At 69.3% G+C, this 57271-nt stretch carries 49 protein-coding genes, 1 tRNA gene and 1 pseudogene (2 of these 51 only partly in view); 22 read left to right on the forward strand and 29 right to left on the reverse strand.

The genetic code is table 11. From position 1 onward, the window contains the following. Positions 1 to 289 carry the end of a TetR family transcriptional regulator C-terminal domain-containing protein gene (locus MHO01S_RS07585; RefSeq protein WP_060960070.1) on the forward strand. Its footprint begins 356 nt before the window's first position, so 289 of the gene's 645 nt are visible here — the last part of the coding sequence; its start codon lies off the left edge, out of view; the stop codon is at positions 287 to 289. Here the strand turns inward: MHO01S_RS07585 and MHO01S_RS07590 are convergent. Together MHO01S_RS07590 and MHO01S_RS07595 are read right to left on the reverse strand one after the other, a co-directional pair. Then, positions 271 to 1098 carry a MerR family transcriptional regulator gene (locus MHO01S_RS07590; RefSeq protein ID WP_060960069.1) on the reverse strand — a complete coding sequence of 276 codons (828 nt, stop codon included), beginning with the start codon at positions 1096 to 1098 and terminating at the stop codon, positions 271 to 273. The genes MHO01S_RS07585 and MHO01S_RS07590 overlap by 19 nt on opposite strands. 105 nt (positions 1099 to 1203) lie before the next feature. Beyond that, positions 1204 to 1407: a cold-shock protein gene (locus MHO01S_RS07595; protein ID WP_060960125.1), complete on the reverse strand. Its 204-nt coding sequence runs from the start codon at positions 1405 to 1407 to the stop codon at positions 1204 to 1206. Positions 1408 to 1914: 507 nt separating this feature from the next. On the opposite strand from MHO01S_RS07595, the gene MHO01S_RS07600 reads away from it, so the two are divergent. Beyond that, positions 1915 to 2715, forward strand: a complete 801-nt coding sequence (locus MHO01S_RS07600; protein WP_061782093.1) for a hypothetical protein — start codon at positions 1915 to 1917, stop codon at positions 2713 to 2715. A 136-nt stretch (positions 2716 to 2851) separates the two neighbouring features. Here MHO01S_RS07600 and MHO01S_RS07605 read toward each other — a convergent pair whose 3' ends face one another. Then, a complete protein-coding gene (locus MHO01S_RS07605) occupies positions 2852 to 4120 on the reverse strand; it encodes an APC family permease (RefSeq protein ID WP_061782094.1) in 1269 nt (422 codons plus the stop codon). Between the two features lie 167 nt (positions 4121 to 4287). Here MHO01S_RS07605 and MHO01S_RS07610 point away from each other — a divergent pair, with 167 nt between their 5' ends. Together MHO01S_RS07610 and MHO01S_RS07615 are read left to right on the forward strand one after the other, a co-directional pair. Next, positions 4288 to 4575, forward strand: coding sequence for a hypothetical protein (locus tag MHO01S_RS07610; RefSeq protein ID WP_061782095.1), 288 nt, complete (start codon positions 4288 to 4290; stop codon positions 4573 to 4575). An 83-nt stretch (positions 4576 to 4658) separates the two neighbouring features. Further along, the gene (locus MHO01S_RS07615; RefSeq protein ID WP_060960065.1) at positions 4659 to 5402 is read left to right on the forward strand and encodes a YidC/Oxa1 family membrane protein insertase; all 744 of its coding nucleotides are present in this window, start codon (positions 4659 to 4661) and stop codon (positions 5400 to 5402) included. On the opposite strand, the gene MHO01S_RS07620 is transcribed toward MHO01S_RS07615, so the two are convergent. From MHO01S_RS07620 to MHO01S_RS07645, 6 genes are all read right to left on the reverse strand, one after another. After that, the gene (locus MHO01S_RS07620; RefSeq protein ID WP_060960064.1) at positions 5386 to 6909 is read right to left on the reverse strand and encodes an MFS transporter; all 1524 of its coding nucleotides are present in this window, start codon (positions 6907 to 6909) and stop codon (positions 5386 to 5388) included. The two genes, MHO01S_RS07615 and MHO01S_RS07620, sit on opposite strands and share 17 nt — an antisense overlap. Before the next feature lie 69 nt (positions 6910 to 6978). Further along, complete coding sequence (locus tag MHO01S_RS07625) at positions 6979 to 8715, reverse strand: amidohydrolase (protein WP_061782096.1); 1737 nt, start codon at positions 8713 to 8715, stop codon at positions 6979 to 6981. A 49-nt stretch (positions 8716 to 8764) separates the two neighbouring features. Continuing rightward, positions 8765 to 10366: a carboxylesterase/lipase family protein gene (locus MHO01S_RS07630; protein WP_061782097.1), complete on the reverse strand. Its 1602-nt coding sequence runs from the start codon at positions 10364 to 10366 to the stop codon at positions 8765 to 8767. A 50-nt stretch (positions 10367 to 10416) separates the two neighbouring features. Further along, positions 10417 to 11106, reverse strand: a complete 690-nt coding sequence (locus MHO01S_RS07635; protein ID WP_231735120.1) for a GAP family protein — start codon at positions 11104 to 11106, stop codon at positions 10417 to 10419. Between the two features lie 39 nt (positions 11107 to 11145). After that, positions 11146 to 12888 carry an ATP-binding protein gene (locus MHO01S_RS07640; RefSeq protein WP_061782098.1) on the reverse strand — a complete coding sequence of 581 codons (1743 nt, stop codon included), beginning with the start codon at positions 12886 to 12888 and terminating at the stop codon, positions 11146 to 11148. Between the two features lie 10 nt (positions 12889 to 12898). Continuing rightward, positions 12899 to 13549: a response regulator gene (locus MHO01S_RS07645; RefSeq protein ID WP_060960061.1), complete on the reverse strand. Its 651-nt coding sequence runs from the start codon at positions 13547 to 13549 to the stop codon at positions 12899 to 12901. A gap of 82 nt (positions 13550 to 13631) precedes the next feature. Here MHO01S_RS07645 and MHO01S_RS07650 point away from each other — a divergent pair, with 82 nt between their 5' ends. Continuing rightward, complete coding sequence (locus MHO01S_RS07650; protein WP_157553759.1) at positions 13632 to 14039, forward strand: hypothetical protein; 408 nt, start codon at positions 13632 to 13634, stop codon at positions 14037 to 14039. A gap of 37 nt (positions 14040 to 14076) precedes the next feature. On the opposite strand, the gene MHO01S_RS07655 is transcribed toward MHO01S_RS07650, so the two are convergent. Both MHO01S_RS07655 and MHO01S_RS07660 read right to left on the reverse strand, forming a co-directional pair. Continuing rightward, entirely contained in the window at positions 14077 to 14925 is an 849-nt protein-coding gene (locus tag MHO01S_RS07655; RefSeq protein ID WP_061782099.1) for a LuxR C-terminal-related transcriptional regulator, read from the reverse strand. Positions 14926 to 15036: 111 nt separating this feature from the next. Next, on the reverse strand, positions 15037 to 15594 hold the full coding sequence (locus MHO01S_RS07660) for a methylated-DNA--[protein]-cysteine S-methyltransferase (RefSeq protein ID WP_060960058.1): 558 nt from the start codon (positions 15592 to 15594) through the stop codon (positions 15037 to 15039). A 222-nt stretch (positions 15595 to 15816) separates the two neighbouring features. Here MHO01S_RS07660 and MHO01S_RS07665 point away from each other — a divergent pair, with 222 nt between their 5' ends. Together MHO01S_RS07665 and MHO01S_RS07670 are read left to right on the forward strand one after the other, a co-directional pair. Then, positions 15817 to 19509, forward strand: a complete 3693-nt coding sequence (locus MHO01S_RS07665; protein ID WP_061782100.1) for a DNA2/NAM7 family helicase — start codon at positions 15817 to 15819, stop codon at positions 19507 to 19509. 5 nt (positions 19510 to 19514) lie between these two features. Next, a complete protein-coding gene (locus MHO01S_RS07670; protein WP_060960056.1) occupies positions 19515 to 19706 on the forward strand; it encodes a hypothetical protein in 192 nt (63 codons plus the stop codon). A gap of 82 nt (positions 19707 to 19788) precedes the next feature. On the opposite strand, the gene mscL is transcribed toward MHO01S_RS07670, so the two are convergent. Genes mscL through MHO01S_RS07685 form a run of 3 tightly spaced genes read right to left on the reverse strand, consistent with a single transcriptional unit; the run spans position 19789 to position 21117 of the window. After that, complete coding sequence (gene mscL, locus MHO01S_RS07675; protein WP_060960055.1) at positions 19789 to 20202, reverse strand: large conductance mechanosensitive channel protein MscL; 414 nt, start codon at positions 20200 to 20202, stop codon at positions 19789 to 19791. Positions 20203 to 20231: 29 nt separating this feature from the next. Continuing rightward, positions 20232 to 20501 carry an FmdB family zinc ribbon protein gene (locus MHO01S_RS07680; RefSeq protein ID WP_060960054.1) on the reverse strand — a complete coding sequence of 90 codons (270 nt, stop codon included), beginning with the start codon at positions 20499 to 20501 and terminating at the stop codon, positions 20232 to 20234. A gap of 19 nt (positions 20502 to 20520) precedes the next feature. Continuing rightward, positions 20521 to 21117, reverse strand: coding sequence for a 5-formyltetrahydrofolate cyclo-ligase (locus tag MHO01S_RS07685; protein ID WP_060960053.1), 597 nt, complete (start codon positions 21115 to 21117; stop codon positions 20521 to 20523). A gap of 81 nt (positions 21118 to 21198) precedes the next feature. Here MHO01S_RS07685 and galU point away from each other — a divergent pair, with 81 nt between their 5' ends. The 3 genes from galU (at position 21199) to MHO01S_RS07700 (ending at position 23769) form a co-directional block, all read left to right on the forward strand. Further along, on the forward strand, positions 21199 to 22077 hold the full coding sequence (gene galU / locus MHO01S_RS07690) for a UTP--glucose-1-phosphate uridylyltransferase GalU (RefSeq protein ID WP_060960052.1): 879 nt from the start codon (positions 21199 to 21201) through the stop codon (positions 22075 to 22077). Positions 22078 to 22113: 36 nt separating this feature from the next. After that, the gene (locus tag MHO01S_RS07695) at positions 22114 to 22743 is read left to right on the forward strand and encodes a GNAT family N-acetyltransferase (protein WP_060960051.1); all 630 of its coding nucleotides are present in this window, start codon (positions 22114 to 22116) and stop codon (positions 22741 to 22743) included. 105 nt (positions 22744 to 22848) lie between these two features. Continuing rightward, on the forward strand, positions 22849 to 23769 hold the full coding sequence (locus tag MHO01S_RS07700) for a hypothetical protein (RefSeq protein ID WP_061782113.1): 921 nt from the start codon (positions 22849 to 22851) through the stop codon (positions 23767 to 23769). Between the two features lie 29 nt (positions 23770 to 23798). Here the strand turns inward: MHO01S_RS07700 and MHO01S_RS07705 are convergent, their stop codons facing one another. Then, positions 23799 to 24986 carry an amidohydrolase family protein gene (locus MHO01S_RS07705; RefSeq protein WP_060960050.1) on the reverse strand — a complete coding sequence of 396 codons (1188 nt, stop codon included), beginning with the start codon at positions 24984 to 24986 and terminating at the stop codon, positions 23799 to 23801. Positions 24987 to 25046: 60 nt separating this feature from the next. Here MHO01S_RS07705 and MHO01S_RS07710 point away from each other — a divergent pair. After that, positions 25047 to 25122, forward strand: a tRNA-Ala gene (locus MHO01S_RS07710). A gap of 601 nt (positions 25123 to 25723) precedes the next feature. On the opposite strand, the pseudogene MHO01S_RS17025 reads toward MHO01S_RS07710, so the two are convergent. Together MHO01S_RS17025 and MHO01S_RS16650 are read right to left on the reverse strand one after the other, a co-directional pair. Beyond that, positions 25724 to 25768: pseudogene (locus MHO01S_RS17025) on the reverse strand (hypothetical protein); the annotation flags it as partial. A 66-nt stretch (positions 25769 to 25834) separates the two neighbouring features. Then, complete coding sequence (locus MHO01S_RS16650; protein WP_167626518.1) at positions 25835 to 26326, reverse strand: recombinase family protein; 492 nt, start codon at positions 26324 to 26326, stop codon at positions 25835 to 25837. A 452-nt stretch (positions 26327 to 26778) separates the two neighbouring features. Between MHO01S_RS16650 and MHO01S_RS07720 the strand changes: the two genes are divergently transcribed. Together MHO01S_RS07720 and MHO01S_RS07725 are read left to right on the forward strand one after the other, a co-directional pair. Further along, positions 26779 to 29868: a class I SAM-dependent methyltransferase gene (locus MHO01S_RS07720; protein ID WP_157553760.1), complete on the forward strand. Its 3090-nt coding sequence runs from the start codon at positions 26779 to 26781 to the stop codon at positions 29866 to 29868. A 1462-nt stretch (positions 29869 to 31330) separates the two neighbouring features. Then, the gene (locus MHO01S_RS07725; protein WP_167626519.1) at positions 31331 to 32269 is read left to right on the forward strand and encodes a DUF4238 domain-containing protein; all 939 of its coding nucleotides are present in this window, start codon (positions 31331 to 31333) and stop codon (positions 32267 to 32269) included. Between the two features lie 191 nt (positions 32270 to 32460). Here the strand turns inward: MHO01S_RS07725 and MHO01S_RS07730 are convergent, their stop codons facing one another. The 6 genes from MHO01S_RS07730 to MHO01S_RS07750 form a co-directional block, all read right to left on the reverse strand. Next, complete coding sequence (locus MHO01S_RS07730; RefSeq protein WP_060960047.1) at positions 32461 to 34146, reverse strand: DUF4209 domain-containing protein; 1686 nt, start codon at positions 34144 to 34146, stop codon at positions 32461 to 32463. A gap of 267 nt (positions 34147 to 34413) precedes the next feature. Then, positions 34414 to 36411 carry an ATP-binding protein gene (locus tag MHO01S_RS07735; protein ID WP_167626520.1) on the reverse strand — a complete coding sequence of 666 codons (1998 nt, stop codon included), beginning with the start codon at positions 36409 to 36411 and terminating at the stop codon, positions 34414 to 34416. Between the two features lie 155 nt (positions 36412 to 36566). Next, entirely contained in the window at positions 36567 to 37478 is a 912-nt protein-coding gene (locus tag MHO01S_RS07740) for a hypothetical protein (protein ID WP_060960045.1), read from the reverse strand. 672 nt (positions 37479 to 38150) lie between these two features. Then, positions 38151 to 38753 (reverse strand): helix-turn-helix domain-containing protein, encoded by a 603-nt coding sequence (locus MHO01S_RS16305; protein WP_082734190.1) that lies wholly within the window; start codon positions 38751 to 38753, stop codon positions 38151 to 38153. A 436-nt stretch (positions 38754 to 39189) separates the two neighbouring features. After that, positions 39190 to 39897 carry an SDR family oxidoreductase gene (locus tag MHO01S_RS07745; protein ID WP_060960044.1) on the reverse strand — a complete coding sequence of 236 codons (708 nt, stop codon included), beginning with the start codon at positions 39895 to 39897 and terminating at the stop codon, positions 39190 to 39192. A 25-nt stretch (positions 39898 to 39922) separates the two neighbouring features. After that, complete coding sequence (locus MHO01S_RS07750) at positions 39923 to 40999, reverse strand: alkene reductase (protein WP_060960043.1); 1077 nt, start codon at positions 40997 to 40999, stop codon at positions 39923 to 39925. A 149-nt stretch (positions 41000 to 41148) separates the two neighbouring features. Here MHO01S_RS07750 and MHO01S_RS07755 point away from each other — a divergent pair, with 149 nt between their 5' ends. Continuing rightward, positions 41149 to 41781: a TetR/AcrR family transcriptional regulator gene (locus tag MHO01S_RS07755; RefSeq protein ID WP_060960042.1), complete on the forward strand. Its 633-nt coding sequence runs from the start codon at positions 41149 to 41151 to the stop codon at positions 41779 to 41781. Between the two features lie 179 nt (positions 41782 to 41960). Here the strand turns inward: MHO01S_RS07755 and MHO01S_RS07760 are convergent, their stop codons facing one another. The 5 genes from MHO01S_RS07760 to MHO01S_RS07780 all read right to left on the reverse strand — a co-directional run bounded on the left by MHO01S_RS07760 (position 41961) and on the right by MHO01S_RS07780 (position 47072). After that, a complete protein-coding gene (locus MHO01S_RS07760) occupies positions 41961 to 42821 on the reverse strand; it encodes an alpha/beta fold hydrolase (protein ID WP_060960041.1) in 861 nt (286 codons plus the stop codon). Positions 42822 to 42882: 61 nt separating this feature from the next. Next, entirely contained in the window at positions 42883 to 43878 is a 996-nt protein-coding gene (locus MHO01S_RS07765; protein WP_060960040.1) for an NADP-dependent oxidoreductase, read from the reverse strand. Positions 43879 to 43919: 41 nt separating this feature from the next. Then, positions 43920 to 44783, reverse strand: a complete 864-nt coding sequence (locus MHO01S_RS07770) for an alpha/beta fold hydrolase (RefSeq protein ID WP_060960039.1) — start codon at positions 44781 to 44783, stop codon at positions 43920 to 43922. 300 nt (positions 44784 to 45083) lie between these two features. Continuing rightward, entirely contained in the window at positions 45084 to 46286 is a 1203-nt protein-coding gene (locus tag MHO01S_RS07775; protein ID WP_167626521.1) for an MFS transporter, read from the reverse strand. Between the two features lie 432 nt (positions 46287 to 46718). After that, positions 46719 to 47072 carry a histone-like nucleoid-structuring protein Lsr2 gene (locus tag MHO01S_RS07780; protein WP_060960037.1) on the reverse strand — a complete coding sequence of 118 codons (354 nt, stop codon included), beginning with the start codon at positions 47070 to 47072 and terminating at the stop codon, positions 46719 to 46721. 299 nt (positions 47073 to 47371) lie between these two features. Here MHO01S_RS07780 and MHO01S_RS07785 point away from each other — a divergent pair, with 299 nt between their 5' ends. From MHO01S_RS07785 to MHO01S_RS07820, 8 genes are all read left to right on the forward strand, one after another. Next, entirely contained in the window at positions 47372 to 48214 is an 843-nt protein-coding gene (locus MHO01S_RS07785) for a helix-turn-helix transcriptional regulator (protein ID WP_060960036.1), read from the forward strand. Positions 48215 to 48400: 186 nt separating this feature from the next. Next, a complete protein-coding gene (locus MHO01S_RS07790) occupies positions 48401 to 49459 on the forward strand; it encodes an ABC transporter substrate-binding protein (RefSeq protein ID WP_060960035.1) in 1059 nt (352 codons plus the stop codon). After that, complete coding sequence (locus MHO01S_RS07795; protein WP_231735118.1) at positions 49456 to 50571, forward strand: FecCD family ABC transporter permease; 1116 nt, start codon at positions 49456 to 49458, stop codon at positions 50569 to 50571. Before MHO01S_RS07790 ends, MHO01S_RS07795 begins: the two co-directional genes overlap by 4 nt. Before the next feature lie 8 nt (positions 50572 to 50579). Then, positions 50580 to 51686: a FecCD family ABC transporter permease gene (locus MHO01S_RS07800; protein WP_082734202.1), complete on the forward strand. Its 1107-nt coding sequence runs from the start codon at positions 50580 to 50582 to the stop codon at positions 51684 to 51686. A 24-nt stretch (positions 51687 to 51710) separates the two neighbouring features. After that, entirely contained in the window at positions 51711 to 52499 is a 789-nt protein-coding gene (locus MHO01S_RS07805) for an ABC transporter ATP-binding protein (RefSeq protein WP_061782102.1), read from the forward strand. Beyond that, positions 52496 to 54145, forward strand: a complete 1650-nt coding sequence (locus MHO01S_RS07810; RefSeq protein ID WP_061782103.1) for an ABC transporter transmembrane domain-containing protein — start codon at positions 52496 to 52498, stop codon at positions 54143 to 54145. Before MHO01S_RS07805 ends, MHO01S_RS07810 begins: the two co-directional genes overlap by 4 nt. Then, positions 54138 to 55958, forward strand: coding sequence for an ABC transporter ATP-binding protein (locus tag MHO01S_RS07815; protein ID WP_082808051.1), 1821 nt, complete (start codon positions 54138 to 54140; stop codon positions 55956 to 55958). Before MHO01S_RS07810 ends, MHO01S_RS07815 begins: the two co-directional genes overlap by 8 nt. Beyond that, entirely contained in the window at positions 55955 to 56839 is an 885-nt protein-coding gene (locus tag MHO01S_RS07820) for a siderophore-interacting protein (protein ID WP_060960031.1), read from the forward strand. The genes MHO01S_RS07815 and MHO01S_RS07820 overlap by 4 nt, the downstream gene beginning before the upstream one ends. Positions 56840 to 57140: 301 nt before the next feature. Here the strand turns inward: MHO01S_RS07820 and MHO01S_RS07825 are convergent, their stop codons facing one another. Beyond that, positions 57141 to 57271: the end of a DEAD/DEAH box helicase family protein gene (locus tag MHO01S_RS07825; RefSeq protein ID WP_060960030.1), read on the reverse strand. 415 nt of this gene lie beyond the right edge of the window; the window shows 131 of its 546 coding nt (coding positions 416-546); its start codon lies beyond the right edge, outside the window — the gene reads right to left on this strand; the stop codon is at positions 57141 to 57143.

The raw sequence follows: 57271 nt of genomic DNA on the forward strand, positions 1-57271 counted from the left end.
GGCCGCGCACGCGCAGCGCTATCGCGACAGCCGCGCCAGACTCGCGCTCCTCGTGGCGGCGGTCCTCGACGAGACGTCGCCCCACCCGGACGATGCGGCCGCGATCGCCGAGCAGCTGCACGCCACGATGCTGGGCATCGCCACTCAGGCGGTGCTCGACCCCGAGGCGTATCCGCCCGAGCGCGTGGCGCGGCTGGTCGAGGCGGCCATCGCCCGATGGGTCACCGATCCGACGGAGGCTGGTGGCCCCTCGGGCGACGGCGCGCCCGCTCAGGCGAGCGGTTCGTAGACCTCGGTGATCAGCTCGGCCGGGCCCACCTCGGCGGGCGTGTTCAGGTAGATGTTGAACGCGCGTGCAGCCAGCGCGTCGTCGCTGCGCGGACGCAGCCCGTCGGCGGCGATGCGTTGGTTGATCAGGTCGTGCGCGGCGGTGATCTGATCGTAGGGGCCGACCACGCGCGCGACGAGGCAGTCGCGCGCGGGAAGCTCGACGACCTCGAGCGGGGCCTCGACACGCGTGCCGGGGGCGACGGGGACGAAGACCGAGAGGTCGACGTCGCGCTCGGTGTACTGATCGTCGTGCTCGATCACGCCGCACGGACCGAGCGGCGCGATCGACTGCGCGCCGAGAGCGGGCATCATCCGCTCCCAGAGCTGGCCCTCGTCGGCGTAGGTGGGCACGGTTCCGCGCAGGCACGCGAGCGTCATCGCGGGAACGGTGGTGCGACTGACAGTGATGGACATGGGTGTTCCTCCGTGGTCGAGAAATCTGTTGATGAGAGAGACACGTCCCTGGGCCGCGCGCTGTTCCTCGAGCAGGGACTCGCGCTGCAGGCGCAGCGCCGTCGTCCATTCCGGGGTGTCGCGGGCGGCGAGGAGGATGCCGATGGCGGAGACGCCGAACCCGACGTCACGCAGATTGCGGATGTCAGCGGCATCCTGGAGCTGCCGTGCCGCATAACGTCGGTACCCGCTCACGCGGTCGACGTCGGCGGGCACGAGGACTCCGTGGAGGTCGTAGTGACGCAGCATGCGCACGGAGAGTCTGCTCAGCGAGCTGAACTGTCCGATCGTCATGAGATCCGTGGTCTCGGCCATGAGGTCATGCTCCCGCGTGACACGGTGTGAGAGTCAAGTCCGTCGCGTGAACGGGAAGAGCCCGCCCCGACGATCGTCGGGACGGGCTCTCTCGCGCGGTCTGGGTCAGAGCGCGCGGATGTTCGCGGCCTGCATGCCCTTGGGGCCACGCTCGGCGTCGAATTCCACCTTCTGGTCTTCGCGCAGCTCCTTGAAGCCGTCGGTGACGATTGCGGAGAAGTGCGCGAACAGGTCGGCGGAGCCGTCGTCCGGCGCGATGAAGCCGTAGCCCTTCTCGGAGTTGAACCATTTCACGGTGCCAGTGGCCATCGTGTCTTTCCTTCTGTTTTTCGGGCCGCCGGGGCGGCCGGGTGTGCCGAGTCGACGAATGCGACGCGGACGTGTGGGGGTCTTGTGAGCGGTCGAGAGCGCCGCGGTCACGGCGGCTCGAGCCAGCAGCGGGCTGGTGTGGATGCCGAGGTCTTCGCCGCGCGCGCCGTGCGCGTGGGCTCCGGCGAGTGTGTCGGCGACGAAGCCGGCGTACTCACCGGCGATCGTGGCGACGTGGACGTCGGCGTCGGCCTGGCGCCAGAGGACCTCTGGCGAGGTGGGAGGGAAGGTCATGAATCGTTTCTGTAGCGCGCGATCACAGTGGTGCGCGGGCGGCGAAGGATGCCGCTGGTCGTAGATGGCGGTCCGAGGAGATGGCTCTCGGCATCGAGAGGGACGGAACGGACGCGTGCCCGAGATACGGGACGGTCAACTGTAGCACCCGACGCCTGTGAAATGGCCGGGCCGGCTCGCAGCGGTGGGCGGGTGCTGACATACAGTCGAGGGATGCGACGTTCCCTCCCCGCCGTGTTGATCCTCGCCGCCGCCACCGGAGCCCTCGCGTTCACGTCGTGCGCCGCGGGGGTCACGACGCCCGCCGCCTCGCCCACGACGACCGCCGGCGCGGCCACGTCCTCGCCGGGGACGTCCGCATCCGTGTCCGGCGCCGTCGGTGCTCCGGCGGTGTGTGACGCCGTCGAGCTGAAGCCCGGGGCGTCGGTCGCGGGCTCCGATCTGGCCGCGTGCGTCGTGGGCTTCTCGCGTGCCGCGGGAAGCGGCCGCGAGACGTTCACGGCCTCCGACGGCAGCTCGGGGCAGGCGGATTTCGTCTTCGGCGACGCGCCTGCGATGTCGGGAACCGTGACGGGGGCGGACGGCTCGACCTCGTTCGTGCTCACGCCCGATGCGGCGTGGATCACGATCGACGGCGTGTGGGTCGAGGGCGACGCGAGCAGCACCGACCCGAAGCGGATGCTGGCGGGCACCGTGGGGCAGGCCTATCGGGCCTTCGCCGATCCGTCGGCCACCACCGCCGTCATCTCGGCATCTGCGTCGTGGACGGTGCAGACCGATCAGGACGTCATCACGCTTCCCGACGACACCGAGGTCCCCGCGTGGCGGCTGCAGTCCGACGCCGCCTTCACCGCCGTGGGGGCCGACGTCCAGGAGATGGTCGTGTGGCTGACGTCGGCGCACGTGCCGGTCGGCGTCCAGGCGACCGCGAGCGTCGGCGGCATCCAGACCACCACCGTGCAGCACTACTACGGGTGGGGGACGCCGGTCGCGATCACGACGCCGCAGCCGTGAGCGCCGGATCTCGCGCCCAGCTCGCGCGCGTCGCGTCGGTCGCACTCTCCGCGGGTGCACAACGTCGGAACAATGCCCGCGCCGTCGCCCCAAACCGCGGGATCTCGTGCGCCCGCCCGCGGTTCTCCGACGTTGGTCACGCGCGCGGCGTGACGCCCTCCCGCGCGCGGCGGCGCAGCGCCCGGTAGCCGACGCCGACCGCCACGACCGCCGCGCCGCCGACGATCGAGGGCCAGGGGAGCGTCGCCACGAGGACGGCGCAGCCCACCGCGCCGACGATCTGCAGCGCGCGCGGGAAGCGCCGCGCCGCGGCACCCTGCCGATACGCCGCGACGTTCGCGATCAGGTAGTACAGCAGCACCCCGAACGAGGAGAACCCGATCGCCGCACGGAGGTCGGTCGTGAGGATCAGCACGCTCACGACCGCGGCGAGGGCGAGTTCGGCGCGGTGCGGCACGGCGTAACGCGGGTGGACCGCCGACAGCCACCGCGGCAGGTCGCCCGCGCGGGCCATCGCGAGGCTGGTGCGCCCGATGCCCGCCACGAGAGCCAGCAGCGCGCCCAGGGATGCCGCGGCGGCGCCGACCCGCACGACGGGTCCGGTCCAGGTCCAGCCGCCCGCGGCGGCCAGCTCGGCCAGCGGCGCCGGGGAGGCGGCCAGCCGCTCGGGCCCGAGCGTGGCGAGCGCCGCCACGGCGAGCGCGACGTAGACGATGAGGGCGAGGACCAGCGCGATGACGATCGCGCGCGGGATGGTCCGCTGCGGATCGCGCACCTCTTCGCCCATCGTCGCGATGCGCGCGTAACCGGCGAAGGCGAAGAAGAGCAGCCCCGCCGACTGGAGGATCCCGTACCAGCCATGCTCACCGGGCCCGATGGTCAGGTTGGCCGTCGTCGCCGCGCCGGATGCCGCGGCGGCCACCACCACGAGGACGAGCACCGACAGCACCACGACGACGATCGCTCGGGTGAGACCGGCCGTCCGCGTCACCCCGAAGGTGTTGACGATCGCGAGCACGATGACGGCCGCGACCGCGACCGGCCGCTGCCACGCCTCCGGCACCGCATACGACGCGAAGGTCAGCGCCATCGCGGCACAGCTGGCGGTCTTGCCGATGACGAACGACCAGCCGGCGAAGAAGCCCGACCAGGGGCCGATCATCTCCCGGCCGTACACGTAGGTGCCACCGGATGTCGGGAACTGCGCGGCGAGCTGAGCGGACGACGTCGCGTTCGCGTACGCGACGACCGCCGCGATCGCGAGACCGATCAGGAGCCCGCCGCCGGCCGCCGCGGCCGCGGGTGCGAAGGCGGCGAAGACGCCCGCGCCGATCATCGATCCGAGACCGATGGCGATCGCATCGATCAGGCCCAGCCGTCGTGCGAGCGCCCCCGACGCGCTCATCGGGGAGTGCTCGTCGACGACGGTCGTCGGGGCGTGGAGCGGGAGGTCACGCCGGGAGTGTACTCGGCGCCCGGCAACGCCTCGTGAACGGGTGCGCGCGACCCGCGCCGCGCGTGGACGGGGTGCTCTCCGCTACCCTGGGCAGCACCGACGGGAGGAGGCGGGCCATGATCGACACGCTCCGTTCCGTCGTGCGGGAGCTCATCTCCGGCATCGGCATGCTCGCGCCGGACGTCGCGCAGATCGGCGCGCTGAGCGCCGTGGCGGTCGCGGTCGCGACGCTCGCCGTCGTCGCGCTCGTTGCGACCGCCGCCTCCACCCTCGAGGGCGCATCGCCCACGCGCGTGCGGTCGGCGCGGTCGCGGCTGCTCGCTGCGCCGCTGGCGCAGAGCGATCCGGACGCTCCGGGGCATGTCCTGCGGCGCGGTCCGAGTCGGGCGGCACCGGCCGCCTAGCCACGCCGCGCGCGCCATCGCGCCTCGGCATCCCTTCGCGGTCGACCAGCCCACTCTGATCGCCTCGTTGGAACGGATGCCCCGTGGACTTCTTCGCCCTGCCGCCGGTGGCGGCCCTGCTCGACCTCGTCTCGACCGGCCTCATGGCCGTGATCGCTTTTCTCACCCCTGTCGCCGGATCGCTCGCGGCCGGCTTCTCCGTCGTGCTCATCACTCTCGGCGTGCGCACGCTCCTCATCCCGGTCGGGATCGCCCAGGCCCGGGCGGACCAGGCCCGCTCGCGGCTCGCTCCCCGTCTGCAGGTGCTGCGGCAGCGGCACCGGACGGACCCCGACCGTCTCCGACGCGAGACGATGGCGCTCTACCGCGAGGAAGGGGTGTCGCCCTCCGCGGGATGCCTGCCGCTCGTGCTGCAGGCTCCCGTCGTCGGCCTCGTGTACGCCGCCTTCCTGCACGCCTCGATCGCGGGACACGGCAACCCGCTTCTCGATCAGACGCTCCTGGGCGTCCCGCTCGGACGCAGCTTCGTGGGCGCGGTCCTCGCGCAGCAGCTGGATGCCGCGACGGCGATCGTGATCGGTGTGGTCGTCATCGTGATCGCCGTCGTGGGCGAGCTCACGCGGCGCCTGCTGCTGCCGTCGGCGGACGCGCGGTCGGGCGCCGCTGCGGTGCATCCGGTCGTCGGTGCGCTGCAGTTCGCCACCGCCGTGGTCGCGCTGTTCGTGCCGCTCGCCGCGGCGGTCTATCTGATGACCACCGCTGCCTGGACCCTGGGGCAGCGCCTGATCCTGCGGCGCCGGTACCCGCCGTTCAGCGCGCCGAGGTGAGGCCGCGGTGCGCGCGGGCGATCAGGGCGGCGCCGACGACGCTGACCACCAGGGCCACGACGGCCATGCCCAGCATGAGCGCGCCGAAGCCGTCGCGGTAGGCGCCGAGGGCGGCGTCGAACACCGCGGCATCCGGACGGGTTCCGTCCTTCGCGTAGGCGCCGACGCTCGTCAGAGCGGTCTGGACGGCGGCATCCGACATGCCCGATGACGACAGCCGCGAGGTGATGCCGGCCACCGTGAGCTGCGTGACGACGACCGTCGACAGCGCCGTTCCCAGCGAGTAGAAGAGCTGACCGAAGGTGGTGCGCGAGCTCGTGACCGGGCCGTAGAACTCGGCGGGCGCCTCGCTGAGTACGAGGGTGCCGTAGGGGAGCGCGGCGGCCGTGATCCCGAGGGCGATGAGGATGCCGGCGGGGACGAACGCCAGCGGTGAAGCGGCGTCGCGGGCGAGGAACGCCGCACCGAACCCGGCCGCCGACAGCACGCCGCCGACGAGCAGGGAGGTCTGCGGGCTCATCCCGCGGGTCATGAGCCGCCCGAGCACGATCGCGCCCAGGATCGAGGTGACCGACACCGGCAGCTGCCACACCGCCACCGTGCCGGGGGTGAGCCCCAGGACGTACTGCCAGAGGTTCGAGAGCTGGAGGAAGGCGACCGCCCCACCCGCGTTGAACACGAACCCGGCGCACAGCGCGGCGAGGAACAAGGGCCGGCGAAACAGTGCGACGGGGAAGAACGGATGCGCGACGCGCGTCTGCGACCACACGAACGCGCCGAGAAGCAGCGCACCCAGTGCGATCGCCGCCCAGGTGAGGGGGCTGCGCAGCGAGGACGCGAGCTGGGAGACGCCGAACAGCAGCACGACCATGCCGGTGATGAGGGCGATCTGTCCCCACACGTCGCGCTTCTCGGTGACGCTCGGAGCCACGGCCGGCAGCAGGGCGAGCACGGCGGGGATGCTGAGCGCGGACAGGAGCGGCACGAGCAGGAACGCCAGCCGCCAGTCGGCCCCGGCCAGCATCCCGCCCGAGAACGTGAAGACGACGCCCGCGGCACCCGAACACGCCGCGAACGTCGCGACCGCGGCGGGCAGGCGACCCGGCGCCGCGAGCACCTGGATGTAGGCGAAGGCGGCCGCGTAGACCGCTCCCAGACCGACGCCGGACACGGCCTGCCCGAGGATGTAGACCGCCGGCACCGGGGCGGCGGCGACGATCAGCTGCCCCACGAGCCCCGTGACGAGGGCGGCGACGAGCATGCGCCGACGTCCGATGCGGTCGGCGAGCAGGCCCGTCGTGATGACGGATGCCGCGATCGCGAGAGTCTGCATCGAGGCGGCGAGCGCCTGGTCTCCGCCGACCATGTCGAGGCCGCGGCTGGCGCCGACGAGTGCGGTCGCGGCGATGTTCGGCGCCGAGCCCTGCACGGCGGCGAGGACGCCGAGCAGGGGGACGGCGAGGACGGAGGGGGAGCGCACGACGGACGTCGGCAGGGTGCTGGTCATGAGAGGCCTTCGGGAGAGGGGGGAGGCGAGGAAAGGGGACAGGCGGGAAGGGGGGTGGGCGGCGAGCGGTCAGGCGGAGAACGCCGGGACGCCGTCGATGTAGGTCGCGTGGACGGCGATGTCGTCCCAGCCGGCGGGATCGCTCGTCCACGGATCGGCGTCCACGACCGCGAAGTCCGCGCGCATGCCCGCGCGGAGGCTCCCGCGATCGTCGGCGTGGATCTGCCAGGCGGCATCCGCGGTGATCGCGGCGAGCGCTTGGGCGGGCGTGGCGCACTCCTCGGGCGCGAGCACCGTTCCGTCGGCTTCGAGGCGGCGCAGGACGGCAGTCTGGGCGGCGTGCAGCGGGTGCACCTCGGTGACGTTGTAGTCCGAGTGCAGGCTCGGACGCAGCCCCGCACGCACGGCGGAGGCGAGGCGGTCGAGCCGTGCCGCGCGGTCGGGTCCGAGGATCGTGTCGCGGAAGGCGGCACCCCAGTAGTAGACGTGGTCCATCAGGAAACTCGGCGAGATGCCCGCGGCCGCCATGCGCACGAGCTGATCGTCGGTCGTCACGGACGCGTGCTCGAACCGGTGGCGCAGGTCGCCCCGGCGCCCGGGGAGCAGCTCCTCGGCGGCGCGCAGCGCGAACTCCACGGCCGCATCGCCGTTCGTGTGGATCATCAGCTGCCAGCCGTCGTCGAGGCCGGCGCGCATCACCTCGCGCAGGCTCTCCGGCGTCCAGTTCGCATGGCCGCCCGAGGTCTCGCCCAGGTACGGCTGCAGGAAGTAGCCCGACCGGCCCTGGTTGGAGCCGTCGGCGACGATCTTCCAGGCGTCGGCGCGCACCATCTCGTCTCCGCTGAAGGGGGTGACCCCCGCCTCCTTCCACGCGGCGGCGGCCTCGATCGGACCCGCGCAGCCGGCGAGTGCGGAGAACTGGGCCGTCGACACCCGCACGGGCAGGCGGGTGGCGCCGTTGAGCGCGTGCAGCATCGCGATCTCGCTCACCCCGGCGAGCGTGCCGGTCATCGCCTCGCGCATCGACGTGACGCCCCGGCTCGCGAAGGCGGTGAGCACCTGCCGGATGCCGCGGGCGATGTCCTCGCTCGTCGGCCGGGGCAGCCGCGCCAGCAGCATCGTGACCGCGGGGGACTCGCCGACCACACCGGTGAGGCGACCGTCGACCTTCTCGAGCGTGCCGCCGACGGGTTGCGGCGTGGCGTCGGTGATGCCGGCGGCATCCAGTGCCGCGCTGTTGGCGTAGGCGAAGTGCATCGACGCGTTCAGCACGATCACCGGGCGGTCCGTCGCGACCCGGTCGAGGATGTCGCGCGTCAGGACGGGCTCGCCGGGGTACAGGCTCGGGTCGAAGAGCTTCGCGAGGACGTACTGCCCGGGGGGCGTCGCGGCGGCGGCCGCGGTGAGCGCGGCCACGACGTCGTCGAAGCGCGGGCAGGCGCTGTGCGACACGTCGGTCCAGTCGAGGGTGAGCAGCGACACCCAGATGTGCGCGTGGGGCTCGATCAGGCCCGGGATCACGACACCGTCCGGTGCGAGCGTCGTCGTGGCGGGGCCGGTGAGCGCGTCGAGGTCGGCGCGGGAGCCGATGCCGACGATGCGCCCGCCGGCGACCGCCATCGCCTCCGCCGTCGGCGCGGCCGGGTCGCCGGTGGCGATGCGGCCCACGACCAGCAGGTCGGCGGCCGCGGCGGCCGGGTGCGCGGAGGCGTGGCGTGCGGGCGTGATCGTCGCACCCGCCGTGGCGATGGCGGGGGCAAGGTGGGTGCGGCTCAGGGGTGCGGCGGCGCTGCACGTGTCGGACATGATGCTCCTCGAGGGGGGTGGGGCGGGGCGAAGCCGGGGCGACGGGGGATCAGTGGAAGTCGAGGACCTGGTCGCCCCAGGCCGCACGCAGCGGCGCGTCGAGGTCGTCGACGACGCTGTCGTGCCGCTCGATCACCAGCGTGGCGCGGGCGATGTCCGCGGCGTCGGTCGATGCGGTGGCGTAGGCGGGCCAGTGGGGCGCACCGGGCACGCCCTCGGCGTCGGGGGTGCGCCCGTGGGCGAAGGCGGTCCAGCGGTCCTGCATCCGCACGGAGATCTCCTCTCCGGAGCGCTTGCCGCCGAGACGGAACGTGAGGTCCTTGGGGCCGCTGGAGAAACTGCCCCAGAGGTAGGCCAGCTCGCTGCCGTGGGTGGCGCCCAGCCCGATCAGCCGGAGGAAGGGCGTCGCGTGGTCGAAGCGGTACAGCCAGACGTCGGCGACCCGGCTGTGGCCCTCGGCGATCCACAGGGTGGGCATCCGGAAGCCGATGTCGCGGGCGACGCCCAGCCCCACCATGTTGTGGCGCACGTTCTCGTAGGCGGTCTGCACCTGCGCGACCGACGGCAGCTCGACGGTGGGGTTGTCGGCGGCCATGTCGGTGAACATCTTCATGATGCGCTCCTCGGTGATCGGGATGAGCGGCGACTTCATGAACTTGAACAGCGAGGCCTCGTCCTTGTTGGTGCCGATGATGAGCGGCACGGGCAGGCCGCGACCCTCGTGGAGCACGGTGGCGGGCGCCTCCGGCAGCAGCTCGCCGTCGACGATGGGCGCGAAGGCCAGCGTGCCGGGCGCCTCATCGGGCACCTGCGCGTACACGGCCATCCCCGCCGCGACGAGTCGGTCGGCGGATGCCGCGCGCAGCGCGGCTGCGGCGGCCGCGGCATCCGTGGTGTCGATGCCGAGCTCTCGGGTGAAGCGCTCGGCGACGTCGCGGGCGCGGTCCACGCCGTACATGCTGGAGGCGGGGGAGGACTGCGCGATGGCGCGGTGGAAGAGCCCGGCCGCCGACGGTGTCGCGAGCAGCGTCGTGACCAGGCCGCCCCCGGCGGACTCGCCGAACACGGTGACCCGACCCGGGTCGCCCCCGAACGCGGCGATGTTCCCCTGCACCCAGCGCAGGGCGAGCAGCACGTCCTTCAGGGCGAGGTTGCGGTCGAAGCCGCCGTCGGGCAACAGGCCCGACAGATCCAGGAAGCCGAACGCGGCCAGCCGGTAGTTGACGGTCACGACGACGACGTCACCGCGGTCGACGATCGACGTCGCGTCGTACATCTGCTGGCTCGACGCGCCGAAGGTGTAGGCCCCGCCGTGGATCCACACCATCACGGGGCGCGCCGCGGCGGTGTCGGTGTCGGGTGCCCAGACGTTGAGGGAGAGGCAGTCCTCGTCCAGCACCGCATCGTCGCCGAGGGCGATCGCCGGGGTGCGCACCTGCGGGCAGGCGGGGCCGAACGCGGTCGCGTCGACCTCGCCGTCGGCGGTCGCCGCGGCGACCGGGTCGCGCCAGCGGCGATCGCCTGTGGGTGCCTCGGCGTAGCGGATGCCGCGCCAGGAGCGGACGCCCTCGCGGACCAGCCCGCGGAAGGTGCCCGCGGGGGCGGTCGCGACGCAGGCGACGGTGGGGGTGTTCTCGATGGTGTTCGACATGACGGCCTTCTTTCGGGGATGCGCGGGAAGCGGAGAGGGGAGGACGCCGGTCAGGCGACCAGGCGGTGGATGACCTGTGCGGCCTCGTTCGCCGCGAGGATCGCGAACAGCACTGTCATCATGGCGGCGTTGTGGGCGATCAACTGGGATTTCAGTGCCTGCAGGCCACGGTGCACGCGTGCGGAGCCGGTCAGCTCGACCAGGGCGGGCACGATCAGCAGCAGCGAGCCGGTGATCGCGACGGCGAGGCAGAGGATCACGCCGATGAGGGGCGTCACGTGCGCCTCGCCGATGACGGCACCCGCCTTCAGAGCCAGCGGGATGTTCTTGGTGTTGGTGATCGCCATGACCAGCCCGAGGCCCACCGCAGACAGAGGGGTGACGCCATCGATCGCCGCCAGCCATTTCGGTGCGACGGCCGGCTGGCCGTGCGAAGGGCGTCCCGCCCAGCTCGCGATCGCGAAGACCGTGAACCCGATGGTCAGCACGATGGCCAGCACGAGCGAGACGATCCGCGAGTCGGCGCCGTTCGCCGACGATGCGCGGGCGGCGCCCGCGGCGCCGAGGCCGACGACCGCGATCGAGACGAGCGTGAACGCTGCGGTGTACACCGGAGCGCAGGCTCGCCCGCGCGGGGAGAGGAGGATCGCCACCACGGCCACGATCGGCAGGGGGGACAGGAGCATCCCCACGGCGAGGGGGAGGAGGGTGTGCAGCTCGTTCACGTCGGTTCCGTTCATCGGCGGGTCCCGACCGGATGTCGGGGCGCGATGACGACGTTATGACCCGGGTGTCGGCGCCTCTCCGCGATGTTCGGCTGACACGACAGGAGGGGCGGGGGCGAGCGGCAGCGCCGCCTCGAGCACCGCTCCGCCCGCCTCGGCGCGCAGCCGTGCGCCGAGATCACGCACGTGCGACGCGGGGCGCAGCTGGGCCCCCGCCGGCGCCGTGCCGAAGGAGCGCACCTCGACGCGCAGCCGCGGCCCCGCGCCGGTCGGGGCGACATCGAGGAGAACGCGAGCGCGCTTCTGCCCGCTGTGCTTGACCGCGTTGAGGAGGCCCTCGGCGACCACGTCGTACGCATCGCGCGCCGCCCACGGATCCCGGTCGAGCGCCGTCGCCGCCGCCGGGCTGACGCGCGCGTCCAGGTCGATCACGCGCCCCCACGTGTCGGTGAGGGCGGCGAGCGCCGCGGCGTCGGCCCCGCCGTCCGCGGCGGCGTACGTCGACGGCATCCGGTGCAGGAGGTCGCCGAGCCGGTGCTGCAGCAGGGCGATCTCGTCCGGGGTCGCCGCGGGATGCACGAGCACGAACTGCACGCAGGCGCCCTGGCCCTCGCGGTGCAGCAGCTCGGCGGTGCGGCGCAGCCCCTCGCGCACCGGGCGTGCCCCTTCCCTCGTCGCGCGCTGCGCGTGCGCGACCGCGCCGGACAGTCGCCGCTGCTCGCGTCGCAGCGCGTGCAGCGCGCCGGCGCACAGTCCGCCGGCGAGGGAGAAGGCCAGGTAGTCGACGGCCGGCAGCACGGCGACGACTCCGTGGTGGCCGTCCGCGAGGGCGAGCAGCGAGAGCAGCACGCCGGCGCCGGCCGCCGTGCCGAGGTAGGTCGCCGCGGCGGCGTGCGCGCTGCGCGCCAGGGCGCGTCGGCGCGACACCCCGTCCACGATCGCTCCCGCGAGCGCCACGGCGAGGAGTCCGACCGCCAGCTCGGACGGGGTGCTCGTGCGCAGCGCGTAGGGCAGGGTGCAGGCGATGTAGACGACGGTCACCGCGCCGCGCGGCGGCAGCCGGAACGGCGGAAGTCGCCGACGCCCGCCGCGCCCCGGGGGGCCGACGGGGGCGGGCGCCGTGACGGCGTCGCCGGGCGCGAGCGGTTCGTCCGCCAGATGCTGCAGTCGATGGCTCCAGGCGCGGAAGCTGACCGCGCCGAGTTCGCGCACCGGGTCGGTGCCGTCGTGCATGCCCAGCCGCTCGACGGCGACCGTGAGCGCGGATGCCGCGGCCTCCACCTCCCGCCGCGCGACGCGGTCGGCGTGGGCGGCGCGCGCACCCGCATCCGCCAGCTCATGGGCCACCTCGCGCAGGAGCGCGTTGGTGCGCCGGAGGGTGCGCAGCGCGTTCTCGAGCACCGCGACGACGGCCAGCACGACCGGCCACACCACGACGTTCGTCGCGATGCGGAACGGCAGCTGCGCGGCGGCCGGCGCCGGCAGGCCCAGCGCGCTCGCCCACGCATCCTGCACGACGGGACGCAGCGCCGCGCACACGACGATCCCCACCACGATCGACACCGCTCTGACGCGGCGACGGGGGAGGCGCCGCTCCAGCGCGGCGAGCAGGCCGAGCGCGAGCACGAATCCCGCCGTCGTGAGGGCGGTGGCCGGGGCGACCGCTCCGACGTCGACGCCCGCGCCGACCGGGGCCATGATCGTGAGCGAGAGGGGCGCCGTGAGAACGAGCGACCACACGCTCAGGAAGCGCCCTCCCGAGGCGGCGGCGCGCACCGCGAGCAACAGCCGCCTCATCGGGCGGTGCTCATCGCACGGGGCCGAACGCCGCGAGGTAGATCGCGGCGGCGGCGACGCGGGGACTCACCGTCGGATCGCCCGTGACGTCGAGTCTGTCGAACAGTCGACTGATCGAACGCTCCACGGCCCGCAGGGTCGATCCCGACTCCTGCGCGATGCGCTCGTTCGACCAGCCACGCGCCACCATCGCCAGGATCTCGAGCTGGTGCCGGGTCAGTGCGTCCAAGCCGTCGCGAAACCCTGCCGCGGGCGCGGCCGTCGCCTCGGGCTCCCGCCGTGTGGACAGTGCGCGCTCCAGCGCCGAGACGAGTGTGTCGGGGGAGTCCAGATCCTGCTTGGCGACGAAGACGGCGTGCGCGATCCCCATCGCCGTCGCGCCCGCAGCGGCCCGCGGATAGCTGCTGAGGAAGACGATCGCCAGATGCGGGGCGAGCTCGGCGAGCATCGCCGCCAGCTCGGCCCCGGAGGGGCGGCTGCCCAGGTCGATGTCGGTCAGCAGCGCGTCCGGGTCGAAGTCGGCGAACAGCCGCGTCGCGGTCGCGGCGTCGGCGGCCGACGCCGTCTCGAACCCGTGCCGCTCCAGCAGGTCGCACACGAGCATGCGCAGTGCGGCCTGGTCCTCCACCACGAGCACACGACGCGTCCAGTCCGAGCCCACGTGATCACCATAATGCCCGCGCCGACCGTGTCGTCGCGGTGCGATCCCGGGCATCGGCTGCGCCGGGTGCCATCATGGCGTCATGAGCGTCTCCCGCCGCATCCCGATGGTCGCCGTCGTCGTCGCCGTCCTGGTCGCCCTCACCGCATGCGCCTCGGGCGGGGGCGCGGGCACTCCCACCCCGTCGGGCGACGGGACCGCCGTGATCGCGCCCGTGACGATGAGCGCGAACGACCTCCAGGGCGCCACCGTCGATCTCGTCGTCGGCCAGAGCCTCAACATCCTCACCGGCGACCTCGCGGGCGACAGCTACACCGCGACGGTGTCGGACGAGCGGGTGGCCGAGTTCGTCCCCGGTGGCACGAAGGGGGATGCCGAGTTCAATCCCGGTGTCCGCGCGCTCGCGGTCGGCGAGGCGACCGTCGTCCTCGCGAACGCGGACGGCGGCATCCAGGATGTGACCTTCACCGTCGACGTGACCGCCGGCTGATCACCCGCGCGAGGCGGCCTCGCCGGGGCGGGCGTCGTCAGGGGAGCAATCCCGCGCGGCGCGCCCGGGCCACCGCGGCGTGGCGGGTGCCGGCGTCGAGCTTGGACATCGCCGCCTGCAGGTACGACTTGACGGTCCCCTCGCGCAGGCCGAGCGCGAGGGCGATCTCGGCGTTGGTCTGGCCGAGCGCGGCGCACGACAGCACGTCGATCTCGCGCGGCGACAGCCGGACGTCGAGCGTCTCGACGGCGGTCCCGTCTTCGCGGGTCAGCGCGGCCAGGCGGCGCTCCACCTCGCCGAGTCGTCGGCGGATACCCGCATCCGCGACGTCGGCGGCGATGCCGCGCAGCTGCGCGTAGGCGTCGCGAAGCTCCTCCCGGGCGGCGACGTCGACCCCGGTCGCGGGGGAGGTCGTGAGGGCCAGGCGCCGGCCCACTTCGTCGCGCACGCGCAGCTCGGTCGCCAGATCCGTTGCGACCTGGAGCGCGGTCCGCGCCGTCGACTCGCCGAACGGCGCCGGCGACCACGAGCCGCAGTACAGCACGCCGCGCGCGCGGCCCGAGACGACGACCGGCACCGCGAACAGGGTCGAGATGCCCTCCCCGAGGATGGCGCGGTCGTAGTCGTGGGTGATGTTGCGCGACGACCGGTAGTCCAGCGCGAGACGCGGGCGTCGCTCGACGAGGGCGCGTCCGCCGAGGCCGCGTGTGGCCTGCACGACGAGACCGGACAGATGCGGCGTGCGATTGCCGACCACCGAGGTCACCTCGACCGCGTTGGCGCGTTCGAAGCCGCCGAAGGCGACCGGAAGGCCGGTGCGGGTGGCGAGCTCGCCGACCGCTTGGGCGAGCAGATCGTCGTCGGTGGCGAGCGGCGTCACAGCCATCTCGCCTCCCTCATTTCGGGGGTGACGGCCGCGTCACCCGTGCCGACGACGATACCACCGGCCTCCCGCGGGACGGCGAGCGGGCCCCGCCGGGAAGGCGCCGCGACCGGCCTACACGGTCGCGGCGCCGTCGATCGACGTGGGCGGGACCGCACCGACGCGGGCTTCGAGATCGAGCAGGAAGCGCTTGCGTTCGGGATGCCCGCCGTACTCGCCGATCGAGCCGTCGGCGCGCACGACGCGGTGCGCCGGCACGACGATCGAGATCGGCGTGCGCGCGCACGCCGACCCCGCGGCACGGTGCGCGCCGGGAGACCCCGCCCGCACCGCGACCTCGCCGTACGACGCGGTCTCCGCATAGGGGATCTCGCAGATCGCCTCGAGTGCGCGTCGGGCGAAGCCGTCGACGGTGCCGAGGTCGATCGGCAGCGCGAACGTGCGACGGTGGCCGGCGAAGTACTCGTCGAGCTGGTCGACGACGTCCGCGGCGGGGCCGTCGTCCGGTACCGGAACGGCACCGAGCCGGGCGCTGATCTCCTCCAGATGTCGTTCGAGCTGGCCGGGCGACCCCTCGATGACGTCGAGGAAGGTGAGGCCCCCATCGGCGACGACGATGAGGGCCTCGCCGATCGGTGTCGGGTGCACCGAGAATGCGGGAGTCGAGGTCATGCGTCCATGATGGCGTCGGCCGCGGACGCGAGAGCCCCTTCCCCCGTCGGCGGTGGACACTCCGGAGGTCTCCGGGTGTGGGGAGGAGGCGATGGTCCGCCCGCATCCGGCATTCTCATCCGCCACATCCGCCCCAATACCGGCAAAACCCGCCGCGCCAACCGGGAACGCCGTGATCGGGACTTTAAGGTGTCGAGTGTGTGGAGAGCAGACGATGGCGCCGTGCGAGGCGTGGACGACGCCGACCACGGGTACGCCGTGACCCCCGCCGACCTCGACCTGTCGGAGCCGGGCGTCGTCGTGGCGCACGTCGCGGCCGGCGAACGCGCACGGCTGCGCGAGGAGTCGGGCTGGCTGGGCGGGCGCTCGACGCTCCTGCACTACACGGATGCCGGTGATGCCGGCATCGACATCACGAAAGCGCATCCCGGGAGCCTGCCGCAGTTCATCACCGGCCGCTCCACGCTGCTGTCCAACCTCTTCCGCGACGAGGTCGCGCTGCGCACCGCACGCCTGGCCGCGGAGCGCATCGCCGCCAAGGACGTCGAGCTGCGCACGACGCGCGGACTGGACACGGTGCATCTCGCCGTCGGCGTCGCGGCCTGGCGGATCGGCGGCGTCGCCTACGCGGCGCCCGTGCTGCTGCGCCCCCTCGCCATCCGCCGACACCATGCCGACTTCGATCTCAAACTGCACGGCGCCTTCACGATCAACCCCGAGCTCGTCGTCGCGGCACGCACGCATTTCGGCATCGTCATCGACGGTCGCGCGCTCGCGGAACTCGCCTACGACGCGGGCGTCTTCAAGCCGCAGCCGGTGATCGACCACCTGCGGGCGCTCACCGCCCACGTCGACACGTTCACGGTGCAGCCGCGTCTGGTGGTCTCGACCTTCGCCGACGTCTCCTCCCCGATGGGCCGCGACGCCGAGACCCTCGACCACCCGATCCTGAACGCCCTGGCCGGCCACGAGTCCGATCGGGAGGATCTCACGATCGTGCGGACCCCGCCGCCGAGCGTGAGCTCCGACGAGCGTCCGCCCGCCGCCGACCGCCTGCTCCTCGACGCCGACGCGGAGCAGGAGGCCGTACTGGCGCGCATCGTCGCGGGCCAGTCGCTCGCCGTCCACACCCTGCCCGGCACGGGCGGCACCCAGACCGTCATCAACGCCGTCGGCGAGCTCGTCCGCGCGGGAAAGCGCGTGCTGGTGGTCAGCGCACGGCGTTCCACGCTCGAGGGCGTGCGGCACCGCCTCGGCGGCATCGGGCTTCCCGGGCTCGCCGTCTCACCCCGCCACCTGCACCGCGACCTGATCCGCGCGATCACCCGCAACGAGAAGGCCGAACAGCCCAAGGTGGCCGACGTCGACGACGCCCTCGTGCGGCTGCGCACCGTGCTGCGCGACTATCGCGACGCGCTCACGCAGCGGCATCCGCGGGTCGAGGTCTCGCCGCTCGAGGCGCTGCGCACCCTGACCACGATCGCGGCGATGACGCCGCAGCCGTCGGCATCCACCCGTTTCGACCTCGCCACGCTGCAGTCGCTCGGCACCCGCCGCGCCGAAGCCGCGCAGGCGCTGGCGACCGCCGCCCGCCTCGGCGAGTTCCGCTTCGGCCCCGACGACTCGCCGTGGTACGGGGTCGCGTTCGCGTCCACCCAGGAGGCCCGCGACGCCCACGCGCTCGCCGGACGCCTTCACCGCAGCGACGTCCCGGCGATGCTCGAGCGCGGCTACGAGCTCATCGCCCAGACGCGCATGCGTCCGTTCTCGACGCTCGCCGAACTGGGCAGCTACGTCCAGTTGCTGCAGGGCATCCGCGCGTCTCTCGACCGTTTCAGCATGACGGTGTTCGAACGCCCGCTCGGAGAGCTCATCCAGGCGCACGCCCCGCGTCGTGACGCGCCCGCCATGACCTCGCCGCAGCGCCGCCGGTTGAAGAACCTCTCCCGCGAGTACGTGCGACCCGGCATGCACATCACCGACATGCACGAGTCGCTCGTGCGGGTGCAGCAGCAGCGCACGCAGTGGCAGCAGCTCGTCGACCCGGGTGTCATGCCCGAGATCCCCCTGGGGCTGGACGACGTCGCGATGGCGTGGCAGCGGGTGTCGGCCGACCTCGCCGCGCTCGACCGCGCCCTCGGGCGCACCGAGCCGCTGTCGTCGCTTCCCATCCCGTACCTCCTGCGGACCCTCGCTGGTCTCGCCGCCCGCTCCGACGTCTTCGACAATCTGGTCGAGCGCGCGACGCTGCGCGGTGAGCTGGCCGAGATGGGGCTGGAAGACCTCCTCACCGAGCTGTCGGTGCGCCACGTGCCGGAAGAGCACGTCGCCGCGGAGTTCGAGTTCGCCTGGTGGCAGTCGGCGCTGGAGGCGATGCTGCGCTCGGATCGCGCACTGCTCGGCGCCAACACCTCGGTCGTCGACCGTCTGGAGCGCGACTACCGTCTCGTCGACGAGGCGCACGCCGCCTCGGCCGGACCGCTGCTGGCGGCAGAGCTGGCGACCACCTGGAAGATCGCGGTCGTCGATGAGGCCGGCGAGGCCGCGGCGCTCAAGCAGGTGCTGCGCGGCCCGGGAGCGACCGCGGCGGAGCTCGTCGCCGCGGCGCCGGCTCTCGTGCGCACGCTGGCGCCGGTCTGGCTCGCATCCCCGTACGAGGTGCCGGCGATCCCCGAGACGCCCCTGTTCGACGTGGTCGTCATCGCGGATGCCGCGGCCCTGTGCCTGGCCGAGGCGGCCCCGGCGCTGCGGCGTGCGCGTCAGGTCGTCGTGTTCGGCGACCCGGTCACCCAGCGCCCGACGCCGTTCCGGGTCGGGGCGGGCCACCCGACGCCCGACGACGAGCCCGAGGTGCCGTTCGACCACGTGAGCGTCTTCGAGCGGCTGTCCGAGCTCGTGCCGGTCGAGACCCTCACGCGCAGCTACCGCGCGGGCGGCGAAGACCTGGCAGAGCTCGTCAACGGCGCGTTCTACGGGGGCCGGCTCGTCTCGTTCCCCTGGGCGGGCTCGTACCTGGGACGCGGAAGCCTCAGCGTCGACTACGTCGAGGGCGGCACCGGCACCCCCGATCCGATCACGGGCGCCGTCGAGAGCCCCGACGCCGAAGTCGCGCGGGTCGTCACCCTCGTCGTCGAGCATGCGGTCAACCGGCCCACCGAGACGCTCATGGTCGTCACCGCGTCGGTGCGCCACGCCGAGCGCGTGCGCGCGGCCGTCGCCGCGGCGTTCGCGGGTCGCTCGGATGTCGCCGAGTTCGTCGGCCGTGACACGGCCGAGCCGTTCGCCGTGCTGGGCCTGGAGGAATCGGTCGCCGAGAGCCGCGACCGTGTCGTGTTCTCCCTCGGCTTCGGACTGACCAAGCACGGGCGCGTCCTCAGCGACTTCGGCGACCTCTCCGGGGCGGACGGGGAGCGTCTGCTCACCGTCGGCATGACACGGGCGCGCCGCTCGATGGTGATCGTCTCCTCGATCCGCCCGTCGGCGTTCGACGAGGGACGGCTGGAGTCCGGCGCGGCGATGCTGATGTCGATCCTCGGCGGCATCGCGGCACGGGCGCGGGAGTCGCGTCTGGAAGACCTCGCCGACCCCCTCACGCTGACGTTGGCCGGTGAGCTTCGCGCCCTGGGCATCGCCGTCGACGTCGACTACCGCGGACTGCTGCCGCTCGTCGCGCAGCACCGCGGCAAGGCCGTCGTCGTGGAGAGCGATTCCGACAGCATCGGCGAGACCCTGCGCGAGAGCCTGCGGCTGCGGCCCCAGGTGCTGCGGCGTCTCGGCTGGCACTACGTCCGCGTGCACGCGTTCGACCTCTACAGCGATCCCGCCGGCGTGGCGGCACGGATCGCGGCGATCCTGGGTGCATCGCCCGAGACGCCGAAGGCCGAGACGGCGACCCAGCCGCTCGACCTGCGCTGACGGCGATGTCGGACGCCGATCGTCAGCGCGTCGAGCGCGTTCCCGGCTCGCGGCGCGCGCGGCTCACGCCGGCACCCGGCACCGACCCATCGCCGGAGCTGCCCGCGCAAGCGCCCGACGCCCCGCAGCCGACGGGCGGCGGGGCGTCGGGGCCGAACGACGATCGGATGCGGCGGGACGTCCCGCCGCACTACTGAGGGCGTTTCGACTCGCTCCGCTCGCTCAACGACCGGGGGTGCGACGGGTGCTCGCTCAACGACCGGGGGTGCGACGGGCGCGTCAGCGCTGTGCGGCGTTCTTCTCCAGGAGGTCGCGGATCTGGATCAGGAGCTCCTGCTCGGTGGGCAGCTTCGACTCCGGCTCCTCCGCGACGCCGGCCTTGGCGGCCTGCCGCTCCTTGAAGTGGTTCATCGGCAACACGAAGGCGAAGTAGACGACGACGGCGACGGCGAGGAAGCTGATGACCGCCGAGATGAGGGTGCCGATCGGGAAGATCACCTCGCCGTAGAGCCCGTTGACGGGGATGCCGATGTTGCCGTTGGCATCCGCCTTCCAGAAGAGCGCGATCAGGGGGTTGATGATGGCTTCCACCACCGCATTGACGAGCGCGGTGAAGGCCGCGCCGATGACGACAGCGACGGCGAGGTCGATGACGTTGCCGCGCATGATGAAGTCTTTGAAGCCCTTGATCACGGTTCCTCCGATTCTCCGGCTCCCGCCGGTCACGACCCCGACGGTGCGGGCGAGGACTTCGCCTCGGACTTCGATGATGTCGAAGTCGATCCGCCGGCGCCAGGTGCCGCGCCGGAGGTGGACGCACGCGAGTCGGTGCGGTAGAAGCCCGACCCGTTGAAGGTCACGCCGACCGAGCCGTACTGCTTGCGCAGCGCACCGCCGCATTCCGGGCAGACCGTGAGCGCCGCGTCGGCGAAGGACTGGACGGCATCGAAACGGTGGCCGCACTGGGTGCAGGCATAGGCGTAGGTGGGCATGTGTCCTCCGGGGAACGGCTCAGCGTCGCGGTGCCGCGAGCGCGACGGTGCGGGTGGGGGTGACGACGCCGGTGACCGGCTGATCGTGGAGATCGCGCGGCACCTCGTCGAGGATCTCGGCGTCGAAGACGACCGCGTAGACGGGAGGGCAGTGCTCCATCGACCCGAGGGTCTTGTCGAAGTAGCCGCGTCCCCACCCGAGTCGCATCCCCGTGCGATCGACCGCGGCGGCGGGGATGATCAGCAGGTCGACGTCGTTGACGGCGAGGGGGCTGAGCACCTCGCCGACGGGCTCGGGCATGCCGAACAGACCTTCCGCGATGTCGGCGCCCGGCTCGGCCACGACCCAGTCGAGGAGCCCGTCGGCGCGCGTGACGGGCAGCAGCACGCGGATGCCGCGCGCCACGGCATCCGCGACGAACTCGTGCGTGCCGGGCTCGGTGGGAGCGGAGAGGAAGCACGAGATCGAGCGGGCGCCGAGGCGGTCGACGAGGGCGTCCAGCTGCTGCTTGACCCCGGACGCATCGGCGGTCCGCATCGCCTCCGACCGCTGCTGACGACGCTCGCGCAGGTCGGCGCGCAGTGCGCGCTTGGCGTCGTCGATCCCGTCGGTCATGGTCCGATTGTAGGCGGCGCGGCGAGCGGGGCGCCCCGCAGACGGCACGGAAGCGTCAGCGGGCCCCGATAGGGTGTCGCCATGTCTTCCCCCGCCATCAAGGCCGTCATCCCCGCCGCAGGACTGGGCACGAGATTCCTTCCCGCCACCAAGGCGATGCCGAAGGAGATGCTGCCCGTCGTCGACAAGCCGGCGATCCAGTACGTGGTCGAGGAAGCGGTGAAGGCGGGCATCGACGACGTGCTCATCATCCTCGGGCGCAACAAGAACAACATCTCCAACCACTTCGACTCCGTGCCCGAGCTCGAGTCCAACCTGCTGACCAAGGGCGCCCACGAGAAGCTCCGCGCCGTCCAGCAGTCCACCGAGCTCGCCGACATCCACTTCGTCCGCCAGGGCGAGCCGAAGGGGCTGGGCCACGCCGTGCTCCGCGCGCGTCATCACGTCGGAGAGGCGACGTTCGCGGTGATGCTCGGCGACGACCTCATCGACGAGCGCGACGAGCTGCTCTCCACGATGATCTCGGTGAACGCGGCATCCGGGCTCACCGTCATCGCGCTCATGGAGGTCGACCCCGACCACATCCACATGTACGGCGCGGCCGCGGTCGAGCCCACCGACGACCCGGGGGTCGTGCGGGTGACGGGACTCGTCGAGAAGCCGAAGAAGGAGGACGCCCCGTCCCACTTCGCCGTGATCGGCCGCTACGTGCTCACCCCGGGCGTCTTCGACATCCTCGAGCGCACCGAGCCGGGCAAGGGCGGCGAGATCCAGCTCACCGACGCGCTGCAGGAGCTGGCGGTCACCGACGGCGTGTTGGGAGTGATCTTCCGCGGTCGTCGCTACGACACCGGCGATAGGGTGGACTACATCAAGGCCATCGTCCAGCTGGCGGCCGATCGCGACGATCTCGGCCCCGAACTGCGACCTTGGTTGAAGGACTTTGCGGAGAAGCTCTAGCGCTGCTCCCGACGCGGCGCACACGAGGGGGAGCCGGTGGAGTTGACGGCACCGCGCGAGCACGGTCCGATCTCGATCCGACTCATCAAGCAGCGCGATGCCCGCGTCCTGCAGTCGGAACTGCTCGGCAACCGCGCCTGGCTGCGGCCGTGGGAGGCCACGAGCCCCGACGGCCCCGTCTCGTTCGACATGCGTCTGGGCATCCGGCGACTGCTGCAGCAGTACCGCGACGGCGGCGGCGTGCCCTTCGTCATGGAGTACGACGGTGAGATCGCCGGTCAGCTGAATGTGTGGGGGATCGCCCGCGGCTCGCTCTCGTCGGCGACGATCGGCTACTGGGTGAGCGAGCGGTTCGCCGGGCGCGGCATCACGCCGACCGCTGTCGCGCTGGCGACGGACGTCTGCTTCCGCGAGCTCGGTCTGCATCGCATGGAGATCTGCATCCGTCCGGAGAACCGGGCGAGCCTGCGGGTCGTCGAGAAGCTCGGTTTCCGCTACGAGGGGCTGCGGCGGCGCTTCATCCACATCGCCGGCGACTGGCGCGATCACTACGCGTTCGCCCTCGTGCGCGAAGAGGTTCCCGACGGGGTGCTCCAGCGCTGGCTGCAGGGGCGCGCGCCCCACGATGCCGCCACGATCCCTGCGCCGGATCGTCCGACGGGCTGAATCGACCTCTCGCCGCGGCGTCGAAAACCCTCAGGTTCCACATGAAGGTCAGACACGCGGTCGGATGTCGCGGCACCGGTGCCCGTCGCCCTTACCGTGGTCACCATGGGTGGTCAGGTTCTCGGCGGTGGGGTGGTCGTCCTCGTCGCCGTCGCGCTGTGGATGATCTACCTGCTGCCGTCGTGGCACGGCCGTCATCAGTTCAACGCCGCGGAGCGCAACGCCGTGCGCCTCAACCAGGCCCTGCGCATCCTCGCCGAGACGAGCGAGACGCCCGAAGAGGTCCGCCTCGAACTGAACGCGCGCACGGCGATGGCCCAGCAGCGGTTGGCGCGTCAGGCGCAGGCCGAACGCGAGCAGGCCGAGCTGGCCCGCGTGCGCGCCGAGCTCGAGGTCACCAAGCTCCAGGCCCGCGCCGAGGCCGCCGCGGCCCGTGAGGCCGCCGCGCTCGCCGCCGCCCGTGAGCGGGCACGGCCCGAGATCCGTCGCGCGCAGGCCCGTCGACGGGCCCGCCTGGTCATCAGTGTCACCGCGATCGTCGCGCTGGCCCTGGGCGCATGGGGCGGTGTCCGGCTCCCCACGACGGGCTCCCCGCTGATCCTGTGGGCCGCCGGCGCTCTCCTGGTCACCTGTCTCGTGCTGCTGCAGCGGATGTCGCGGGTGCGGCGTCGGGCCGTCGTGCGCGAGACCGTCGTCCCGGTCGCGCGTGTCGCACGCGAGGTGCAGGATCTGGCCGTCGGCTCCGAGCGGGCGTCCTGGGTGCCCCGCGAACTGCCCCGTCCGCTCACGGCCTCCGCCGGCTCGCGCGCCGCCGCGGTGCTCGACGAGGTCGACGCCCGCGAGGCGCTGCGTCGCGGCGCGCTCGAAGAGGCGATGCGTCAGCGTGCCGAGAGCCGGCGCCCGGTCGCGCTGCCGCAGCGGCAGGCCGCGCGCGAGGAGGAGCTGGTGGGCGGAGCCGCCGCCGGCGACGCCGCGATCGAAGCCCACGTGCGCCGTCTGCTGGAACGCCGCGCTTCCGGTCAGTGACCCGTCACCGGTACCGGTGACGGCGGCGATCAGCCGACCAGCAGCCGCCCGTTGCCGATGACCGCCTCGCGGCGCGGAGTGCGCACGAGGGCGTCCATGCAGTTCTCGGCATCCACGAGGACGATGTCGGCGCGATCCCCGACCTCGAGACGGTTCACAGGCAACCCCACGAAGGGTGCAGAGCCGCCCGTCGCGATCTCCACGACGCGCCGGAGATTGTCGTCGCGGACGACGCTCGACGCCCGCGCGTACTGCCAGGCGATGCCGAGCAGGTCGCCCGTGCCGTAGGGGCTCCACAGGTCGCGGATGCCGTCGGTGCCGAAACCGAACGCGACCCCGGCGGCGTCGAGCTCGTGAAGCGGAAGCTGGGGGAGCCGCAGCGGCGCGACCGTCGTCATCGTCACGCCGAGCGCCCCCATGCGGGCGAGCAGGTCGCGCCGACGGCTCGGATCGAGCTGCGCGACCGCGAACCCGTGGGCGATGTTGACGCGCTGCTGGAGCCCGTATCGCTCCACGCCGTCGAGGATCAGCTCGATCTGGAACGCGCCGAGCTCGGCGGGGTCGTGCAGGTGGATGTCGAGTGCCACCCCGTGCTCCGCCGACAGTGCGAGCAGGGCGTCGACCTGCCCGACGGGGTCGCGGTCGATCGTCGCGGGGTCGAGGCCGCCGATGTGCTCGACGCCGTCGCGGGCCGCCCGATCGAGCAGCGCCAGCACGCCCGGGCGGCGGAGCACGCCGTCCTGCGGGAAGGCGACGATCTGCACGGTGAGCGCGTCGCCGTAGGCGGCCACGGCTTCACGGACGGCGTCGATCCCGCGCAGATCCAGTCCCAGGTCGACGTCGACATGTGTGCGGATCGCGGTGGTGCCGTGCGCGACGAGCTGCTCGAGCACGTTGCCCGTGATGCGGGCCGACGGCATCCCGATCTCGTCACGGTGCGCGCGTTCGTGACGGATCCGTCCCTCGGTCGTCCCCTCGCCGCCGTACGACTGCCAGGGCAGTCCCCACCAGGACTTGTCGATGTGCGCGTGCGCGTTGACGAGCCCCGGCAGCGCCAGCAGGCCGCGCCCGTCGTAGCCGTCCGTCGCATCCGCCCGCGCCGGCGTGACCGCGGAGATGACGCCCTTCTCGATCGAGATGTCGACGGCCTCCGACGAGGCGGATGTCGAGAGCCGGACGTTGCGGACGATCGCGGGGGAGTCGGGGGCGGAGCTCATCACTCCATCCTGCCCGTGCATCGAGCACCCGAGACGCGTGATAACCTAGATCCTGTTCATGGGCCTATGGCGCAGTTGGTAGCGCGCCTCGTTCGCATCGAGGAGGTCAGGAGTTCGAATCTCCTTAGGTCCACCACATCGGTCGCTTTGGAACAAGTGAAGTTGTAAGAGCCATCCGCAAACGGCGCTTCTCCTTCCGGAGAGGCGCCGTTTGCCGTTTCGGACACGGTGACGATGCTCGCGAACGGTTCGGCCAGAACCCACTCGGCGGTCTCGTCGCGGGTGATGAGGATTCTCTTGAAGAAGGCCTGACTGTATGTGCGGCGAAGCGCGTCCGGCGCGCGCCGGTAGGCCTCGTAACAGTTCACGGCGAGAGCGATCGCGTCGTTCAGGGTCTGCTCAAGCACTTCGAACTCGGTCTTGAGGGCGTTGAGCCGGTCGCTGACGACGGTCATCTCACGGTTCACTCGTTCTTGTTCCTCCCGGTACAGCTGGCCCGGAATCGTGCCATGGAGGTGGCCATCGAGCAGCTTTCTACTTCGCCCCATGAGGTTGGTCTGCTGGGTCAGGAGCACCTGTTGCGTGCGTTTCGTCTCGGCCGCACCAGCCTCCACGGCGGCCTTCAAACGAGACCTTGTTATGGCTGCACCCTCGGGCGTGAGCGCGACCAGCTGGTACAGGTTCTCGACCTGCCGCTCGACGCCGTGGATGTTGATGGCGGACATGGTGCAGTTCGTGCGCTTCTGGTGGCGCCCGATGCAGACGAAGTATGGGTACACCACGCCGGCAGCGTTCTTGGAGTAGTGGATGATGAGTCGGCTCTCGCAGAGGCCGCAGAACAGCGAGCTTTAGAGGTAGTGGTTGTGCACTCGTGCCTTCTCACCGGTCAGGCGCGACGCGAACACTTCCTGGCACTTCTGCCATGTGCTCTGGTCAACGAGAGGCGTGTGTCGTCCGGGATAGCTCGTGTTCTGAAACGTAACGATGCCCAGGTAATACGGGTTGTTCAGGATCTTGTAGAGCTGGCTCGCTGTCAGCGGCCGCGCGGCTCGTTTGGGCGTCGGCGGAGTGGTGAGTCCGCGCGCGGTTAGCTCGTCGAGGAGCCGGTTGATGGTGTATTTGCCGGTTGCAAACGCCTCGAATGCCCAGCCGATCTGTGGGGCGCGAGCGTCGTCGAGCACGACGGTCCGAACCTCACGACCCTCGTCGTTTACAGCAGCGCGGTTGCGATAGCCGATCGGTGTTCGTCCGGGCGTGCCTCCGGTCTTGGCTTTTTGGCTCATGCCCTTCACGACCTCGTTGGCAAGATTGCGCGAGTAGAACTCTGCGATCGAACTCATGATGCCGTGAAGCAGCATCCCCGACCGGGGTGAGCGATTGCGCGAGCGAACGTTCATACCGCCCGTCAAGCCGCGCGGGTTACGAGCGATGGCTGAACTTGTCCATGGCCTTGCTCCGGCGTCGGGCCTTGCTGAGGACAACCAGTGGTCGCTCCGGTTCACGGAGCGAGTCCTCGAGCGGCATGCTCGAGCAGACGAGTTGCCCCTGAGAAAACTGCCCGTGCGCCACGGGCGCGGGAATGTCACCAGTATCAACGCGGCGAGGCGAGAGCGGGGGAGCCGTCGGTCAGTCTGAGAGGCGGCTGGCTGCGGGCCTGCTCTCGGTACGACGGGCATCGCTAGCCGCGGACCGCAGGTCAACTCGTGCGGTCCACTGGAACGTGCTTGGGCCTTGGAACTCGCGCCGCGCGGAAGTCCGAGTCTACGGCGCGGGGCTTGGGTAGCGTGGGGGTGTGACCTCGATACCTGCCCGCGAAGTGTTGATCGGCCAGCTCATCAAACGCGATCCGGTTCGCACGGAAGCGGACATCCAGGCTGACATCTATGGGCTGCTGACTGTCGGCGACCTGAACATTGGTGTTGATCAAGCGCACATGGAGGCTCCCTCCGCGGACGGCACTCGGCGTCGTATTGATGTCGAGGTCGGGCAAGTAGCGATCGAGGTCAAGAAGGATCTGCGCAACCAGACGGTGCGGGCTGATGGTGAGTCTCAGCTGGAGGGGTATATCTCGACACGAACCGAACAGACAGGCGCGCACTATTCCGGTGTCCTCACCGACGGCGTTCTCTGGCTGCTGTTCAATGTCGGATCCGAGGGGCGTCGACTCGTGGCCGAACTGGACATGACGGGAAAGGAACCGTCTGTCCTCGTGGGATGGCTCGAATCTGTCCTGTCGACGCAGACGCAGGTGAAGCCGACCCCAAGCGAGATCGTGCGGCGACTTGGAGCTAACTCCCCCGCTCACATGGTCGATGTCGCCGCATTCCGAGACCTGTATCAAGCGAATGCAGGTAACACGGAGGTCGCGCTCAAGCGTGAACTGTGGGCCAAGCTCCTTCGCACCGCTTTCGGGTCCGCGTTCGAAGACGACGAGACCCTCTTCATCAATCACACTCTGCTCGTTCTCACTGCAGAGATCATCGCTCACGCCGCCCTGGGGTTCGATGTGAGCGCTACGGGCGGGATCAGCGCCAAGCAGCTCAGCCTTGGCACTGAGTTCTCGAACGCACAAATCGTCGGTGTCGTTCAAGCGGACTTCTTTGACTGGCTCCTCGACGTTGACGGCGGCGAGGAGCTCATCGCGAATGTCGCCCGACGGATAGCTCAGTTCAACTGGGCTCATGTCGAGCACGACGTGCTGAAGCTCCTCTACGAATCGGTGATCGACACACGTGACCGAAAGGCGCTGGGCGAGTACTACACGCCCGACTGGCTGGCTCAAGCCATCGTTGACGCGAACGTAGATGAGCCTCTGACTCAACGCGTTGCGGACGTGGCGTGCGGCTCGGGCACCTTCCTGTTCCACGCCATTCGCCGGTATCTCGCCGCAGCGGAGCAAGCCGGCATGTCGAACGGCGACGCGATCAGCGGGGTGACGTCGCATGTGACCGGTATGGACGTCCATCCAGTGGCGGTCACCATCGCCCGCGTAACATACCTGCTCGCCATCGGCGTGGAACGGCTCACCGCCGACGACCGTGGGCCGCTCGTTGTACCTGTCTACCTTGGCGACTCCCTGCAATGGGAGCAGCAGACGGACATCTTCGCGTCAGAAGAGCAGCTCACCATAGCAACATCAGGTGCCGACCTTGTGGAGGCTGGTGCGGCGCTCTTCCACGACGATCTCGTCTTCCCGAAGTCGGTCCTGCAGGACGCGGCGAACTTCGATCGGCTCGTCAACGCGATGTCAGACAAGGCGTCGGACACAAGCAATCGGACCAGCAAGACGGTGATCTCGCCGACACTACGGCAGTTCGGCATCCCCGAGCGGGACATGGATGTCCTCGTCGCCACCTACGACACCATGCGCAGACTGCATGCCGATGGACGCGACAGCATCTGGGGCTACTACGTCCGAAATCTCGCTCGTCCCACGTGGCTGTCCGCGGACGACAATAAGGTCGACGTCCTCGTCGGCAATCCGCCCTGGCTTCGGTACGGGGCGATGACCGGCCCGATGCAGACGCGCTTCACCGCCATGCTTAAAGCTCGCGGCCTTATCACCGGCAGAGCCGGCGCGACGGGCAGGGACCTCGCTCCGTTGTTCGTTGTGCGGGCTACGGAGCTATACCTTCGGGCAGGCGGCAGGTTCGCCATGATCGTTCCCCACGGCATTCTCACCCGCCAACCCCACGCTGAGTTCCGGTCGGGGCGCTGGGGGAGCACGATTCTCGACCTGCGCGTGCAGTTTGAGCGCGCGTGGGATCTTCAGCATGCTGCCACCGGGTTCCCCAACCACGCAGCCGTCGTCGTCGGCAACCGCGGAACGACCTCCAAGGCGATGACCGCAGAGGTGGAATCATGGTCGACGAAGGGCGCAAAGTCCAACGTCACCTGGGATGAGATGCTCCCGCGTTTAACACGAGATGTGACCACGGTCGGGGTGACAAGCGAAGAAGACGCAGCAGTCACTTTTTCGATCTATCGGAAGAGATTCCGTCAGGGGGCGGTGCTCGCTCCTCGAATGCTGACGTTCGTCGAGGAGGGAAAGTCGAGCCCGCTAGGAGCTGGCGCTGGGCGTGTTCACGTCGTCTCCCGGAAGACGAACCAGGACAAGCCGCCGTGGAAGTCCCTGCCGGCGATCTCAGACGTAGTCGAGAAGACGTTTGTCCGCCCTGTCCATCTCGGTGAGACCACACTTCCGTTCCGGACGACGGCGCCACTCAAGGCAGTGCTGCCGATCTCACCGAAGACCGGGAAGCTTCTCACATCCGGCGAGATCGCGGAGCATGAAGGCCTCTCGCGTTGGTGGTCTGCCGCCGAAGAGATATGGGCTGAGAACAAATCGGCGAACGACCCGGGCGCTTTCCTCGATCGAATCGACTACATCGGGCAGCTTAGCGCCCAGCTTCCTGCTGCGAGCCAACGCGTGGTGTATACAAAGGCGGGAAACTCGATCGCCGCCGCACGAGTTGCGGACCCCGACGCGGTCATTGACCACATGTTGTACTGGGCGGCCACAAGCTCGGTGGACGAAGCGCGGTACCTGGTTGGCATACTCAACTCGGCGGCCGTGCTTGAGAGAGTCAAACCGTTCATGGCCGTCGGCCTTTTCGGCCCGCGACACTTCGATAAGAATGTCTTCCGGGCGCTCATAATGCCCTACGATCCGACGGACACCTCGCACCTCGCGCTGGCAAAAGCAGTCGGTAGCGCTGAGGGCGTAGCAAGTGCGGTCGATGTCTCCAGTGCTAAGACGTTTCAGGCGGCCCGAAAACTGGTACGGTCCGAACTTGAGCGTCAGGAGATACTTCGTGAAATTGAGGATCTCGTTCTGAAAGTAGTTCCCGAGGCCCGTGCCAACTCATCATCGCTTGTGTAGTTGGGACCTAACCAGCAATTATTCGCACGTGATCTGCCGGTGCTCGGTTGCGGGCTAGAAAATTAGTCCGTACCTTCTCCCGGAGGCTATCGTCAGGTCGATTGAGTTGACGGCGGCGCTTTTTAAATCGCGAATTGCTCTTTCGTCTGTCGCATCTAGCTCGAACCTATCTGCGGCCTCGTAATCCGATGCCAGGCGAGTGAAGAGCAGATACGAGTGATCGTACGAGTCAAGACCGTTCTGCTCTGGGATTGGAAGGTTGATCTTATCCATCTCGTTATTGCCGAAGCGCACTGATCGTTCCACGAATTGTGTGCCGGGTCGTCGCACTCGCATCTGGACCTTCCCGAAATTGTGGTTCTTGGGCACACGCGTGGATTCGAACCCGAAAAAGACGCGAGTACCTCTTGGGGTGTCTAGCTGGTTCCCCGGCTTTTTCGGCCCGCGGTTCTTCGGTATGGCGCCGGCATCAATCCAGAGGTGTCTCGCGTTAGCAAGCTGAATCGTCAGCGAGCTCGACACGTCCGGACCCGCCGTAGGCTTGAGGTACTGTCTTACGGCGGGGGTACGTTCCTCTGGCGGTTTCCGGGGCCGCGGCTTCCCGCGGTAGGCGTCACGGTACGCATCGCGGATATCGCACCAAGGTACAGAAGTCGCCCACGCGTCATCGAACCAGGCAATGGTGTCCCTCAATGTCTGGAGCTGGCGCCGCTCTGATCGTGAGGGACGGCTCGACCAAGACTGTCCAACGACAATCTCTGATCCGGTCGCGAGCGCACTGGCGGTGAGGTTGGCTGAGCCCATCACTGACGCGCAAGACTCGCTCCACGACGCGCCTCGGAAGATGAATGCTTTGGCATGGAAGGTCGCCCGGGGTAACAGACTCGGAGACGCTAGAACCTGAGACGCATTGGGTATCCGGACTTCGGAGTTGGACAGCTGCGCGATCCGGTCCAATGCCTGGGGCTGAGTGATCCCGAAGTCGATGCTGACCAAGAATCTTTTCGAGGCGCGGTCCCATCGTGGGTTGGTGAGCCTGTCTTCCAGCAGTCGAACTCCGGCCGTGCTCGCGTAGGCGACCGCGACATCGACCAATGTGTAATCGTCCGCAGCTGAGGCGGCACGCGTCAGCGCTCTCAGTACAGCCTCAACTCGCCCGCTCGAGACATCTTGCGCGTGTATTGCGGCGTGGTATCCCACCCGACCCCCGCTCTCTGGCTTGACGTGATGCTTGAACGCACCCGGTGCTCGGGCCTAGCTTTTCAGCCCCGGGCTCCGTGCGCCTACGAGTGATGCCCGGCGTGTCGCGCTTATCTCACGTCGCGCCTACAGTTCATCAGACATGCCCTGCTCAAGAAGGGGTGTCGGTCCAATTCCGGAGCATCCAAGCGGATGAGTCAGGCGGTTCTGTGTCCCGCTTGCGAGGGGGATCCCGGCCACCGGTTCACAGTAGATTGTCGGAGTGAGCGTTGCGAAGTATCACCACATCAACCCGCAGTTCGTACTTCGCGGCTTCGCGGACGAAGACGAGCGAATCAGGACCATCCGTCTACCGCAACGGAAGGGCCGCACCTCGCTGGTTGAGAAGACAGGCGGCGAGAACCACCTGAACTCGATACCTGGCCATCCGAGTGGCTCCGATGTGTTTGAGAAGCGACTGGGCGAGGGCATCGAGTCCGAGACCGCGCTCCTGTTCGAACGCGTTGACGGGGGTGAGTGGCCGCTGCCTGAGCCCGACCGCGACACTCTCGCGGAGTTCATCGCACTGCAGATGCTGCGCGGACCTGAGCGGCGCCGGCAGATGGAGTCGCTCGCGGGAGAGCTGTTCTCCAGAGCGGCAGGTCAATTGGGGCGAGCGAAGTTCGGGGAGATGGTGTCGGATGTTGCCGGGCGCGCGCTCAGTGAGGCAGACGTCGAAGCGCTTTGGTCTACCGTCACTGAACCCGGCGGCTTCCGGTTGCCGCAGACCGCTCGTGAGCACATCGAATTGATGAGCGAGGCCACCGGCGACATCGCTGGGTTCCTTGCGTATCGGCCGTGGACATTGGTGCGGTTCACGGACCGCGCGCTCATCACCAGCGATGCTCCAGTATCGTTGGTCCCTCACGAGCAGCCCGGTGCGTGGATGGGTGTTGGGGTGAGGGATGCTCGGCTTGTGCTGTATCCCATGACTCGGAGAATCGGTCTTGTCATGCGGAACCCGTTCGACGGCCGCTATCCAACCAATGACCTTGGCGCGCTCACTGATAACACGCGCTCGGGTCTTCTTGACGATCGCTCATTCGGAACTGCGGAGATCGAGAAGAAGATTAACGCGTGCACCGCTGCCTACGCAGTGAGTAACATTTATCATCACCTCGAGGACTCGCAGTTTGTCCCGTCCAATTTTCGGGAGAAGTAGGACGGTCTCGCGCCTGCGGTTGCGCAAGAGCTTCACCGGCGACCGAGTCCCTTGGCCCGCTGCCACCGGACGCCACGGAGCCGGCAAAAAATCCCCCAGCGAGCCCGCTCACATCCATTTGCGTCTCGAGCACGTGACGCCGCGTGAGTTTACCCGATGAGTTTGCTAGCGCAGCCGGACCGGGGATCCGCCTAGTCGCTAGGACGGGTTGCAACGATTCGCCACACCAGCCACCACACATAAAAGGGGTACGGAGAGCGCTCTTCTTCGTCGGGAATCTGGCCATGAGCTACGCGATGGCGAAGATTGGGACCGCCCACACCGCCGAAGAGAGCGCGAAGCTCGAAAGCCAACGAGGCCCCGAATGCTTGTCCGAGCTTCTCGGATTTGAGAAGCGAAGGCAGGCTGGTCTCGTCTTCCACTCCGTCGGCGTAGCGGCTGGTTCGATCTTCGATGGCCTTCAGCTGTTCGCGGACGAGGTGCTCGGTTTGCGGGATCAGGAGCTGGAAGGCGGTGAAGAAGTCGCCGGTGAACCCGTAGAACAGTGCTGTTCCGACCGATATCGTCCTGTCTTTGGGAGTCCTGTCGCTCTGGGAGGCGATGTCGACGAAGTCCGAGTGGGACCAGTGCTGTGTTTCGTGGAGGTGTCGCCAGACCGGGTGCAGAAGCTGGGGGACGATGGTGTGGACGCGAAATTCGTGGCTGCGCATCATCAGATGCCATACAGGGGAGGGGACCCCGAAGACCTGTTTCTTCGTGTCGCCGGTGGCTGCGCTCACCCGGCCGTCCTTTTCGATGGTCCGGCGGGGCGTGTCGGTGAGAAGGGCGAAGTTCTTGCGGGTGTTCTCCGCGACTGCGAGCTCTGCTGCGTATTCCGGGAGGTCTATGAGGCGAAGGAAAATCGCGCGGGCGTTTTCGTCTTTAGCGTTGGTGATCTGAGAGAGCGCATGTTCCCGCGCGGTGCTGAGGTCGGGGAGCGGCGTGCTTCTACGAGTGCTGCGGGACACGATGCTCTTCCCGGCGCCGCGGATGTCGGCGGTGAGTTCATTGCCGAGGTCTTCGAGACCCCGGGCGGTGCGGGCTTGGATTGAGGTCCGTAGGTAGTTTCTGTGTGCACGGTCGAGAAGTTCCGACGCGTAGAAAGCGCTGTCGACACGATAATCGGCGATGTGCCCTCGTGCATCCTCCTGGAGCGTCAATGCAAGATCGAGCAGCAGGTCGTCCGATCGAACGCGATCACCTGCGATGGCGGCCCATTCTGCTGCCTCCTCAAGCTCGAGGGCTGACCGGCTGTTTTGTGCGGTGAATGAGAACTGGCCGGCTAGCCGTTTGGCATGGCGGTGGGTGCGTTTGTCCTCACGTAAGCGTCGACTGAATGAGATGTAGTGCAGATCCGGTAAGGGAGCGAATATGAGCTCTACCACCCGGTCCTCAATCCGCTCCACGACGGCGCGATGCGCCGGACCAAAGCCACCCAGCTCCAGGGCGCGGCTCAGAAGGTCCATGTCGCACGGGTTGAAGTCCGAGCCCGCTATAGCTTCTCGCAGGCTCTCGAGCATGGTCAGCGTTGCGTCGGCTCGTGCGCGATCGGAGCTCCGCAGCGCGATCAGATCCAAGCAGCGGACCTGGAGTCGCCAACTGTCGGTCATGTCGGCGAGGTTGACGACGATCCGCATATCGTCTTCGCTGAGATCTGCCGGGCCGATATCGCCGGGGAACCACGGCTTGTATGGCACCGAACGATCAGCGGCGTCGAAGAGGTAGTCGCCCACCGAGGCGGCAATCTCTTTCGCGCGCTGGGCATCGGTGTCATGAGGGCTCACGTCCGACGCCAGTGCTCGCTTGACGGCGCCGCGCCACTGCGCATCATTGGTCATGCGGTGAGAGTAGCGCCAAGATCACAAGGCACGCGGACACGGGCATCCGCATGGCCTTGCTGCCAGAGTCGATCGCGTCGCGGTCCATCCTGTTCCGCAGACAGGACTCGCAGACGTTCCCTGAGATGAAGGGCCGGACGGTTCGGAGAGATTGTTTGCCGGTCGAGGAGACCGCAGTGCTTGCTGCCCGTCGCGATAACGAGTTACGAAGTGCGCGGTCGAGTCCTGGCCATCGTTTTCAAGAAGGCGGGTCAAGCTCGGTCGACGTCAAATCTTCCCATCGCGCTCGCGCTCATCAAATAGCACGTCCGTCGCGGTGGGGAGGTCGACAGACGGGAAGAGCTCGCTGTGGCGCTTACGAAGCGTGTCCAGGCTCGTCTCGGTCGTCGGATCATAGGCGAGTTTGTCGCGCACGAACTTTAGGCGGTGACGGGCGTTCTGGATGATTTGTGCCCACGTCACCGCATGAATCGTGACGTGGTGCTGGAGCTCTTCGTAATCCTCGACAACGTCAGGAGGCAGATTTCCTTGTCCTAGCTTGTGGCGGATCTTGTCGCTGATCTCGTCGCCGACGATCCAGAACTCCCACTTGGTGTTCACTGATGCAAACCGAGCGTCGTTGGCGACCGCGAGAGCGTAGGCCTCGATTTGATCGAGCTGTTCTTTCCCGATCGAGACGCTGGGGCGCTTCAGTTCGATGACGAGGTGCTCGCGATGGTCGCGCTGCTGTTCGATTGCCCCGCTCAACATGAGGTCAATGATCACGACTCGACCCTCGGCGTCGACGACTGGCTCCTCCAGGTCCTCCGGGGTGAGACCTTCGCGCCCAAGCAACTCGACGTGTGACTTCAGTGCGGTCTTGAGCGCGTTGTCGTTGGCAGTGAGTGCGTACTCTTCACGGAAGATCCAGGTGTTGCGAGCGACGAGCTTGTGAAGCTGAGATCGCTCCTTGGTGTGCTTCTTCAGCTCCGGATCGTTGACGATTTCCTCGAGTGCGGTGAGGAACTCCAGCCGCCCGACGATCTCTTCGCTAGCTTTAACGAGGGACTCGAGGGAGGTCTTCTTCAGCAGCTCGCTGAACGACTCGACTTGCTCGGCCGGAAGCTTCAGCACCTCTTCGAGGATGTGCCGAACGTGGGATGGGCTCGTCTCAACAGCGTTCTTGAGAAGTTCAAGCGATAGCCGCCGGGCCGCCTGATCGGTCTTCGCGATGACCGGCCCTGCCGCGGCAGCTGCGATGTCGAATATTCCGCGCACCGCGACGTCCTTCTGACTCCGGGGCGCTTCCTTGAACGGGTAACTACCCTCGTCCTGCCATGCCTTGAGATACTTGCCTGAGCGCTCCTGGTCGGCCTCCGCGAAATGTTCGCGCAGTTGCTGCTGGGCCGCCGCGATGATCGAACGAATTGGCTCCGGCGCCTGATCCTCGAGTGAGAGCATGTCTGCCTCGGCGACGAACCCTTGCCATTTCACGTAGGCCGTGAACGCGTGACCGGGAGCCTGGATGCCGGCCTTCATCTGATGCACCATAATGCCGCTGCCGTCGCACAGGTTGAGGTGGCGGGGGAGTTCGCGCTTCCACTCGACGATCGTCAGGGTTATGGACTCGTCGACACCATCCACGACGAGCGGGTAGTCCTGTTGCGCTTGCTTCAGCACCTCGACGTCGAGCCGCTGGTCACCCCAGAACAGGTCGATCCCATACTGCTCGATCTGCAATGCGAACGTGCTCAGGAGGTCATCGATGACGGCGTCGGACTGGAGGTACTTGCCGCCGTGAGCTGTGACGTTGAACACGTCGACTGTGCAACCAGTGGCTTCGCCGTCAGCGTGTGCGGGATCCGACACCCGGAAATCCTCGAGCGCAGTCTTGTTCGCGGTGATGCTGAATCGCACTCGACCGTCAGCAACGCTGTCCGCCGTCGACGTCCAGCGCACGTCTTGTCCGATACCCAGTGCAGCCCATCGACCGCGGCCGTTCTCGCCGTGGATTGCGCGGCCAGCTTCCGACACCTTGTTCATACGCTTTGACGAGAGGCCGAGGGTGCCGAACGTCTGCTTCAAGTTGTCGGGTGCGATACCCGTGCCGTCATCGACAACCGTGAGGCGGTCGACGCTTCCCAGGGCGTTTACGTCGACTCGGCATCGGATCGTCTTTGCGTCCGCATCGACGGAGTTCCAGATGATCTCTGCCAGCGCAGTTTTCGGGGAGGCGGCGAGCGATGCGAGGTGCGCCTTGTCGAGCACGACGTGGAGGTTCTCCATAGCGAGCAAGTTTGGCATGAGGGCCATTCTCGAGTTCAGACTTGTTGGGCAGCAGCGTTTAGAACTCCGGTCCTGCCACCGACTCCTGCACCGCGAACGTACGCGATGCCGCCGACATCACCGCTCAGACCTACGACTGCCCCTCAGCATGACGGTCAGTCGTTACCGTAGTCATAGTCATCCGGCTCGTACTCGCGCTCGACTGTGAAGGTCGTGGGCACATCCGCCTGCTCGAGGAACTCCACTCGGTCCAGAGCTAGATGGCAGTTCGGGCAGCCGAAGTAGATTGCATACACGCTGAGATTCTCGGTCGGAGAGGCAAATCCGTCTTCAGGATCTGGGTAGTCGATGACGACATCGCCGTAGTCTTCCCCTTCGAGTGAACCCTCGTCGCCGCAGACTGGGCACGCTGTCGTCGAGATGTACGTGAGTCCCGCGGATGGGTCGAAGGGCTTGGTGAGCTCGTCTCGGAGCGCTGCAGGCGTTCCCGGGTTGTCCCGCTGGTCGAGCCTCTGCCGGGCACGCTCTAGGAGCGCTGCGACGTGCTCCTGAACGTGATCCTTGTGCTGAGCCAAGTAGTCCTCGACTCGCGTGAGGAGGGAGCCGCCGACGAGGCTGTGCAGGTCTTTGTCGGTCGCCACGACAAGAATGCTCGCCTGGTTCCAGAGCTTCCCCCACCACACATCCTCGGGGTGCAGAGACCGTCCGCTGCCGCCACCATGCAAGTACTCGTTCCGGGACGAGCTGAACTGAGCCGCCTCCTTCCCGGAAAACGGACGAAACGTCTTCTCCGCACGAGCCCACAGGGCCTTCGCCTGAATCGTCTGAATGTCAGCGCCGTCGTGCGCGATCACCCCGAGCGTGGCGAGGATGTGCTTTCCGTCCGCATCAGGCGGGATGATTAGCAGCGGCGAGATGTGCGCGAGCGCAGCCTTCGCCAGGAACTCCAAAGCGGTCGTCGCCCAAAGCGAACGCTCGTCGAAGTCGCGGATCGTTTCATCACTCAACGAGCGGCGGGCGAAGATCTGTGCCTTCGCCCACAGGTCATCGAACGTAGGAATTGCCACTAGCTGTCCAATCCGGTGATCAAGGCGACACGGTGAACCCGCCGAGTTGGAGCATCCGCGGCTGAGGCTCGCGCATGTAGAACCCGGCGATTGGCGATCACTAGGACGGTACCGGGCTCCGTCCAGTGGTGCGGGTGAGCGGAGTCCCTCAACGCGGTGAACTCCGAGGCCGCCTGTCGGGAATCGTCATCCATCGGCGTCATGCAGCCCGGGTCGTAACGCCAGCGCCCGCTCCCGTCGACAGCAGGTGCGTAGAACCCAGAACGGCCGTCACCCACCTTGAACACGCCGACCCGTTGCGCGTCTGTGGGTTCGCCAGGATCGCAGATCAGTGTCGGCGTTGACGACGGCTCGGCGGCAGTAAGCAGGACAATATCCGGCATCGCTCGATGATGTGCACCGTCCGTGTGTAACGGCTGCGGGCCGGCGCCGAACTTTGCGCTGAGCGATTGCGGGTGCGCGTTGCCAGAATCGAGGACCTGCAAGGTGCTGAGAGCGGGCTCCCCGCGACGTATCGGAACCGGGCGCCATCCCAACTGTTGGGCTTGCTGCAGAAACTCTCGAATGTCAGCCTGGCGCGTGGCCCATCCGTTTCGAATCGCCTCGCCAGCGGCTCGCTGCAGGGTTGTCATCGCCCCGAGTCTTGCACACGGAGTGCCCTTGACAGAGCGCTCATGGAGTGCGGGCGGCGGACGGGTTAGGGGAAGGCTCAGCGGGACGATTTCGAATCATCCTCTTGATCGTCGCTGGGTCCCGTCTCAGCTGCCGTGCGATCTCCGCATACGTTGCACCGGCCAAGTACATCTCATGCGCCCTTGCTCGCTCGGCCTCCGTGATGGTCCGTCGCATCACGACGCCGGCAGCGGTCAGGTGTTGGGCGACGGTGTAGCGGTGCAGCCCATGCTTGCGGCCGACCTCGTAGATGCCGAGCCCTGATTGGTAGTCCGCCACGAGCTGCTCGCGGACAGCTGGAGTAACCTGCTTCATCTGTCGCGCCCCCGCTGGGACCTGGCGGATGAGTCCACGCAAAACCTGGGCAATCTCACCCTTGTGAAGCGCGGCTCGTAGCGCCAACAACGGCCGCGAGTTAATCGAAAGGGCTTCCGCTGGGGCCACCACATCGGTCGCTTTGGACCAAGTGACCTCGTAAGAGCCACTTGATAGCGGCGTGTCTCCCCGAGGAGATGCGCCGCTCTTGGTTTTCGCAGTGGTTCCAATGAGTGCGACGGCATCGTCGAGGTTCTGCTCACAGCAGCCGTGGCTCGGTTCACTCATCCCCGAGAACCTCTACGGACGGCTCAGCCTCAGCGCCGCCATGGGGCACCGTCGGTGGCGGTGTCAGTGCTGCACTGACGGGTGGAGTTCGGCTCCCTGCACCCTCAGAAGGAAGGCCGGTATTGCCATGACGGCGACGAAGAATGGTCCTCGATTTCCAGCTCTGACGGTCGAGTTTCGTGGCGTTTCGATTCTCGTCGGGACTATCCCCGTCGTGGCGCTCACGGGCAGGGCGAAGTCATCGCGCTCACTCCGCAGGCGCTTCTCCTCTTGGACGAGACAGGGAGAGCGCTAATGCGGCGACGGCTGCCGTCGTGACCGACGGCAGCCGTGCAGCGCGCGGCACGGGTGGTGGTTCGGCGCGAGCCATTTCCGGTCGCTCGTCCCAGCCCCGGCGCGATCGCCTCAGAGCTCTCGGCTCCGAGTATGGGCATCGCTACTTCGCGAGCTGCGGGTACAGCGCCTCGAAGGGTCCGGACAGCGCCGCCTTCAGCTGCACCGAGGTCTCATCGGCCAGCACCTCGTACTCGCCCGCCTCGGTGGCATCGAACACCTTCGCGACGAGCACGGCAGGGTCGAGTTTCGGATCGGTCGATCCTGCGGCCATCGCCGTGTCGACCCAGCCCACATGCACACCCAAGACCTGCACGCCGGCGGGGTGCAGCTCGAGGCGCATCGAGTTCGTCGCCGACCAGAGGGCGGCCTTCGTTGCCGAGTAGATGCCGCCGACGGCGAACCAGGCCATCGCGGAGTGGATGTCGATGATCGCGGTCTCTCCGGCCTGGGCCGACAACAGCGGGGCATAGGCGCGTGCGAGCATGAGTGGTCCGACGAAGTTCGTCTCGATGTTGCGACGGATTTCGTCGTCGGTGTGGTTCAGGATGCCGAAGCTCGAGGGCGATGCGCCGGCGTTGTTGATCAGGATTGTGACGTCGGGCGCGGCGGCGACGGCGGCCTCGATCGATGCGGCATCCGTCACGTCGAGCTGCAGGGGGACGATGCGCTCGTCGTCCCAGGTGCGGGGTGTGCGGGCGGTGGCGTAGACCTTCGCCGCGCCGCGGACGAGCGCCTCGCGCACGAAGTGGGTGCCGATGCCTCCGTTCGCGCCGGTGACGAGGACGGTGGCTCCGTTGAGTGAGGTCATGGGTGCGTTCTCTTCCTGTTTCGGGTCAGACGAGGGTGAGGGTGGGGTAGTCGACGTACCCGCGGGCGCCACCGGTGTACAGCGTGCCGGGGTCGACCTCGGTGAGCGGGGCATCGGCCTTCAGCCGCTCCACAACGTCGGGATTCGCCAGCGCGAACCGTCCGAGCGGGGTGATGTCGGCCAGGCCCGCCTCGATGTCGTCCGCGATCTGCTCGCGCGTGCGGCCGTAGCGGACGACCAGCACGGCCGTCGGCCAGGCTTCGCGCAGCGCGGCGAGCAACTCGTCGTCGCCCAGGTGGTGCACGTGGAGGTAAGCGAGGTTCAGGGGCGCGAGGCGCGCGACGAGGTCGAGGTACTGGGCGTGCACGTCCGCGCGCGCCCCCTCGTCGATGCCGCCGAGGGGGAAGGCGGGGGAGATGCGGATGCCGGTACGGTCGGCGCCGATCTCATCAGCGACGGCCGCGGCGACCTCGACGACGAAACGCGACCGGTTCTCGACCGACCCGCCGTACTGATCGGTGCGCTCGTTGGCGTTGGGGGAGAGGAACTGGTGCAGGAGATAGCCGTTGGCCGCGTGGATCTCGATGCCGTCCGCTCCCGCGGCGATGGCGGATGCCGCTGCGTGACGGAACTCCGCGATGACGCCCGGGATCTCGTCGGTGGCGAGGGCGCGCGGAACGGGCAGGGGCTGCGGGCCGGACGCCGTGAACATGTCCTGACCCGCGGCGATAGCCGACGGCGCCACGGGCTGGCGGTGGTGGGGGGTGTTGTCGGGGTGGGAGACGCGGCCCACGTGCATGAGCTGGATGAACAGGTGACCGCCCCCGTCGTGCACGGTGTCGGCGACCTTCTGCCAGCCGACGATGTGCGCGTCTGTGTAGATTCCGGGAGTGTTCACGTATCCCTGGCCGTCCGCGGAGGGCTGGGTTCCCTCGGTGATGAGCAGCCCGAGCGATGCGCGCTGGCCGTAGTACTGGGCGACCAAGTCGCCGGGGGTGCCGTCGGCATCTGCTCGGTTGCGCGTCATCGGTGCGAGCGCCAGGCGGTGGGGGAGTTCGAGGCGACCGAGCGCGAAAGGCTGCCAGAGAGCGTCGAGAGTCATCGTGAGTGTCGTTCCTTGTGTTGTGGGACAGGTGGTGTTGTGGGACAGGTCGTCACCGGGTCGAGGATGGGAGAATCGAAGGGGCCCATGACGTTAGTGACTACGCTCATAACCGGGGCCACTCAGTATTCATTCCCGGAGGAGCGAAGATGTCACCGACCTCACCGCCCGTGGGGCGTCGCGAGCGCAACAAGCAGGAGAAACTCGAGCGCATCATGGTTGCGGCCGGCGCGCTCTTCGCCGAGCGCGGCGTCGATGACGTCACGACGCAGGAGATCGCCGACGCCGCAGACATCGGCACCGGTACCCTCTTCCTCTACGCCAAGACCAAGGGGGAGTTGCTCCTCCTCGTGCAGAACGCCCACTACTCTCGAGCCCTCGAAGAAGGTCGCAGCGCCGCGGCTGCCACATCCGGAGCGATCGACGGTGTCCTCGCGCTGCTGGCGCCGGTCGTCGCGTGCAACCGGACGCAGGTCGACAACGGCCGCACATACCTGCGGGAGATGATCTTCGGTGACGCGGCGGAGCCGCACCACGCGGAGGCGCTCCGGGTCGTCAGCGAGAGCGAGCAGACCCTCATTGACCTGATCGTCACGCGCGCCGGTCGCAGCGAGGCCGATGCGGCTGTGTTGGCGCGGGTGATCTCTTCCGGGCTGGTGGTCGCGATGGCCTCGGCTCCGACGGCGGACACGAGCGTCGACGAGATCCTCGCGATCGTCCGCGCTCAGGTCACGGCGATCCTCTCCGGCGTCGAGGGCGAGACGTGGGTGCCGACCACGTAGCCTGCACCCGCCTCGTGATCGCGCCGCTCTCGCTGCGTCCGCCTGACGGGGCCCACGGCCCGGCTCGCACCTGCCGGGTGGCCTCGTCTGCGAGCACTTCGAAGCGATCGGCCTCGAGCCCGTCGCCGCCGGGGTGCGCGGCCATCGGTGTGTCGAAGACGTTGACCCCGAAGATGGTGTCATGCCCGAACGTCGGTGAGGAATTTCGCGGCGACCGGCGCGAACTCCTCCCAGTACTGGAAGATGCCACCGTGTCCGGAGTTCGGGTAGATGATGAGCTCGGAGCCGGTGATGCGGCGGTGCAGGTCCTCCGAGAGGATGCTGGGGACCATGCGGTCGTTGTCGCCGTTGGCGATGAGCGTGGGCGATGAGATCACCGAGAGGTCGGACGGTGCGGAGCGGCCGAACTTCACGATGGCCTTCAGCTGTGTGCGAAACGCCTTGGTGGAGATCGCCTTGTCGCGGTCGATGGTGCGCTCCTGGAGCCGCCCGATGAACGCCTTTCCGGCCCTCTTGCCCTGGGCGTCGCGGTTGAAGAAGAGGAACTCCTTAGGGTCCGAGCGCGTGAGGACCGACCGGAGGATGTCCCGGTAGGTCGTGCCGACGACTTTGTCCATGTCTTTGCCGCCGCGCGGACCCGTGCCGGTGAGGATGAGGCCGCGAACGAGGTCGGGGTGCTTCACCACGAGGTCTTGAGCGATCATCCCGCCCATCGAGAACGAGAACACATCGATCTTCTTCAGGCCGAGACCCCTCGTGATGAACCGGTAGGCGTCATCGGCGGCCTCATCGAGGGTGTCGGGCACGCGGCCGCTGGACGCACCGACGCCGAGCTGATCGAACGTGATCACGTGACGGATCTTCGCGATCGCGTCGATGATGCGAGGGTCCCAGTTGTCGAGGGTTGCGGCGAGGTGGACGAAGAAGACGACGGGGATTTCCTCCTTCGGGCCGAGCTCGCGGTAGGCGAAGGTGTCCGGGCCGACCGCGACGGTCTTCGCGGGGGCGTGGGCGTACGAGGTGATGATTGTTTCGTTCATGGGAGACGTCCTTGGGTTCGGTGGTGAGTGTGAGGGGCGCGGGTGGGCGGTGGGAAGGGAATCACGCGCCGAGGAGGACGGACTTTCCGCGGATGCCACCGCGGTGCAGCGACGCGAGAGCCTTCGGTGCATCCTCGAAGGGGGACGTGGCGCCCACGATCGGGCGGATCGCACCGGCGTCCACGAGTTCGGCGATGGCCCGCAGCTGCTCGCCGTCGGCGCGCATGAAGAGGAACTCGTAGGTGGCGCCGAGTCTCTTCGCTTGCCCGCGCACCCTCCTGCTCAGCGCGCCGGTCACGAGGCGCAGGGCCGGGCTCAGGTCGATCTGCCGGGCGAACGCGGGTGTCGGCGGGCCGGCGATGCCGACGGCCGTGCCCCCGGGGCGCAGGACGCGCAGCGACCTCGTCAGGTTCTCGCCGCCGAGGCTGTCCAGCACGAAGTCGTACCCCGACAGCTCCGCCGAGAAGTCCCGGCTGGCGTAGTCGATCACGATGTCGGCGCCGAGGGACCGCACGAACTCCGCGTTCTTCGCCGAGGCGGTCGTCGCCACCTCCGCACCGAGATGCTTCGCCAGTTGGATGGCGATCGTTCCGACACCGCCGGCCCCTCCGTGGATGAGGACCTTCTGACCGGCCTTCACGCCGCCCTTCTCGACGAGAGCTTGCCACGCGGTCAGGGCGACGAGGGGAAGGGATGCCGCTTCGACGAGATCGACCGACGAGGGAACGCGGGCGACATCCGCCTGATCGACCGCGATGCGCTCCGCGAAGGTTCCGATCCGATGGTCGCGCGCCCGGGAGAACACCTCGTCGCCGGGCGAGAAGGAGCGGACCTGCGCGCCCACCCGGATCACCGTCCCGGCCACATCGTGGCCGAGCGTGAACGGCGGTCGGTACGGGAGGAACGCCTTGAAGGCCCCGACGCGGATCCGCTCGTCCAGGCTGTTGAGTCCGGCCGCACCCACCGCGATGAGGACGTCGTTCGGACCGACGGTCGGCTCGGGGACGTCTGCCTCGTGGAGGGGCTTCTTGTAGCCGTCGATGACGAATGCACGCATGTCGAGATTTCCTGTTCTGGGAGAGAGGTTCGGGCACTGCGTCAGGCGCGCAGGAAGGACTGGATCCGACCGGTCACGATGTCGCGGTGCTGCGAGACCACGCCGTGCCCGGCATGCCGAATGGTCACCACATCGAGTGCGGAGAACGCCGTACGCAGCTGGTTCGCGTTGGCCACCGGGACGAGGATGTCGTCCTCGCCGTGGAAGGTGAGCGTCGGCGTGCTCATCCGCTCGTGGGCTGGGCCGGGCTGGGCTCCCCACCGCGCGACGGCGCGGAGCTGTGCGCGCATGACGCCCGGGGTGACGGCCGCATCGCGGTCGGTGCGGCGGCGCTTCAGCCGGCGTTGATACGCGGCCGCGGCACGCGTCCCGCTCTCTGTGCGGGGGAAGAAGAGGACGGAGGTCGCGGGGCGCGCGGTCATGACGCTGCGCGCGATGCCGCGGAGCATGACGCCCGTCATCCGGGTGAGGCCGGCGCCGCCCCGCGGGCCGGTTCCGGACATCACGAGGTGGTCCACCAGGGTCGCCTCCTCCTCGACGATCGTTTGGGCGACCATGCCTCCCATCGAGAGGCCGAAGAGGTCGATGCGGTTGAGGCCCAGCGCGAGCACGGCGGCGATGGTGTCGCGGGCCATGTCGTCGAAGGTGTCCCGCACCCGGCCGGTCGATCGACCCACGCCGCGGTAGCCGAGCACGATGACCCGGCGATCCTGCGCGAGCGCATCGATCACCTCGGGGTCCCACGCATCCAGATTTCCGCCGAGATGCGTCAAAGCCACGAGAGGCGGCCGGTCGCCCGATCCGATCTCGCGGTAAGCGATGTCGGCCCCGTCGACGTGCACCATCCGCGTGTTGGCGTCGATGATGGACGCTCTGCGGCGGTCGCCGCGCGAGCCCGTGGCCATATGTGCTCCCGGGGTCCGATGAGGATTGTGCAGCCCTCGCTTTTGCGAGCACACTCATTATTGACTGAACTCAGTCAGAGGTCAACGAGGCGATGTGATGCGGCGGTCCGGTTCGGTCGGGCGTCGGGGGAAAGCGAGACCGGCGGTGGATACCGCGCTCCTCTGTAGTGGGGCACGCACTGAGCCCTGACCGGTCGTCCGAGAAGCGCCGGCGTCAACTGCCGATGTGAACGCGTCCCGGAGACCTGCGCACGGACCGAACCGTGCAAAAGGCGCCGAATCTCGCCTCTTCGCTTTCGGTCATCGTGACGATCGCGGCGCGTCCTCGCGCGAGACGCGCCGTTGCCCCGTCGCGGCGGGGATGACCAGCATCACGGTCAGCGCGCCCGCGATCGCGTACGCCGCGGGGATCGGGAGCCATGCAGCGAGCAGTGCTCCAGCGCCGAGGCCTGCGAGGCCGGTCGCTTCGACGAGGAAACTGGCCGACGACATCGTGCGTGCGACGTCGTGGCTTCCCGCTCCCGATTGCAGCTCGCCGTAGAGGGTGGCCATCCCGACCGTTCCGCCGAAGGCGGTCGAGAACTCGATCGCCACCAGTGCGACGTATGTCCACGGACTGTTCGCAGGAGCGAGGGCCACACCGATGGTGGCGAGTCCCATCGTCAGGAGTCCGATCACGACGACCGTCGCCGTGCTCCAGCGGGCGTAGAGCCGACCGAGCGCGACGCCCCCTGTGATGCCGCCCAGTGCGCCCGTCGCCACGACAAGACCGAGCAGCGGAGGGTCTACGCCCAGCGTGTTCACGAAGTAGTAGACGCCCAAGGGGGCGGTGAGCGAGGAGAACAGGCCGGCCGCGGCGGCGATCCACAGCGTCGGGTTGCGCGACAACTGCCGGGCGATGAGCCTCAGAGAGGGCCGCGGCTCCTCCGCCGGATCCGCGTCGACATCGGGGATCCTCGTCCACGACAATGCTGCGATCCACGAGGCCACGGTGTCGATCAACAGCGCAAGGGGTGCCGGCATGAGGGCGATGAGAAGGGGTGCTCCCGACTGGCCGACGATTTCGCCGGTACTGGTCGCCGAGCTCAACAGGCCGACTTGTCGCACGCGGTCTTCGGGTTCGGTCAGGTGGTTCAAGACACCGTGACCCAGAACCGACAGTGCAGTGAGAAGCAGGACGTTCACCGCGAGCCAGGCGATCAGGGTGATGGGGGACAGTGCTCCGACCGACCACATGATCGGCACCACCGTCGACCACAGTCCTGACAGTGTCGCGGTCAGGATCATCAGCCTCACGTGTCTGCGGCTGCGGTCGGCCCAGACCGCGAGCGGAATCCGTAGAAGCATGCTCGTCGCGAGCATCACGGCCAACAGAGCCGCGACGTGGGCAGGCGTCCCGCCGAGTGTCGACACGAGGATGAGAGGCGCGAGGACCTCGGTCGCGGCCCCACCAGCGGAGGTGAAGACCCGCCCCGCGCGAAATCGTGTGACGTCGGAAATCACGGGCTCCTCCGACCCGAGTGCCTGACATTTGTGGCGATTGCCGTCAATTCTCGAGTTCCTCGCCCGTGTCGCCGGTGTGCCGTGGGAGGCAGGCTATTGCCGCCCGAATACGGCGTCAACGTCCCCGCCGAAATCCCACACTCTGGTCGAGCATTTCGAGCACGTCGTCCTCTCCGGTGAGAGGACGACGTCATGATGCTGAAGGGCTGCGCAACGCCGGCCGGGTGATGACCCGTCGCCCGGGGTCACGCGATGCCTCTGTCCTAGAGCGATGCCGGCGAATGGAATGCGCGGGCGAGGAAAGCCACGACGAGCCACACGAGTGCCGCGACAAGCAGCAGAACGCCGGGCCGTTCGGCGAGGAACGACTGTGGGCACCGATGAGAACGATCGTTCCCAGCGGTGCCCACGGTGTCGTGCGCGTGAATCCGATCAGTGCGCCGCGGTGTACGCCTCGAGCACGGCGGCGGGAACGCGTCCGCGCTCGCTGACGGTGTGACCATTGGCACGCGCCCATTCACGAACGACGCCGAGGTCCTTGCCGGAGGCCTTTCGCGATGAGCGGGCGCCGGTTCGCCGTGCGCCGCCGTTCGTCGCGGGCGAGGACGTACGTGCAGCGCTGATGAAAGGCGCGAGTGCGTCCTCGAGCTTCGCGAGATTCTCGTCGGAAAGGTCGATCTCGTAGGACTTCTTACCGAGCGCGAAGCTCACGCTGCCGCCCTTACCGTGTGCGATCGGGGTGCCATCGAGGTCGTCGACGAGCTCGACGATGACTTTCTGTGCCATGAGTGGGGCTTCTCTCAGGTTGTATGGGGCGCTGGGCAGTCGGGTTATCGACCCGTCTGCGGAAAAGCCTACTCACTCATTTGAGTGAAAGCGGTTCATTCCCCTGCCCCTTGACAACTTTTTCCCGGCGCCGCGGCGAGCGTTCCCGATTCGGTGCGCGGTGACATCGCGGTCGGGTGAATGCCACGTGCAGACACCGCGGGGCGAGCCCCATTCCGTCGCGGGCCGTTTGGCGGCGAAGGGCAGCCCTGGTTAGCCTTCGTGAGGACGGGAACGACGCGGAGAAGAGGCTGGTCCCGATGAGCTCCTACCGTCAGGCGGACTGGGACGCGAGCCCGACGCATCCCAGCTCGCTGCGGGCGCCCTACCTCATGAGCACGGGCGTCATCACCGCCGACGACGGCTCGTCGCGACCGATCTCGCCTCCGCACGCCCACCCCGACGCCCTGCTCGCGTGGTGCTACCGCGGCACGGTGTGGGTGTACCTGCGTGACGCCATGTGGCGTCTGGCCCCCGGCCAGGGCATGTGGATCCCCGCGGGCACGCCGCATACGGCACGCCATGAGCGCGACTCGACCGGCTGCTACACCTACATCCCCGACGCCTCGCTCGTCACCCCGGTGGTCGAGGTCACGCGAGTGCTCGTTCCTCGCGCGGTGCAGGAGATGCTGCTCCACCTCGGGACCGACGACATGCCCGACCGCCTGCGGGTGCGCATCCAAGCGGTGCTGCTGGAGATGCTGCAGCAGCCCGTGCGCGAGTCGTCGGACGAGTGGAGCGAGGTGCCGATGCCCGCCGACGAGCGTGTGCGCGCCCTCGTGCAGGCCGTGCTCTCCGATCCGGGCGACGTGCGGACCGCCCGTGAGCTCGTCGCCGCCCACGGCCTGCACGAACGCACGGTGTTGCGCGTGTTCACCCACGACATCGGGATGAGCTTCGGCCAGTGGAGGACGTGGGTGCGCATGGTGCTGGCGGCGCGATTGATCGTCGACGGAACGCCGATCGGGATGGCGGCCCGCCGATGCGGCTACGCGACGACGAGCGCATTCTCGGCCGCGTTCAAAGACAGGTTCGGGGTGACTCCGCGCCAGCACGTCGCGCGCGTGCGCGCGGATCCGGCGCACCGCCTCTACGGCCGCTGACTCCGAACGGCGGTTCGGCGGGAGAGGATGCGCGCCACGAGGTGTCGCTTCTGCGACACAACTCGTCCGTCCTGCGACACTGTCGGGCCGCAAGCGGCCCTAGCATCGTGTTTTTAGGTGAGCGTTACCTAACTTCCGGCCGCGTCGTCGCGGCATCCCTCCCACCCTCAGCTCGCAAGGAGAACAATGCCGCACGCTCTTGCGCGCCCGAAAGCGCGACGCGTATCCGCACTCGCCGCCGCCCTCGCCGTGGTGGTCGCCCTCACCGGGTGCGCTGCCGCCGATGAGACGGCCGCCTCCTCGACGGCCGCCTCGAGCGGGGTCGTCATCACGCACGCCCACGGATCGACCACGATCGCCGAGAAGCCGAAGCGCATCGTGGCCTTGGGATGGATGTCCGGTGACATCGTCGCCGCTCTGGGCGAGAACCCCGTCGGCATGGAGAAGGTCTGGGGCGCCGACGACAGCGGTTTCCAGCCCTGGTTCACGGACTACGCCACCGAGCACTACGGCGAGTTGCCCACCCTGATCTCCCCGCTCGACGAGGGTCCGAACTACGAGGCCATCAAGGCGCTCGAGCCCGACCTCATCCTGGGCCTCTACACCGGCATCAGCGACGTCGAGTACCAGCGGTTGAGCGGGATCGCGCCGACCGTGCCGTACATCGAAGGCCCGTGGAACCCCGGCACGTGGGAGGAGATGACCCGCACGATCGGTGCCGCGATGTGGGAGAGCGACAGAGCGGAGGAGGTCATCGCGGACACCGAGCAGCAGATCGCCACGCTCGCGGCCGCCCACCCCGAGTTCGAGGGGAAGACCTTCGTGTGGGGGCTGACTCTCAACGAGGGCGGCACCGACCTCGGGGTCTACCTGAAGTACGACCCCCGCGTGCGCATCACGGAAGCGCTCGGATTCACCTCGACCTCGGCGATGGACAGCTTCCTCGCCTCGGCAGAAGGCGACAACTGGTACACGGGAGTGAGTCTCGAAAAGCTCTACGACGTGCAGGCCGACCTCTTCGCCGCCTGGGGGAGCTCCGCCGCCGAGGGCACGTACACGGTCGAGAACAAGGTCGTGTCGCGGTGGCAGCCGATCGCCGCGAACGCGTACGTGATCTACGCCGATCAGGCCCAGGCGGCCGCGATCAGCGCACCGACCGTCCTCTCGCTGGCCTCTGTGCTGCCGACCTACGTCGACGACCTCGCCGCAGCCCTGCGAGGTACGCCGACCATCACGGGCGAGTGAGCACCGGGGTGTCCGCGCCGCTGTCGTCGCCGGAACGACCGGCGACGCCGGCGGGTGCCGACGCCCCGACCCACCACGCGGGGAGGCGGCGCGATCGGGCCGGCTCCCCGCGCCGCACCGCCAGGCGCGTTGCGGGGGTCGTCGTCGCCGGAGGGATCCTCGCGCTGACGGTGGTTGCGTCGCTCGCGATCGGCAACCGGCCGATCGACCCCGCGACGGTGCTGGCCGCGCTCACCGCCTATGACGACGACGACCCGATGCACCTGCTCGTGCAGCAGCTCCGCGTGCCGCGCACCCTCCTGGGCATCGCCGTCGGCGCCGCCCTCGCGGTGTGCGGTGCGCTCATCCAGGCGTTCACCCGCAATCCGCTCGCCGACCCCGGCATCCTCGGGGTCAACGCGGGAGCCTCGTTCGCCGTGACCTTCGCCGTCGCAGTGCTGGGGATCACCGCGCCCGGCGGCTTCGTGCCGTTCGCGCTGCTGGGCGCGCTCGTGCTCACCGTGCTCGTCTCCCTGCTCGGCTCGTTCGGCCCGTCGGGCGCGACGCCCATGAAGCTCACGCTCGCCGGCGTCGCCCTCGGGGCGGCGTTCACGGGATTCACGACCGCGATCGTCCTGCAGAACCGCACCTCTTTCGACGTCATGCGCTTCTGGGGCGTCGGCGCGATCGGCGGACACGCGATCGAGGAGCTCGTCTGGGCGGCACCCCTGATCGCGGCCGGACTGGCCATCGCCGTCCTCTGCGCCCGGTCGCTCAACGCGATGGCGCTCGGCGACGACCTCGCCCAGTCGCTCGGCGCGCGCGTGCGCACCACCCGCATCCTGGTGATCGTCGCCGTCACCCTGCTGGCGGGCACGAGCGTCGCGGCGGCGGGACCCATCGCGTTCGTCGGCATCATGATCCCGCACGTCGTGCGCTGGTTCACCGGTCCCGACCAGCGCTGGGTGCTGGCGTACTCGGTGCTCGTCGGGCCCACGTTCCTGCTGCTCGCCGACATCCTCGGGCGCCTCGTGCTGCCCAACGGCGAGGTCCGCGTCGGCATCGTCACGGGACTGCTGGGCGCGCCGGTGCTGGTGGCCCTCGTGCGGCGGCGGCGGGTGAGCGGGCTGTGAGCGTCGACGTGCGAACCGACCCTGACCGTCCGCTCGAGCCGTCCCGGCCGTCGCGGCTTCCCGCCACCCCGCAGGCGATCGACTTCGGCCGGCGTCACCTCCGGATCGACACGCGACGCGTCGCGGCTCTCCTCCCCGTGCGCACCGTCGTCGTCTGCGCGGCCCTGCTCGTGCTGATCGTGGTCGCGGGGCTGTACTCCATGACCCTCGGCGCGTACGACATCGACGTCGCCGGCGTCGTGCGCGGCGTGCTCGATCCCTCGTCCGACCCCGATGTGCGCCAAGTCGTCTGGGAATGGCGGATGCCGCGCATCCTGTTCGCCGTGCTCTGCGGCGCCGCTCTCGCGCTGTCGGGCGGGATCTTCCAGTCGCTGACCCGCAACCCGCTCGGCTCGCCCGACATCATCGGTTTCGGCGTCGGCGCGCAGTTCGGCGTCACGGTGACGATGGTGGTGCTCGAGCTGAACACGTACCTGTTCAAGGCCGCCGGTGCGCTCGTGGGCGGCATCCTCACGGCCGTCCTCGTCTACGCGCTCGCCGCCAAGAACACGATGTCCTCGTTCCGGCTCATCATCGTCGGGATCGGTGTCTCCGCGGGGCTCGGGTCGCTGACCTCGTGGATCCTCCTGTCGGTGAGCGTGGAGAAGGCGATGATGGCGGCGACGTGGGGCGCCGGCTCCATCGCCTCGCTCGGGTTCGACCAGCTCGCCCCGGCGGCCGTCGTGTTCGTCCTCGTCCTCGCGGCATCCATACCGCTGCAGCGCACACTGCCCGTGCTCGAGATGGGCGACGACGCCGCCTCGGCGCTCGGGGTCGCCCCGGCGCGCACGCGACTGGCGGCGATGGTGTGCGGTGTGGCCCTGATCGCCCTCGTCACCGCGGCCGCCGGACCGATCTCGTTCATCGCCCTGGCCGCGCCGCAGATCGCGCAGCGGCTCACCCGCGCGAACACGCCGATGGACATCGTGCCGGTCATGCTCACCGGTGCCGCCCTCGTCGTCGTCTCCGACGCGGTCGCGCAGCTCGCGACGGTGCCCGTCGGGGTGGTGACCGTCTCGGTGGGCGGCCTCTACCTCGCGTGGCTGCTCGCGACACAGTATGCGCGACGCGCCTGACCCGCCCCCGTCCGGAGGAACCCCATGACCGTCTCCCTGCTCGCCCGCGACATCACCCTCGGCTACGGCGACGCCCCGATCGTCTCCGACCTGTCGCTGGAGGTGCCCGACCAGTCGTTCACGATCATCATCGGGCCCAACGCCTGCGGCAAGTCGACGCTGCTGCGCGGGTTCGCGCGTCTGCTGCGCCCCACCACCGGCGCCGTGCTGCTCGACGGTGCGGAGCTGCGCAGTTTCTCCGCGAAGGAGCTGGCCCGTCGGCTCGGGCTGCTGCCGCAGTCGTCCATCGCCCCCGACGGCATCACGGTCGCCGAGCTCGTCGGGCGTGGCCGCTTCCCGCACCAGAGCGCGCTGCGCACCTGGAGTCGCGCCGACGAGCGCGCCGTGACGGAGGCGCTGGCCGCCACCGCGACGACCGCGCTGTCGAGCCGCCTCGTCGACGAGCTCTCCGGCGGTCAGCGCCAGCGCGTCTGGGTGGCCATGGCCCTCGCCCAGCAGACCGGCCATCTGCTGCTGGACGAGCCGACGACCTTCCTCGACATCGCCCATCAGATCGACCTCCTCGAGCTGTTCGCCGACCTGCACCGCGCGGGGACGACGCTCGTCGCCGTCCTCCACGACCTCAACCATGCGGCGCGCTACGCGACCCATCTCGTCGCGATGCGCGACGGCGCGGTCGTCGCGCAGGGAGACCCGCGCGAGATCATCACGGCCGAGCTCGTCGAGGCGGTGTACGACCTGCCGTGCAGGGTGATCACCGACCCCGTCGCGGGGACGCCGCTGGTGCTGCCCCTCGGACGGCGAACGCCGTGACGAGCACGGCAGGGCGCCTGTTCCGCATCGCGCTCACCGCACAGGGCCGCGGTCTCGCGCTGGCCGCGGCGACGGCGCTGCTCATGGTGCACGCGCTCGCCGAGGCGGCGATCCCCGTGATCATCGGTGCGACGATCGACCGCGCCGTCCTCCCCGCCGCCCCGGCCGCCCTGGCCCTGTGGCTCGGCGTGCTCGTCGCAGTGTTCGCGGTCCTCACCAGCAGCTACCAGTCGGCATCCCGCCTGATGGTGTCGGTGTACGGCCACGGGGAGCAGCACCTGCGTCACCTCGCCCTCTCGCGGATGCTGCGGCCGCGTCTGTCGTCACGGATGCTGAGCTCGGGGGAGGCGCTGACCTTCGTCACGTCGGACACCTACCGGGTCGCCGGCGTCGCCTGGTCGGTGGCGCAGCAGTCGGCGACGGTCGCGGCGATCGCGGGCGCGGCGATCGCCATGCTCGTGATCTCGCCGATCGCCGCGATCGTCGTGTTCGCCGCGACGATCGCGATGATGGCGGTGATGCAGGCCGTCTCCCGTCCCCTCGAGCGGCGCGGCCATGCGGAGCAGAGCGCGGCCACGGAGGCCGGCGCCGTGGCCGCCGACGTCATGAGCGGTTTCCGGGTCCTGGTCGGCATGGGCGCCCGCCAGGAGGCGGTGCGTCGCTATGTCGCGGCGAGCGACCTGTCGCGCCGGGCGGCGACGTCGGCGGCCCGCGCGCTCGCCGACTACGACGCCGTCAGCGCGGCGCTGGCCGCCGTCGTGGCCACCGCGCTCGCCGGCATGTCGGCCTGGCTGGCCGCCGACGGGCGGATCAGCATCGGCGAGCTCGTCACGGTGCTCGGACTCGCGCAGTTCGTCAGCGGGTCGCTCGCCCACGTGGGATCGTTCCCCTCCAACTGGATCTACAAGGTGGCGTCCGCACGACGACTCGCCGATCTCATCGACGCCGCCGACCTGATCGACGCGCCCGACGACGCGGAGGCCCGGCACCGGGGGGAGAGAGGAAGCTCCGCAGGCGCGGTGCTCGCCGTCCGTACGGGGGCCAGAGACGCCGAACGCATCGAGGTCCACGAGGGAGAGCTGCTCGGCATCCGGCCGTCCTCCAGCGAGGCGGCGCGCCGGCTCTCGCGGGTGCTCGGCCTGCGCACGCGCGTCGCTCGCGGCGCCGTGTCGGTGCGCATCGGCTCCGACCGCTGCGACCTGCGCGACCTCGACCCCGTCGCGTACCGGCGCCACGTGCTGTCGATGCCGCACCGCCATGCGATCGCCACCGGCTCGCTGCGCGACGCGGTGTGCGGACGCTCGGGTGCGCACCCCCGACCGGAGCTCCTGCGCATCGCGGCGCTGGATGACGTCATCCACCAGCTCGGGGGCTGGGAGGCGCCGGTGGGCGAGTCCGGTCGGCGCCTGTCGGGCGGACAGCGTCAGCGCGTCGGACTCGCCCGCGCGCTGCACGCCGCGCCGAGCGTGCTGGTGCTGGACGAGCCGACATCCGCCGTCGACGCCGTGACCGAGTCGCACATCGCCCGGTCGCTGGCCCAGCGTGAAGGGACGACGGTGGTCATCACGACCTCTCCGCTGCTGCTGGCCGCCTGCGACCGCGTGGTCGACCTGCCCGACGACGCGCGGATCGACGCGGATGCCTAGGCCCGTGGTCGCCGCACCGACGCCCGCCCTCCTTCCGATCGCCGCGGCGAGGTCGGTGCGCGCCGTGCTGCGCGCGCTGCTGCGGCACCATCGCGGCCGCCTGGCCGGGGTCGTCGCGCTGCTGATCGTCGCCGCGGGGCTGGGCCTCGTGACACCGGCCTGCCTCGGACGGATCGTGGATGCCGTGATCTCCGGTGCCGGTCCGGCGGCCGTCGCGGCCTGGGTGCTCGCAGCGGGCGTCGGCGCGCTCGCGGCCGTCGGCTGCTCGCTCTGGGGCATGCGGCAGTTGGCCGCGCTCGTGCAGGACGTGCTCGCGCGGCTGCGCGAAGACGTGTTCGCGTCGGCGATGCGCCTGCCCGTGGCGATCATCGACGACGGCGAGAGCGCCGATCTGATCTCGCGCGTGACGGGGGATGTCGACGCGGTCGCCGAGGCCGGCGGCAACGTCGTGCCGACCCTGCTGTCCGCCGTGTTCGCGATCGCCGTCTCGCTCGTCGCCCTCGCCGCGCTCGATCCGTGGCTCGCACTGGCGGGGCTGGCCTGCGTGCCGTGTTACGTCGTCGGCACCCGCCGGTTCCTGCGGCGCTCGCGAGTGGTCTTCCGCGAGGTGCGTGCGCGGGAAGCCGCCCGCAGCCAGGCGGTGCTGGAAGCGGTGGAGGGCGGCGAGACGCTCGCAGCCCTCAACGAGCAGGACGAGGCCCTCGCTCTCGTGCAGGAGCGTGCTGAGTCGTCGATCGCGGCGCAGATCGACGGCGTGCGGCTGCGCAACCGGCTGTTCCGATGGATCAACGGGGGAGAGGCGATCGGTCTCGTGTGCATCCTCGCGACGGGGTTCGCTCTCCACGCGGACGGAGCCCTCACCGTGGGCACGGTGACGACCGCCGCGCTCGTGTTCCATCGCCTGTTCGACCCGATCGGCCAGCTCATCCTCGGACTCGATGAGATCCAGCGGGCCACGGTCGGACTCGCCCGGCTCGTCGGCGTGATCGAGCTCGCCCGGGAGACCCGCGAGACCCGCGAGGCCCGCGAGGCCCAGGAGACGGCATCCGCCGTCTCGACGGCGCGACCCGCGCGGGCTCCGCGGGCGCACGTCGGGGTGAGCGTGGAGGCGGTCTCGTTCCACTACGCGACGACACGGCGCGGTCTGCGTGACGTGACCCTCCGCGTGGAGCCGGGCACCACGACCGCGCTGGTGGGTGCATCGGGCTCGGGCAAGAGCACGCTCGCGCGGCTCATCGCCGGGCACTACCCGCCGTCGGCGGGGCGCGTGCGCCTGGACGATCCGACGGTGCAGCCGTACTACATCTCGCAGGAGCTGCATCACTTCCGTGGCGGCATCGCCGACAACCTGCGGTGGGCCGCGCCGGAGGCGACCCGGCACGAGATGGATGCCGCGCTGCGGGCCGTCGGCGCCGCGTGGGCGCTGGTGCCCGGCGACGGGGTCGACGACGACCGCGCGGGCGGTGGTCCCCGCCTGGACGAGGGGCGCATCCAGCAGCTCGCCATCGCGCGGGCTCTGCTCGCCGACCCGGCCGTCGTGATCCTCGACGAGGCGACGGCCGATGTCGGGCTGCAGCACCGGCCCGCCGTCGAGGCGGCGATCGAGCGGCTGCGCGTCGATCGCACCATCATCCTCATCGCCCACCGCCTGCACCAGGCGGCCACCGCCGATCGGATCGTCGTCTTCGCGTCGGGCGAGGTGCAGCAGTGCGGCACCCACGACGAGCTGAACGCGGTGGACGGGCCGTACCGCCGACTGTGGCGCGCCCAGGTCGGGCGCGACGCCGACCCCGAAAGGACCGAGATCCGATGAAGATCCACCGCGGCACCGTTCGCCGTGTCCACCCGCTGTCACCCCACATGGTGCGCGTCACGCTGGGCGGCGACGGCATCGCCGACTTCGTGAGCACGGGCGTCGGCGACGAGTACGTCCGGCTGTTCTTCCCGCACGGGGAGGACCCCACCGACGTGTCGCTGCCCGTCGTCGACGGCGACGGGTGGTCGACGCCCGAGGGGGAGCCCGAGGCGCCGATGCGCACCTACACGATCCGTGCCGTCCGCCCCGACGAGGCCGAGGTCGACATCGACTTCGTGGTGCATCGCGACGGCGTCGCGGGGCCGTGGGCGGCCCGGGCACGCTCCGGTCACGTGCTGGGGCTCAACAGCCCGACCGGCCTCTACGCGCCTCCGGACGACACCTCCTGGCAGCTCCTCGCCGGCGATCTCACAGGGCTGCCCGCCGTGGCGCGCCTGATCCCCGGCATCCCGGCGCACGTGCGCACCCGCGTGGTGATCGAGGTTCCCGACGACGCGGATCGCATCGAGATGGATGCCGCCGACCACGTCGAGATCACGTGGATCGTCGGCGGCAACGGTCGGGGTCCGAGCCGGCTCGGCGCCATCGTGCGCAGCATCATCGGCTCCGGGCGGTCGCTGGAGGACGGCTACATCTGGGTCGCGGGGGAGACGGTCGCCCTGCGCGACGTGCGGAAGTTCCTGCGCCGCGAGCTCGGCCTGCCCGCCACGCGGTTCAAGGTCGTCGGCTACTGGACGCCGATCGCCGATTGGGAGGCGAAGTACGCGGCGCTGCCGGAGGGGGTGCAGCGCGAGCTCGAGGCGATCTGGGACGAGGTCTCCAACGTCGAAGACGCCCAAGTAAGCGTCGAGGCGCGGCTGGACGCCCTCGGTCTGTGAGGCGCGGGCGGCGCTCGCCGTGACACGTCGCCGCCGCGCGGCCGGGCGCCGCACTAGGTGGAAGCGCGTAAATCCGGCCCCGAATCGGCTGTGCGCCTCGCATCCCGACCGTCGGTCTGTTTTGCTCGAAGACTGCGGCGGTGGTTGAGCCTGCCTGCCGCAGCCTGGGTGCCGACGAATCCTGGGGGATGCGTCGCCCGAACCGTCGCCGGGCACAGCCCCGTGCGTCGCACTCGGGGTGGGCGCCGCTCGCGGACCCACCACCCAGGCCTCATCTTCCCTGGGGGCGCTGTCCCGCCGCTCAGCGGATGGCGGCGGCGGACTCCAGGGCCGCGAGGCGCGCGGCGGGCGTGCCGGACAGCTCGGTGATGCGAAGGCGGTCGCCCACGAGGTCGGGATCGTCGATGAGCTCCATCAGGATGTCGTCCGTGA

This window comes from Microbacterium hominis NBRC 15708 (genome assembly GCF_001592125.1).
Taxonomy (GTDB): domain Bacteria; phylum Actinomycetota; class Actinomycetes; order Actinomycetales; family Microbacteriaceae; genus Microbacterium; species Microbacterium hominis.

Coding starts and splice junctions, on each gene's coding strand:
- MHO01S_RS07750 (WP_060960043.1), bottom strand. CDS start 40,999: ATGACTCTCGACGCTCTCTGGCAGCCTTTCGCGCTCGGTCGCCTCGAA.
- MHO01S_RS07780 (WP_060960037.1), bottom strand. CDS start 47,072: ATGGCACAGAAAGTCATCGTCGAGCTCGTCGACGACCTCGATGGCACC.
- MHO01S_RS07595 (WP_060960125.1), bottom strand. CDS start 1,407: ATGGCCACTGGCACCGTGAAATGGTTCAACTCCGAGAAGGGCTACGGC.
- MHO01S_RS07735 (WP_167626520.1), bottom strand. CDS start 36,411: ATGGAGAACCTCCACGTCGTGCTCGACAAGGCGCACCTCGCATCGCTC.
- MHO01S_RS07790 (WP_060960035.1), top strand. CDS start 48,401: ATGCCGCACGCTCTTGCGCGCCCGAAAGCGCGACGCGTATCCGCACTC.
- MHO01S_RS07805 (WP_061782102.1), top strand. CDS start 51,711: ATGACCGTCTCCCTGCTCGCCCGCGACATCACCCTCGGCTACGGCGAC.
- MHO01S_RS07590 (WP_060960069.1), bottom strand. CDS start 1,098: ATGGCCGAGACCACGGATCTCATGACGATCGGACAGTTCAGCTCGCTG.
- MHO01S_RS07635 (WP_231735120.1), bottom strand. CDS start 11,106: ATGAACGGAACCGACGTGAACGAGCTGCACACCCTCCTCCCCCTCGCC.
- MHO01S_RS07610 (WP_061782095.1), top strand. CDS start 4,288: ATGATCGACACGCTCCGTTCCGTCGTGCGGGAGCTCATCTCCGGCATC.
- MHO01S_RS07625 (WP_061782096.1), bottom strand. CDS start 8,715: ATGTCCGACACGTGCAGCGCCGCCGCACCCCTGAGCCGCACCCACCTT.
- MHO01S_RS07605 (WP_061782094.1), bottom strand. CDS start 4,120: ATGAGCGCGTCGGGGGCGCTCGCACGACGGCTGGGCCTGATCGATGCG.
- MHO01S_RS07680 (WP_060960054.1), bottom strand. CDS start 20,501: ATGCCCACCTACGCCTATGCCTGCACCCAGTGCGGCCACCGTTTCGAT.
- MHO01S_RS07640 (WP_061782098.1), bottom strand. CDS start 12,888: ATGAGGCGGCTGTTGCTCGCGGTGCGCGCCGCCGCCTCGGGAGGGCGC.
- MHO01S_RS07815 (WP_082808051.1), top strand. CDS start 54,138: ATGCCTAGGCCCGTGGTCGCCGCACCGACGCCCGCCCTCCTTCCGATC.
- MHO01S_RS07730 (WP_060960047.1), bottom strand. CDS start 34,146: ATGACCAATGATGCGCAGTGGCGCGGCGCCGTCAAGCGAGCACTGGCG.
- MHO01S_RS07620 (WP_060960064.1), bottom strand. CDS start 6,909: ATGACCAGCACCCTGCCGACGTCCGTCGTGCGCTCCCCCTCCGTCCTC.
- MHO01S_RS07770 (WP_060960039.1), bottom strand. CDS start 44,783: ATGGCCACGGGCTCGCGCGGCGACCGCCGCAGAGCGTCCATCATCGAC.
- MHO01S_RS07660 (WP_060960058.1), bottom strand. CDS start 15,594: ATGACCTCGACTCCCGCATTCTCGGTGCACCCGACACCGATCGGCGAG.
- MHO01S_RS07705 (WP_060960050.1), bottom strand. CDS start 24,986: ATGAGCTCCGCCCCCGACTCCCCCGCGATCGTCCGCAACGTCCGGCTC.
- MHO01S_RS07755 (WP_060960042.1), top strand. CDS start 41,149: ATGTCACCGACCTCACCGCCCGTGGGGCGTCGCGAGCGCAACAAGCAG.
- MHO01S_RS07655 (WP_061782099.1), bottom strand. CDS start 14,925: ATGGCTGTGACGCCGCTCGCCACCGACGACGATCTGCTCGCCCAAGCG.
- MHO01S_RS07600 (WP_061782093.1), top strand. CDS start 1,915: ATGCGACGTTCCCTCCCCGCCGTGTTGATCCTCGCCGCCGCCACCGGA.
- MHO01S_RS07765 (WP_060960040.1), bottom strand. CDS start 43,878: ATGCGTGCATTCGTCATCGACGGCTACAAGAAGCCCCTCCACGAGGCA.
- MHO01S_RS07670 (WP_060960056.1), top strand. CDS start 19,515: ATGTCGGACGCCGATCGTCAGCGCGTCGAGCGCGTTCCCGGCTCGCGG.
- galU (WP_060960052.1), top strand. CDS start 21,199: ATGTCTTCCCCCGCCATCAAGGCCGTCATCCCCGCCGCAGGACTGGGC.
- MHO01S_RS07650 (WP_157553759.1), top strand. CDS start 13,632: ATGAGCGTCTCCCGCCGCATCCCGATGGTCGCCGTCGTCGTCGCCGTC.
- MHO01S_RS16650 (WP_167626518.1), bottom strand. CDS start 26,326: ATGAGTTCGATCGCAGAGTTCTACTCGCGCAATCTTGCCAACGAGGTC.
- MHO01S_RS07785 (WP_060960036.1), top strand. CDS start 47,372: ATGAGCTCCTACCGTCAGGCGGACTGGGACGCGAGCCCGACGCATCCC.
- MHO01S_RS07630 (WP_061782097.1), bottom strand. CDS start 10,366: ATGTCGAACACCATCGAGAACACCCCCACCGTCGCCTGCGTCGCGACC.
- MHO01S_RS07760 (WP_060960041.1), bottom strand. CDS start 42,821: ATGAACGAAACAATCATCACCTCGTACGCCCACGCCCCCGCGAAGACC.
- MHO01S_RS07745 (WP_060960044.1), bottom strand. CDS start 39,897: ATGACCTCACTCAACGGAGCCACCGTCCTCGTCACCGGCGCGAACGGA.
- MHO01S_RS07700 (WP_061782113.1), top strand. CDS start 22,849: ATGGGTGGTCAGGTTCTCGGCGGTGGGGTGGTCGTCCTCGTCGCCGTC.
- MHO01S_RS07820 (WP_060960031.1), top strand. CDS start 55,955: ATGAAGATCCACCGCGGCACCGTTCGCCGTGTCCACCCGCTGTCACCC.
- MHO01S_RS16305 (WP_082734190.1), bottom strand. CDS start 38,753: ATGAGTGAACCGAGCCACGGCTGCTGTGAGCAGAACCTCGACGATGCC.
- MHO01S_RS07685 (WP_060960053.1), bottom strand. CDS start 21,117: ATGACCGACGGGATCGACGACGCCAAGCGCGCACTGCGCGCCGACCTG.